Genomic DNA, 57,671 nt, shown 5'->3' with positions numbered 1-57,671 from the left:
ACCGCTACCCGCTCAATGAGCTGGCAGAAATGACACCTCGACCCGATGAGTTTGGGGAACTGGCAGCGTTGTTTGAAGATATGGCGCTGGTGGTGAGTAGCCGAGAGCAGGGCCTGTCGGAGCAGGTAGCAGCCTTGCGGTCGGAAATTGCCAAACAGGGCAAGGTGGTGGACGAGAATGTGAGTTCGGTGATCAAGGTGCTGCAACAGTCCAAGCAGGTACGCCAAACTTACGATACCCGCCAACCGAGTTCCCAGGAGTAAGCGATGCCTGCCCTGCTGCCAACCCCAACGGACTGGTACGAGGCCAACTATCGCGGCTTGATGGGGGCGATCGCCCAGTTGCGCCACAGGTTGCAGTACCATGCCGAGGCGGAGTCTGCTGATGCTGCAGCGTGGACAACCTTGGAATCTGCCTCAACCTCGTTTGATTCGGCTCAACAAGATGACCCTGTGGCTTTGAAGCGATTGTGCCAGCTGTTGGGGCTGTCTGCCTTTGAGCGGGATGTGATTTTGCTGGGGGCTGGCATGGAGTTAGATCCCGCCTGGGGCAATGTGTGTGCATCGGCTCAGCGGCACCCTCAGCGGGTATATCCTACGTGGGGGCTGGCGTTGGCGATCGCCCCATCTCCCCACTGGTCCGCGCTGCAGCCCGATGCACCTTTGCGCCGCTGGCGGTTGATGGATATTGGCCCCGGAGATGCCCTGACCACCAGCCCCCTGCGGCTTGATGAGCAGGTGATGCACTATTTGCTTGGACAATGCTCGCTGGATGAACGGCTGTTGCGCTTGGGAGCCAGCCGCATGGTGCCGCAGGAGGTAGTGGCGTCGCACCGGGTACTGGCCGAGCAGTTGGCCCACCTGTGGGTGCAGGCTTCGCAAGAGCAGCGCCCCTTTCCGCTGGTGCAACTGTGGGGGCCAGATCGAGACAGTTTAGGGGCGATCGCTGCTACGGCATGCGAGTCGCTAGATCTGGAATTGTGGGCAATCACGGCGGAAACTCTGCCCACAGACCCAACCCAGGTGCAGTTAATTCACGATTTGGCAGCGCGGGAGTGGCAGCTCAATCGACGGGTGCTCTTACTCAATTGCGAAACTTTGGATGGTGTCAACCGAGACCGCGAGTGGGCGATCGCCCATCTGTGCGATACCTTAACGGCTCCCTTCATTCTCACCACTCAAGAGCGACGAGCACCCTCACGGCGATCGCAGGTCAGCATGGAGGTTTCCATTCCCAGCGCTCACGAGCAGCGCCAAGTGTGGGAACACCAGCTCGCAGAGCGGACGATCTCGCTCAATGGCCATATCGATAGCCTGGTCGATCATTTCAACCTCAGTCGGACTGCCATCGAAACCATTTGCGGTACGGTTCAAACTGTTTCAGAACAGACATTGCTGCCCGCTCTGTGGGAAGCCTGCCGCAGCCACGCCCGCCCCCACCTCGACGCCCTAGCCCAGCGCATTGCTCCCAGTGCAACGTGGGATGATTTGATCTTGCCGGAAAAGGAACTCAGTATTTTGCAAGAGGCGGCAGCCCATGTGCGCCAGCGAGCCAAGGTTTACGAGCATTGGGGGTTTGGTAATCGAGGGCAGCGGGGGCTGGGTATTAGCGCGTTATTTGCGGGGGGAAGCGGCACTGGCAAAACCCTGGCTGCCGAAATTTTGGGTGGGGTCTTGCAGTTGGATGTGTATCGCATTGACCTGAGTGCAGTGGTGAGCAAGTACATTGGCGAAACAGAAAAGAATTTGCGGCGCGTATTTGATGCGGCAGAGGGCGGCGGCGTGATTTTGCTGTTTGATGAGGCGGATGCTTTATTTGGCAAACGCACAGAGGTGAAGGATTCTCACGATCGCCATGCCAACCTGGAGGTGAGCTATTTGCTGCAACGCATGGAGGCCTATCGTGGGCTGGCGATTCTTACCACCAATCTCAAAACCTCGTTGGATCAAGCGTTTTTGCGACGCATTCGATTTGTGGTGCAGTTTCCTTTTCCCGATGCGGTGCAGCGTGCCGAAATTTGGCGGCGCATTTTTCCAGCTCAAACACCTGTGGCTGATCTGGACTATGGCAAACTGGCCCGGTTGAATGTGCCCGGTGGCAACATTCGCAATATTGCGCTGAATGCTGCTTTTTTGGCCGCTGATGCAGGGGAAGCGATCGCCATGAAGCATATTCTCCAGGCGGCCCGCAGCGAATACATGAAGCTGGAGCGTCCTCTCACGGATGCCGAGGTAAAAGGCTGGGTTTAGGGCGGTAGATGAAGCATCGCCCATCCTCGACCAAGGTCTAAATCGGTTTTTTCGCTGGCCATGACAAAATTAAGGTATCCCATCAAGGTACCCGGAGCTTTGCCATGTCGCGTCACTCCCATCGCTTGCCGCAGACCCGTTCCGCAAAGACCAATCGAGGCGTGGAGGATTTGGCCCCTCGTCCCTTTGCTCCTCCCCTATCGGCAGATATGGAGGCGCGATCGCCAGAGACTCCGGTTTCAGCAGGGAGCCTGCCAGAATTTTCTCTACATGCCGTGGAAGGGCGATCGCTGCCCATTCAGCCCAAGCTCACCATTGGCGCACCCAACGATAAGTATGAGCAAGAAGCCGACCAGGTCGCCAAGCAGGTGGTGCAACGCCTGAGCTTAAGCGATCGGGGAGCATCAACCCCTGGTCAAGCTCAGCCATTACAGCTCAACCGAACCTTGCAACGGGACACCCTGCCCGACGAAGAAGACGAACTTCAGATGAAACCCCTGGCAGAGCAGATTCAGCGCGTGGAACTGCCTGAAGAAGACGAGCTCCAGATGAAACCCAATGAGATCCAACGGGAGACTGATCTGGAGGGAGAAGAAGAATTGCAGATGAAACCAATGCTGCAAATGAAACGTGGAGGCGCTGTCGCCGCCAGTGATGACCTCGAATCTGCCATTCAACAATCTCGCGGGGGTGGGCAACCACTAGCCGACTCGATTCGAAAACCGATGGAGCAGGCGTTTGGTGGTGTTAATTTTCGTGGAGTGAAGGTGCATACCAATGCCCAGTCTGATCGACTCAATCGATCCATTCAAGCCAAAGCCTTTACCACAGGACAGGATATCTTCTTCCGTCAGGGAGCCTACCAACCCACCAGCCAAGGGGGGCAGGAGTTGTTGGCCCATGAGTTGACCCATGTGGTGCAGCAAGTTGGCCAAACACCGCAACAGGGTAAGCGTGATAAAGCAGGAAATCAAGTCACCGGACTGGAATCTGAAAACCGGATTCAACGACTATCGAGCAGAGAGAAGATAGAAAATCGCGCTGAATATCGTGGAGGAAAGAAGAAGAAATCGACGTGGTACAAGTTGATGGAATGTGTCGAAGAATACAATAAAAAGGATACAATGAATCCCGATCAAGAAGCTAAGGAAGACCTTAAGCGGCGATTGATTGAAATCCAAGATCTTATCAAGCACTGGATAAGTGGGCATAGCAAAATGCCAGTTGCTATCAAAGAATTAAGCGATTTGTACCATGAGGTATCAACAGAGCTGTACGTCCTAAAAAACGACGGTGTTACCGGATTAGGGGGCGGGTATGCAGGAAAAGTAGACCTGGTACATCCGCAAAGGCGTGGGAAGGAAGAAGGAAAGACAAAGCTTGGATCACAAGGATACAAACTACATGTATCGTACAAAAACACTCCGGAAAATGTAGACAAAGTCATGAAGGCTTTGTCAATGTTAAGCTCTCATTCATTGAAAATTATTCAAAATCCGAGAACATTGGTTGAAACGCAGCAAAACAAATATGCAGCGTTATATCCCAAATTAACTCCGGTTGTCACGCCAAATGTGAAGTTAAATCGAGAAGCAAAGACGACAGAGGAGGTTACTTGGTACGAAGCAAATAAAGAAACAGCAATGGAACTCGCAGAATTAGTAGAGGTAGCGATGGATGTTTGTGGGGTCGAACCTGGCGGGCCAGTTCCGAATGAAGAACAGGTAAATCAGTGGACATACACGAGATATGGTTCGTTTACTGGTAAGGAAATACACACTGTAAAGAATGGAGTTTTAGTGAATGAGTTCGACAAGAAGTAGTGCGATCGCCCCTCGCTTGAGCTTGGATTGAGGAACGAAACCCAACATCCACAAACCTTCTCGTTGTACTAAAAATATAAATTCAACCGATATTAATACTAAATTGGCTTGCTTCAGCGTTCGTGATTGCAATGTCCGCAACATCGCCCTGAATGCTGACTTTTGCACCGATGATGCAGAGGAACTGATGATGCCGAGGTAAAAGGCTGGGTCTAGGGCGGTAGATGAAGCATCGCCCATCCTCGACCAAGGTCTAAATCGGTTTTTTCGCTGGCCATGACAAAATTAAGGTATCCCATCAAGGTACCCTGAGCTTTGCTATGCCGCGCCACTCCCATCGCTTGCCGCAGACCCGTTCCGCAAAGACCAATCCAGACGTGGAGAATTTGGCCCCTCGTCCCTTTGCTCCTCCCCTATCGGCAGACATGGAGGCGCGATCGCCGGAGACTCCGGTTTCAGCAGGGAGCCTGCCAGGATTTTCTCTACATGCCGTGGAAGGGCGATCGCTGCCGATTCAACCCAAGCTCACCATTGGCGCACCCAACGATAAGTATGAGCAAGAAGCCGACCACGTTGCCAAGCAAGTAGTGCAACGCCTGAGCTTAAGCGATCGGGGAGCATCAACCCCTAATCAAGCTAAGTCATCACAGCTCAACCAAACCTTGCAGCGGGACACCCTGCCCGACGAAGAAGATGAACTCCAGATGAAACCCAATGGGATCCAACGGGAGATTGATCTGGAGGAAGAAGAGGAATTGCAGATGAAACCAATGCTGCAAATGAAACGTGGAGGTGCTGTTGCCGCCAGTGATGACCTCGAATCTGCCATTCAACAATCTCGCGGGGGTGGGCAACCGCTAGCCGACTCGATTCGAAAACCGATGGAGCAGGCGTTTGGTGGTGTCAACTTTCGTGGAGTGAAGGTGCATACCAATGCCCAGTCTGATCAGTTCAATCGCTCCATTCAAGCCAAAGCCTTTACCACAGGACAGGATATCTTCTTCCGGCAGGGAGCTTATCAACCCACCAGCCAGGGGGGGCAGGAGTTGTTGGCCCATGAGTTGACCCATGTGGTGCAGCAAAACGGGAGTGGAATTCAGCGATCGCCCCAGTCTAACAGCCGCCTGACATTTCCAACAGCTGTATCGATAGCGCCGAATCATTTGCTTCAGGCTAAAAAGGTACTAACAATGGGTGGAGAATGGGATGCCGATCCAAAAGAATATAACGATGTTGTTGGTGAGACTCCGGTGAGAGGAGTTGATATTCGCATCGAATTCCATCCCAATATAAGTGTCGATGCAGAGGCGATTGGGCTAACTCAGATAATTACCTCCCTGGATAATAATTCACCGTCTCAAGCAGGAAGCAAGGAAGATGAATTTCGCCAGCGGACAGAATTACAAATTCAGGATGGGCAGTATCAGGGTTCTATGATTGATCGAGGTGGGCATAAACACAATAATCCAATCTATGGGGCTGATATCAATCCCTCGAATGATCTCGATCTGGAAAATACAAGTTTTGCGTCTCAAGAAGCTGGATTTAGTCAATTAGGTAAGAGCAAGTTTGGCGAAACTCCAACTCCGGCCGTTTTGTGTGATACACCACGTCGGAAGGCCCCCCTACAACCAAACTCTAGACAGAAATTTGAAACAACGGCACTCGCAATTAAGGGTACTCAGAAAGGAACCTACTATGGATCGGTGCAATGGGGTTGGAAAACCGACAATCAGGGAAATTTTAGCTTGATTGATTTTGGTGTAAAAGAATTTGGTAACCCCACCGATCGGTTTAAAGCGAGTGCCCAGAAATGGAATCAAGGCCATAATGAAGTCAGAAATCGAGTTGTGCTGGACCCCGTTGGGACGGGTCTAATCCGGGAAGATTTTGTCTCTGACAAGCAGAATGTGCCATTACCTTTACCCGGTGCACCCGGTACAGAGACTCTCTTGGATCTGCCGAGCCATGTGCAGTTCAATCGGATGAAAAAGGAAGCAACAAAATCTGTCAGTATCGGCAGTGGTCAGCTATCGAAGAAGGCTTATAAAAAGCTGGAGGAGAAATATAATCAAGCAATGCGTCAAGGTAAATTAACAGAGGCCAAAATAGTGATAGATCAATTGGTCGTTGACCTTGACCGGATGAACTCGCAGGGGGATAAATACTGGAAACAGAACGCGTTGAAACAAGAATATTTCATCCCGCTTTACAACGCAGTGAAATCATTGGCAAAAGGTTTAGAGATTCAAATTTCACGACAGAATTAGCCTGTTATTACCTACGTGGCAATCGTTTGTCTTGTCGCGATCGCGACCCTTCTCGTTGTACTAAAAATATAAGTTCAACTAATAGTGGTATCGAGTTAGTTTGCTTTAGGATTCATATTCGCAACGTTGCCGTGAGTGCTGACTTTTGCACCAATAATTCAGAGTAACTGATGATAGGGAAATAAGGGGCTGGATCTAGGGTGGTAGATGAAGCAAGCGCCCCATCTTAGACCAATGTCTAAGGTGGGGTTTTCGCAGGTGTGGGAATATTAAGCTATCTTGCCGAAAAAATTCGGAGTTTTGCCATGCCGCGCCGCTCTTCGCCTCAGAAACAAGGTTGCTCGAAGACGAACCAAAGCCCGGAGAACCTAACATCTCGGGCTTTTGCGGTGCAGGCCAAGCCTGAATCCACCGATCAATTGGCAGGAGGCCAGTCGGTAGAAGGCCAAAATCTGCATCGTACTCCGCCGGAGTTTTCGATCTTTGATGCAGGGATAGGGCGATCGCTGCCCATTCAGCCCAAGCTCACCATTGGCGCACCCAACGATAAGTATGAGCAAGAAGCCGATCAGGTCGCCAAGCAAGTAGTGCAGCTCATTAATACGCCTAACGCAGACGCGTCATCAGAGCCAAGTGTTCAACGGAACACCTTACCTGAGGAAGACGAACTGCAAACCCCACCGATGCTGCAACAAAGAAGCGAAGAAGGCACAATTGCTGCTAGCCCAGACTTAGAAAGTAGGATTCAACAATCTCGCGGGAGTGGTCAACCAATTGCAGAATCTGTGCGTCAACCATTAGAGCAAGCGTTTGGTCATGTCGATTTTAGCGGTGTCACAGTCCATACTGATACTCAAGCTGATCGGCTAAACCGCTCGATTCACGCAAAAGCCTTTACCACTGGACAAGATATCTTCTTTCGGCAGGGGGCGTATCAGCCCGGCAGCCTGGGAGGACAAGAACTGCTGGCCCATGAGTTGACCCATGTCGTGCAACAGAGCGCAGGATCGATACAGCGATCGCCCCTTATCCCGCAGGTATCGCAACATCCTCTTAGCGTGAATTTACGATCCATGATGGATAATCACGCACTTCAGGCAAAAAGATGTCAGTGCTCTAGCTGTGGAGCGCAGCGGCTTCAGCGCCAAACTGTAGACCATGTCCGTGGGTGCCAGTGCTCTAGCTGTGGTACCAAGCCCATTCAGCCTAAAGCAACCACGACCAACTCTCACCTCTTACAACGCAATCGCGAAAAAATGCAGCCTGACAGTCCGCAATTGGTTGTTAATGTCAGCGACAACCTACTCAGTAAGGGAGGTAAGTTACTCAAAAGCATAACCCGGCCCCCGATTGTCAATGATGCGACAGCGGATAAGTTGAGCAATTGTGCCCTCACGACGATGGCTGCAATTGAAGGTGGTAAAACCTCTGGACAGTTTGCACAAAGTGTTCGAGCCCGACAGAACGTAGATGGCCCAAAATCGACAGAACAAAGTCAAAAACTCTGGGCGATTACCTTAGCAGATGCAGCGACTCTCAAAACCTTAGCATCGGGAAATCTGTTGACCGATCAGCACCACTTGGCGAACAAAGATTTGATCAAGTCTATGGAAGAGTTTTCAGAGGGAAATGCCTACGTTGTGGGTGATGCCCAATACTACGGCATGCTGAATCATTTGTTGACTAATGCGAAGCAAGATAGTAACAGTGAAGTACAGTTTAAAGTTTATGAACATGGTGAACCGGGAAATCAAATGTATCCCGAAACGGCTTTGGTCAGCACAATGCAATCATATCCCGACGGAACACGATTTGCCGTCTTTGTTTATAGTTCTGATCCAACGCAGCATGTGCGCGCTCACTGGATCTATGCCGAAGCTTACAACGGTAATGTGATTTTCAAGGATTATCAGCCGAACGTTAAGATTATGGCAAAACCTGTACCGGTAGACAATTACCTAAACCAATTTCCATTTAGTCCAGATAAGAAAGAAGCCAAAAAAACGTTTGAGAGCGGTTCCTTTATTGCCTATGTGCCGTTTTTTAACGGGGAAGTTCAACCGGTTATTGCTGACAAAGAGGTCGATCCGCAAGCTGTTGCTGGGGCTATTAGCGACGCGCAATCTAAGCTTGGTGTGCTGGCTCATCAACTTCAAGCTCCAGGGGAAAAGTTCTCTTCGGATTGGTCGGCGCGCATGGGTTCAGACGTGACCGAAATTCCTGCACCGTCTGTGATTGAAGCGGGGGTGAAGAGCGTAGCTGGTATCTTTGGCATTAGTCCCAGGTGCTCACTCAGTGGAGGTAGCCTGACAGCACCGGGAATGATCAAAATTATCGGCAACCCAATTCACAGTTCTGGAAAAGTTGGCAAGAGTGTTCGAGGTACGCTCACTCAGGTGAATAGCGATAAGCTGTCATTCCAAAACTTGACTAACACGATGAAAGTAGTGAAACCTGGTCAGTCAGCCGTACAGGACACGAGCGAACTGCCGACTACTGTTGGTAAGCCGGATGAGGAAGCAGAGTATCGTCAAGCCTTCTCCAAGGCGTACCAAATTCAAGCGCAAGCCGGAACTGACGGAATTTCCTTAAATGCAAACTGGATGGAATTTACAGATTTAATTCACGAGGCTACGCATAGTTTTGAAGGTGCCACTATGGATATGCACCTACGGGAAGGGTTAACAGATCTCTTTGCCAGTATGGTGGCGCAACAAGTACAGAGCAGTAGCGGAGACAATCGCTGGGAGTTCAGTTACAACCCTTCGTATGCGCCTTATGTAGCTGGCATGCAAGACTTAACTAAGCTTTTGGGACTGCCTACATTGGCAAAGCTCTACTTTACTGCGACTGACCACGCTGGTTTCCTAAAGACTGCGATTGAAACCCAATCTGGCGGGTCTGATCCAAGCATTCCAGGTCTGGTTGCTCGGCTACTGAGCTTCGATGGATTTCCTGGTGACTTTAATCAAGCGCTCGGCGAACTACGCGCTCTGCTCAATGGCATTGCTCCAACGCAAACTCTAGAGGAGGCAAAATTCAAAACCGATATTTACGATCCTCGCGAGGCTAAGTTTGGGCAATATTTGACGAAAGAAGCGACGCGTCTTGGAACGCGCTATGGCAAAGAGCTGACAGGTGGAAGCCAGACTGATGTTGCACAAAACGTTGAAACTTGGTCAAACACAGAGACTGCCGAAAAACGGCTGAAGATTTTGTATAACCACAAGTGGTCGGCTACTGGTCAGCAGTTTGCTGAGCTGATGAAGCTGATTGATGGGCATGAAAATGCGATCGCCCTTGCGACCGGTGAAACAAAAGAGGAGTTGCGCTTACGCCTAGTTCCCATGCACAAAGACTTCATCGTAGATAGCTTTTGGGCTGCTTTGGACGTCGTTGGCAATAGTACCAACTTGAATCCACTGGAACCCTTCTTTGAGCCAAAAACTGGTTTGCTCAAATCGCAAGTAGTTAGCCTTTTAGCCAGCCCTAAGTGGAAACAATGGCGATTTCATGCCCTCAACTCGACAGAAGACCAACGACGCCAGAAGCAGCTTCCACGACCAGATACGATTCAGAAAATTGAGCAGAAGCTTGCTTACCTTAAAGTACGGGGGCGGGTGTGATTGGGCCAGAGCCATCAACATCGCAGAAGCCAGAAGTTTTCTGTTGCATCCAAGCGGGTATTCGACCTTTGGCGAATAGCGACGGGTTGAGCGCCTGAGTATGGTGACGACAGCGCGAGTCGGAAATGGCCATGCCAGATGCAATGGACTACCTCAAACCAGACGCTCATTTGGGCCAGGGAATCGCATTTCCCATGCGAACCAGTGTGCAAGGCGGAGTGCAGCTCAGTGCCAAGGGAGAAAACCTGGCCCAATCGATTCGACTGATTTTGCAAACGCGGCTTGGGGAGCGGGTGTATCGCCCCGACTTTGGCTGTCGGCTGTCGGAGTTGACCTTTGCCCCCATGAATATTGACACGCTGTTGCTGATTCGGCTGCATGTGCGAGAAGCGCTAGAAAAGTGGGAGCCGCGCATTGTGCTGAATGAGGTATCCACCGATCCCGATCCGATGCGGGGCCGGGTCGATATCATCATCCACTACCACGCCAAAGACAGCTCCCATCGCCGCAATATCGTTTATCCCTTTTACCTGATGTCTCCGGAGTAGCTGTGGAATTTGACTTTCTGCCCAAACTCCCAAAATCCGACCTGGACGATCGCACCTTTAAGGATCTGGTCGATGAGTGCATTTTGCGAATTCCCCGGTACTGTCCCGAGTGGACGAACTTTAATCCCAGCGATCCGGGGGTGACGCTGATTGAGCTGTTTGCCTGGTTGACCGATCAAATGTTGATGCGGTTTAACCAGGTACCGCGCCGCAACTATGTGGCGTTTTTAGAAATGTTGGGGATTCGGTTGCAGCCTCCAGCTCCGGCCCATACAGAGGTGACCTTTTACCTGGCGGCCAGCTTGCCCACCGTGTATCAAATTCCGGCTGGGGTGGAGGTGGCGACTGAGCGCACTGAAACGGATGATTCCATTATCTTTAGCACCGATCGCCCGTTGAGTATTGGCCTGCCCCAAATCAGCCATTTGCTTACGGCAGAAACGGATGATGCCATTCCGCTCATGTTGTACAACCGCTTTGCAAACCTGTGGACGCGCCAATCGGATGGGCGTTGGGAAGGGCGTGAGCAAACCATTTTTAGCGATCGCCCTGCTCCCGGCAACAGCTTTTATGTGGTGTTTGATGCAGAGCAACCTATTGCTGGAAACGTGATTGCGCTCTCGCTTTCGGGAGAGGCGGCCACCTCCACCGGAATTAACCCCGACTATCCGCCCCGTCGTTGGGAAGCCTGGACGGGCGATCAGTGGGTGCCCATTTTGCTGCAAGAAGGCGACGACCAAACTCGGGGCTTTAGCTTTCATGAACTGGGGGGCAGTGCCGATAGTTTGCAAACGGCAGATGTGGTGCTGCATTTGCCACAGCGGTTTCCGGTGGCGCAATTTACCACGTACCAGGGTCGGTGGATTCGCTGTGTGTGCACCGAGCCTCAGCGCCACGAGAGCTACTACACCAGTTCTCCTCGCTTAGTGCGGGTGGCAGCGCGCTCCATTGGTGGCACGATAGATGCCAGTCAGTGCCGGGTGATTCACGATGAGCTGATGGGTGAAAGCAACGGCCTGCCTGGACAAAGCTTTGAGCTACAGAGCCCACCCGTGTTGCCCCGGCGCAGCGAAGAGCATTTGTTAGTCATTCCGCCGGATGGCTTGCCGCAGATTTGGCAGGAGGTACAGGATTTTGCCGATTCGCGGGCAGACGATCGCCACTATACGTTGGACTCACTCACCGGACGCATTCAGTTTGGGCCGCTCATTCGCGAACCCAACCAGCTGAAAGAACAAGTGCATCTCCGAGCCCGCAGTACTGTTGGGACCGCCTTGCCCATTCCCACTCAAGATGCTGCCCTCACCATGCAAGGAGAACCTGCCGCAACGGCGCTTGATCGGCAATATGGTGCGGTGCCGCCTCGGGGTTCGGTGTTGCGCATGGTGTCTTACCGCACGGGCGGTGGACAACGGGGCAATGTGCAGCGGCATACCCTGCGCATTGTGAAAACAGCGGTGCCCTATGTTTCGCAGGTGGTGAACCACATTCCCGCTCGCAATGGGGCCGATGCAGAGTCGCTGGATGATGCGGTGCTGCGAGTGCCCAGAATGCTTCGAACGCGCGATCGCGCCGTGACTCCCGAAGATTTTGAAGCGCTCACACAGCAGGCCGGTCAGGGGGCAGTGGCACGAACGTTGTGCCCGCTGCACCATGGCAATGCACCGGGGAGTGTAGAGGTGCTGGTCGTGCCCTATGCCAATACCGACAATATTGTGCGGGGGATAGGAATGCGACCCAGCGAGTTGGCGATCACGCCCCCTCTGCGGCAGCAAATTCTTTCCTTTTTGGATGAGCGGCGACTGTTGGGGGTGCAGGTGACCCTGCGGGAGCCAGAGTACGTGGGTGTGGCGGTGCAAACGGAGGTGGGTCTCTATCCCGAATATCAAAATCCCCAGGCGCAGCAGATAGTGCTGCAACGGCTGCGCACGGCGCTGTATCGCTTCCTCAATCCGCTCACGGGTGGCATGGAGGGAGCGGGCTGGCCCTTTGGTGCGCCGCTGTATCCGTCGGATGTGATTGGCTTAATTCAGGGTACGGAGGGGGTGCGGTACCTGGGCACGGTGCTGCTGTTTGAGCTGCGCCGACAGGAGACGAATTGGGTGCGATCGCTCGCGCCTAATAACATTGTTCATCCTGGCCCGTTGGGGCTCATTTGCTCCTGGGCCGATCCAACCCTGCGATCTAACCACACCATCAGCCTCATCTAGAGCGTCTATTTCCCGGTCCGTTGTCTAAGGTTCTAGCCATGTCGCGTTATTCAGGCGTTGTTTCATGACCCAAGCCCGCTCTAGTACAGCCTTTAGCCTTGTGCTGACCCCCATGCAGGTGCCAGAGGCCGCGCCTGAGTCAGAGTTAGCACAGGCGTTGGGCAGTGGCTCGGCTGGGACTTTTTCGTCACAGGCATTCGCCACAGGCTTGAGTTTGGTGTTGCGGCCCGGAGAGCCCAGCGAACTCATGGTGCAAATTCGCAGCCAATCTTCAGTACCGCTGCAACTGCAACTGCAAGTTGAGGGAGACTTTCCAGCAGAGTGGTGCCAACTGCGCACCGAAGGCACTGAACTGCGACCTGGCCAGCAGATGGAGGGCGTTCTCTACTTTGCGATCGCCCCCGACTACCTGGAGCAGACCTACCCGGCCCAGCACTTGCCCCTCCAGCTCGACTTTCGCGGCCAGCTCACCATCATCAGCACCAACCCCAGCACGGGCACCCACGACGTTGAAACCCAGCGCTTTCAGCTTTATCTGCGGCCCCGCAGCCTGTACCTCAACTTCCTGCCCGATCTCTATCGAGATGTGGACTTTATTGGCCGCTTCCTCAACGTGTTTGAGCAAACTTTTGAGCCCACAGTCAACACGCTAGAGACGCTGTGGGCCTATCTTGATCCGCTGACGGCTCCTGCGGCATTGCTGCCATTTTTAGCCCATTGGGTGGGATGGGAATTCGACGCACCCATTCACTCCCAACGGCAGCGCTTTTTGATTCGCCATGCGCTGCAAATTTACCGCTGGCGAGGAACGCGGCGTGGCTTGCGCTTCTATCTGCACTTGGTGACAGGGCTGCCGCTCGATGAGCACCTGGAGACCGAGGCCGCCAAGCACATTGGCATTCACGAAAACTTTAGCCAGGGGTTTGTGTTGGGCACGGCGCGTTTGGCCGAGGATGCCACGCTGGGCGGCGCCAAGCCGTACCACTTTATGGTGCATCTCCGGCCCGAGCCCGACTATTCCATTGATGAGGCAACGGTTCGCCATATCATTGAGCGCGAAAAACCGGCCTTTTGCACCTACGACCTGGTGATCGATCGCTCCCGTCCTTTGCTGACTTAGGCCACATTTATCCTTTTGCTGCTGAGTGTTTATGGCTCATGTTCCGTCAACTCCACCTCTCGAACGCCTCCAGGTTACGGATGGGTTACTGCTCACCGCCGAGCGCTGGCGCGTGGCCCACTCCTACCATCGTCAACGGCAAAATCTCCAGTTTCAGGCGGCGTGTCAGGGGGGCATTGTGGCGGGGTTGGGGGTGTGTCCGACGATAGCTCCGGCTCAGGTGGCGGCGCAGTATCGCGATGAGCGCTGGCTGCAAGTGCAGCCAGGTCTGGCGATCGATCGCGAAGGAAATCCCATTGTGGTGCCGCGACCCATTCCCTATCACATTGCGGCAGAGCCTGGGGCAGAGCCGCTACAGGTGTATTTGGTGGTGAGTTTTGTGGACCCGGATGGGTTGGAACGGCAAGACTCGACGTGTGTAGTGCAAGAAACATTTCGACTGGAGGAGAAAGTTTCACCACCGGATGCGACGGAGGTGGAGCTGTGCCGCATTTGGCTATCGCCTGGAGAGGTGCGGGTGCGATCGCCCCGAAATGGATTTGTGCCAGCAGCCAACGAGTTAGATCTGCGCTATCGCCCTTGGATTCAACCCCGCGCTAAAGGGGAACTGCGGCTGGGATACCTGACCCTATCGGCAAGCCCCAACGCCAGTGTCGAAGCAACGCTGAATGGTCTGGTTGCTCCGCTGCCGACCCTGTACCCACCCCTCAGCAGCCACTCACAAGTGCAGCATGTGCCTCTCCGAGAGGCCAGCTTGCCCCTGGCAGAAACCATGGCGCTGTGTGACCTGCTGCATGTAGCCTACCGCGATGCTCAGCAGCTTCACAGTACCGAAGTTGAGGCGATCGAGACATACCTGGCGGCTGGCGGCGTGGTGATGATTGAGGTTCCGGCGATCGGCACCGAACTAGACGAGTTGGTGAAGATTTGGGCAGAGGTGCTCAAGGCTTTGGAAAGAATGTCTGCCACGGCAGAGGCGGGTACGGTCTATGACGAATTGTGTGTGGAGCAGCTAGAGCTAGAGCGCTGCATGGCTCTGGAACTGGAGACGCGGATTCCGCCCCTAGCAGCGGTGATGGCGCGCGAGGCGCAAGCGTTTGCCAACTCCCACGGTGGGCAAATTCAGTCTCACCATCCGTTACGGATGCAGCCGTTTCGGTTTGGCCTGTTTCCGCTGTTGCGGGGCAATCCGCTGGCGCTGTTTAGCTGGGGTGGAGTGGTGGTGACGGTGGGTGGCCTGTCTGCCGCTTGGGATGCAGCCAAAACCCAATTTTTGTCGCGTGATACGGTTCGCAGTGCCCAAGAGCTGGGAGTAAACCTGCTGCATTTTGCCTGGCAGCGGCGACAGTGGGCCGATTGTTTAACGCCAAGCGCTCCTGTTGATGCGCCTTCGCCCCCCAATCGAATGGCGCGGCTGGATGCGATTTATGACCAACTTGATCGCGATTAGCGATCGCCCATTTTTTGGTGGATTGTTTCTGTATGGCCAAGTTGCTTAGCACTCATCTGTCAACCCAGGTTTTGCACTTTCGGCCGGGGCAATCGCCGCGTACATTTGAAGTGACCGTTAACAACCACAGCCCAGAGTTTGCCACATTTCAGGTTGAGGTGTTGGCTTCGGGAGTGGAGTCAGGGGCTGGGCTGGGCTGGTATCGGCAGGCTCCTGACCTATCGGCCAAAATTCCACCGGGCGATCGCGCTCAGTTTGCCATCACCATTTTGGATGTGCCGCCGGTGGTGGGCGGGTTTGTCGGCTCCATGAACCTGACGGTACGGGTGTTTTCGGTGGAGCTGCGCCAGGAAGATCGACAAGTGGTGAGCCTGGTGGTTGAGGGCAGCGGCATCATGCCACCTCGGCTCCATTTCTTGGATGCGGATGTGACCGCGACACCACCTCAGTCTTTGGAAATTGGCGTCCAGGTGAGCAACCCCAACCGTAGCCTTATGACGGTAGGACTAACCCTGCGTGGTTTGCCGCTGGAGTGGTTGCCCGATGGCCACGAGCGCCGAGTTGAAGTGCCGCCCCTGAGCGATATCCTCACGGTTTTTTTGTGTCAACTGGGTGCGCCGATTGAGTCGCCTAGCCAGTCTTACCCCTTTGAGGTAGAGGCGCGAGTGACGCCTGTGGTGGGCACGCGAGGCCAAGGCCGCCTGACCGTGCTGCCGGCTGGACATCTGGCCTTTGGGCTGATGGAGTCGGTGGTTACCTATCCTCCGACCTCTGGCACAGCAGCTGAACCAGGGCATCTCCAGGGAGCGCCGGTGATGCTGCAGTTCACCAACCAGGGCAATGTGCCGCAGGAGGTGACTCCGGTGGTGGATCGGCTGACGCGGCTGCGCTATGGCCCATTGGATGATGGCACCCAGCCCCTCAAGATGGGCGATCGCCTCCTGTTGCCTACGCTGCCGGTGGCGGTGCCCCTTGGCTCAACGATCCCGATCCCGATGGAAATTGCAGTGCGGCGTCCGTGGCTGGGCTGGGTGCGGCGTCACCAGTTCCGCATTAAGGTGCTGCGTCCCGATGAACGGGTCGCGCTGCAACCTGCGAGCCAAACGGTGATGGTGCAGGCGGTGCCCCGTGTGCGGGTTTGGGTACAACTGTTGGCGTTGGCGCTGCTGGCGGGCACGTTACTGTTGCTGCGGCTGTTGCCCTCGGGCCATCGGGCTGGGGTGAATATGGTGCAGTTTGATGGGCGAGCCATGGAGGTATTGAGCGCTTCTGATGACCAAACAGTCAGGCGTTGGGGCATTTCGGGTAATCGCCTGCGGTTGTTAAAAACAGTGGTACGGGCTGACAAGGCGGTGCGGGTGGCGCGGTATCGCCCGGTGGATAATGATGCGATCGCCCTGGGATACGAAAATGGCGAAGCCGAAATTATCAGCTTGCGGGTGGATCAGCCGCCGATTCAGTTGCAGCATGGCCCAGACGATCGCGTGTTTGATCTGCAATTTACGCCCGATGCCCGCACGCTCTTTACAGGCTATGGCAGTGGCAATGTGGCGCGCTGGCTGCTGGCAGGAGCCACTCAGGGCGCTTTACAACCGGTGCAAACTCAGCAGGTTGGGTTTGCGGTGCAGGCACTGGCCCTGGTGGAAAGCGACCCGGCGTTGCTGGCGATCGCCGGACGCTTTAATCAAATCGTGTTGTGGGATTGGCAACGCAATATGCTCATTCCCCTACCGTATCCCCGAGGCAACAACCTCGACTACATCACAAGTTTGGCAACGGTTGAGCAACGCCCCAACCTGCTGGCCGTAGCCGATAACCAGGGACGCATCAGCCTGTGGAATTTGCAAGCCTGTCTGACAGGGCAAACCTGCCGCCCCATCGATGATTGGGACGAAGGCCACCAGGGCCAACCCGTACAGGCCATTGCCCTTAGCGATGATGGTTGCTACCTGGTCAGCGGTGGAGCCGATGGCCAAACCATGCTGTGGACGCTGGATGAGCAGGGTCGTCGTGTGCAAGAGCGATCGCTCGGGCGATCGCGCCGCCCCATTGATACCGTTGATGCCCGCCGACAGGGCGATCGCCTGCATGTGGTGAGCGGCAGCAACGACCATCGCGTGCGGCTGCATACCCTGACCGATGCCCCACCCTGCCAACCCTAACGGCACCACCAGAATTCACACCGGCTGAAGGACGAAAGAAGAGCAATGACGGGTTCAAGGTTTCGCATCGACTCACCGTTAGATCGGGAGGCCTCCGGCAGCATCACCATGTCGGAGGTGCTGGCGCTCCCGACCGAACAGCGCCGCGTCATGGTGTGGTTGATTCGGCAGGGAACGGTCACGCTGGCGGAGGTTGCCCAACGTTTGACCACTTCCGAGGCCAACGCCCAGGAGGTGCTGAATGCCTTGCTAGAGCAGGGCTACGTGCAGATTATTGCGCCCATGGCAGGGGTTGGCCCCGATACCCCGCTGCGCTATCGGGCTCAAACGATTCAGCGCCAACGGGCCTTCGCTACCGAGCAGTTGGTCACCCCGATTCCAACCCCGCTTGCCGTCATTCTTAGCGGCATGGGCGATGGCACCGCCACCCCTGGCGAAACGGTAGAACTGAGCGTTACCGTCACCAACAAAGGAGACGAGAGCGCCATCATTGATATTTTCTTGGATGATGTGGCGACCTCGCTGTACGCCTGGGTCTCCTCGCCCCAGGAGCGCTTGGCCCTTGGGCCTGACCAGAGTGGAGAGGTCGTCTTTCGCTTTCAAATTCCTGCAACGGCGCTGCCAGGACACCATCCGTACACGGTGGTAGTGGATGCACCCCAGCACTATCCCACTAGCCCACCGCTGCTGTTTGAAGAGAGCTTACAGGTGTTGCCCTCGGCCTATGAGCAAACTCAGACGGGAGATCCCACACTATTTTTGATGCCAGCGACGCGGGCAGGCAGCCCAGCCTCGCTACCACCGGGCGGCACGCTAGAAGTTCAGGTATGGGTGCATAATCGGAGCGATCGCGTCGATCGGTTTCGGTTGCGCTGCACCGACCTGCCGCCAGAGTGGTTAACCGTTACCTATCCTCAGGGGTTTCAGCAGGTTGGCCTAACGTTAGCTGAGCAATATTTAGACCTCAATCCTGGTGAGCAGGGCACGATCTTGGTCCTGGTTCTCGTGCCCCCTGGTACCCTGGCGGGCAGCTACGTTGGTACGCTTCAGCTGCAATCCGAAAATCAACCCCACCTGGCCCTTATGGATTTGCTGTATCTATCCGTACAGCCTGTCTATCAGGTCACGTTCCAATTTCGAACATTAGTGAGCCGGGTGCAAGATCAGCCAGGTATTTTTGTGGTGCAGGCCAGCAACCACGGCAATACCCCACGCCTGCTTCAGTTTCAGGCCATGCCGCTAGATGGGGGCGATCTGTGCACCTATACGCTAGAGCCACCCCAACTCAGCTTGCAGCCTCGCCAAACCCAAACGTTGCGCTTGTTGGTGCAGCCTAATCCACCCCGCAAGCGTCCGTGGCTGGGCGGCGGACGGCTCCTCAACTTTGCGGTAGAAGCGCAGGATGCGGAACATCACCCCCTGCCCGATGTGCCTATGCAGGGGTTCGTGATGTGGGAATCGCGCCCCTGGTGGCAGCTATTGCCGCTGGTTTTGCTGGCGGTGGGGGCTATGGCCACTCTGGTTTGGCTCATCTGGTGGGCGTTGTTTCGCCCGCCGGTTGTGCCCCGTGTGGTGCGGCTTGCCCCGTCTGATACCGAGTACTTTGTGGCAAATGATGATGCGGTGCGGCTGGATTTTCAAGTGAGTGATCCCCATACGGTTCAGTCGTTGGAGGTTGTGGGCCTGTCTACCGATGGCCAAATCATTAGCAATTCTGTGTCTTACGATGTGAGCCAGGGTTTGCCGCCTACGCTGGTGCCCTTTTGCACGCTCAATCGGGCTTTGTTGACGTGCCGCAATGTACTCACCGATGCTCGCCAACCGGGAGAGTATCGCTTTACGCTGACCGCGTTTCCTAAACCAGGACGGGGAAGTATTGCCCCTGCGACGTTGACGGCGGCTCCGGTGGCGATCGCCCCCTTTCCCACACCCGAAATTTTGGTGTTTGCCTCTAGCCAGCCTATCTATGCCGAAGCGCCGCCGCCTGAACCCGCTACGCCCCAGGCTCGTTCACCTCAATCCGCTACCGCTGCTCAAACCAGCCCAAATGCAGCCCCATCCACTTCCTACGGAATTCGCCTCAACTGGGCTATCTCCCATCCTGAGCGGGTGGCTGCATTGCAGCTCGTTGGTCGCGATCCCGAAGGAACCGTGGTGATGCCTGCGGTTGTGCTGAACTTGCGGAATGGCATTCCTCCAGAGCTGGAACCCTTTTGTACGATAGATACGCGCCTCGTTTGTCAGAATGTGCAAACCGGCTTTCGGCAGGCAGGCAGCTATATTTTTGAACTAACCGTGATTCCATTCGATGGGCCACCTCAAACCCCCATTGCCCAAACAACGCCGCCGATTCGAATTGATGCGCGGCCACCCCAAATCTTGCAGTTTTTAGTCAATGGGGAACCGATGCAGCCCAAATACCTTGTTCCGGTCGATCAGGATCAGTTGCCGCCACCTGTGGTGGTGTCGTGGCAGGTCGAGGCAAACCCCGGAACGACCGTAGCCCTGCTCCCTGTTCCTGGCAATGTTGCTCCTCAGGGTAGTCTTCCGCTTCCCCTCAGCCCGCAACCCAGCTCTACGGTGATTACGTTGCAGGTAACCAATCGTGCTGGAACTCAGGTGAACCGCTCATTTACGCTAGAAACCTTTGATCCCACGCCGGGAGATCCGGCAGCGGCCAATGGTGGCGCGGGTGCCGCTGGCGCAGCGGGCAGTGCGGCTCCACCGGCCCCCAGCGAGGTTCCCCTAACGGCTCCTCGGCCCTCGCAGCCAGGTAGCCTTGGCCCCAGTGAACTGCCGCCGCAGTTCTAGTTGGACGACTCAGGTCACGCCAGCTTTGACGCAAGGCTTGTTTGAACCTGAGTTTTGGATAAGCTGAAGTGCCCATTTTTGCGTGCGCAACGCGCACGCAAAAATGGGCTTTTCTGAAGTTTGCGCGCCGCGCAAACTTCAGAAAAGCCCTTAACCGAAACTGACGTTGTTTGAGGGTTATGCAGGTAAAAATGGGTGGGTACGGTGGAGTCGTCTTCTACAACAAACTCCACACATAATGAAATACACCAAATGGGCTTTGGCTGATTCAAAACTGACGTTAACTGGCCGTGCTCGTTGACAGAAGTTAAGTTCCGCAGAGCGATCGCTCTTGGGCAAATCCAAACCTGATATTATCGACCCACACGATAGCCCTTGATGAATGAATCGATAAGGTTTAGACGTTGCTAAATTCTGGATGGATTCGACGGCTGTTGCAGGTTTCTGCAGCGATTGATGCCTTCATTGAACCGATTGGTAAACTGCTGAATTGGCTGGTATTGATAACGCTGGCGGTCGGCTTCTACAACGTTGTTGCCCGCTACATTGGCCGCTTTTTGCAAATGCAGCTATCATCCAATGTTTTTATTGAGCTGCAATGGTACTTGTTTTCGATCACGTTTCTCCTGAGCTTTCCCTATGTGCTCAAGCATGGAGCCAATGTTCGGGTTGATTTTTTAGAAATCAATTGGAGCGATCGCCGAAAAGCCTTGGTTGGCTTTTGGGGAACGGTGCTATTTCTCATTCCATTTTGCCTGTTGGGACTGTGGGTCACGTTTAACCCCGTGTTGCAATCGTGGGGCTTATTGCCCGATGGTAGCTGGGGCCGCTGGGAAATTTCGCCCGATGCCAACGGCTTGCCCAGAGCGCCCATCAAGTCAATGCTGTTGGTGTCGTTTACGCTGCTGTTGTTGCAGGCTGTTTCTCACGCGATTCAGTACTGGGCGGTGTGGGCAGGCTACCGATCCAGGTTGCCCGGTGTTGCTGAAAATTCGGAACTGACGCCCCTAGAGTAGGTAACACCCGTTGAAAACCTATCCCGCGATACCTGAGATTTGATGACTCCGTTGACACAAATCATTCACCAACAAATCATTCACCAACAAACGTCTGTTTATTCAGGATAAGTAATCAGCCATCGTCAAAGATAAAACCCTAAAACCCTGTGCGGACGGCACAGCGGGCTACACAGGGTTTTAGGGTCTGGGTTTTAATGGTGTCGAGGTACTGAGATATGGGTTACGAATGGTTGGCGATCGCAATGTTCGTTGGCTTCTTCATCATTTTGTTGAGCGGCTACCCGGTCGCCTTTTCATTTGCAGGAACCGGATTAGTATTTGGCCTGATTGGCTGGTTTGTTGGAGCCTTTGAACCCGCACGGTTGCTGCTGTTATCCAATCTGTGGTTCGGCACCATGTCGAACTTTACGCTGTTGGCGATTCCCTATTTCGTATTTTTGGGGGCTGTGCTGGAAAAGTCGGGGCTGGCCGAGGAACTGCTGGAAACCGTGGGTGTGTTGCTCGGGCCAGTGCGGGGCGGCATGGCCCTGGCCGTTGTGCTGGTGGGCACGCTGCTGGCCGCTACGACGGGAGTTGTCGCGGCCACGGTCATTTTGATGGGGCTACTGTCGCTGCCCATTATGCTGCGCTATGGATACGACAAAGAACTGGCCTCTGGCATTATTGTTGCATCGGGAACCCTGGCCCAGTTGATTCCGCCCAGCTTGGTGCTGGTGGTGCTGAGTGACCAGATTGGGGTTTCGGTGGGCGATCTGTTTTTGGGGGCGTTGATTCCGGGGCTGTTGCTCGCTGGAGCCTATGCGCTGTATGTATTGGCGATCGCCTTTTTCAAGCCGAGTGTGGCTCCAGCCCTGCCGGTTGAAATGCGCCGTTTGAGCGGAAGAGAGTTGGCCCTTCGTGCTGTTCGGGCGATCGTACCTCCGATTCTGCTCATTTTTTTGGTGCTGGGCAGCATTTTCTTTGGGTTGGCAACCCCCACCGAAGCCGGAGCCGTGGGAGCGGTTGGAGCCTGTGCCTTAGCCGCGCTAAATCGTCGCCTCACCTACAAGCTGCTGCAAGATGCCGCCCACGCCACGGCCCGCGTGACGGGTGTTGTGCTAATTATTTTGATTTGCTCGTCCTTTTTTGGCCTGGTGTTCGATGCGCTGGGAGGCAAAACGCTGATCACCAATCTGTTGGTGAACCTGCCGGGTGGGTACCTGACGTTTATTCTGGTGGCCAACATCACGATTTTTTTGCTGGGGGTCTTTCTCGAATTCATCGAGATCTGCTTTATCGCTTTGCCGCTGCTGGTGCCTGCGGCTCAGGCGTTGGGGCTGGATATGGTGTGGTTTGGCGTGGTGATGGCCCTCAACTTGCAAACGGCGTTTATTTCGCCTCCAGTTGGCTTTTCGCTGTTCTACCTGCAAAGCGTGGCGCCTAAATCGGTCTCCACCAAAGAAATACACCGTAGCGCATTGCCGTTTATGGCGATTCAGGTGGCGGTGCTTATCCTTGTGATTCTCTTTCCACAAACGGTCAGTTGGTTGGTTGAGCGATCGCTTCAGTAATCGCCCAACCCAACAGCGGCTACATTTGAGGATGGGTTACGAAATCTTGGAGTACACAAACTGCTCGAAACTGCCCTGGTTCAGCTTATTCCAGGCATAAACGCGATCGCGGAATTGTCGCCAGTCTTCGTAAATGGCCTTAAAGTCAGCATCTTGTGCGGCAAACTCATCGTAAAGCGCAAACGTTGCCTCATACGCGGCAGACATAATCTCATCGCTATATCGCCGTAGCTCTACCCCGCTGATTACCAGTCGTTGCAGGGCCTCGTTGTTTACATTCTCGTAGCGAGACAGCATTTCCAAATTCGCCTCAAATGCTGCCGTTTGCACAATGTCTTGATAGGCTTGGGGCAACTTGTTCCACTCGTTCAGGTTAATTTGCACTTCTAAGGTGCTACCAGGCTCCCACCAGCCGGGGTAATAGTAATACTGCGCCACCTTATTTAGGCCCAGCTTTTCATCGTCGTAAGGCCCCACCCACTCTGCCGCATCGATCGCCCCAGTTTGCAGGGCTTGAAAGATTTCGCCACCGGGCAGCGTTTGCACCGTCACCCCCAGTTTGCTCATTACCTGTCCACCCAAGCCGGGAATGCGCATTTTGAGACCGCTCAAGTCAGCAATTGTCGCAATCTCTTTGCGAAACCAGCCACCCATTTGGGCTCCAGTATTTCCCGCCGGAAACTGAATCACGTTGAACTTTTTGGCGTAAAACTCCTGAAGCTTTGCTAAGCCACCGCCATCATATAGCCACGCATTTTGCTGCTGCGGGGCAAAGCCAAACGGCAAGCTAGCTCCAAAACCCATCACAGGACTTTTGCCCACGTAGTAGTACGAGGCCGTATGCCCACAGGGGACAGCACCTTGTGAAACGACGTTTAGCACTTCCAGCGGGGGGGCAATTTCTCCGGCAGCGCGGGGCGTAATGGTAAAGCGCCCCCCGCTCATTGCCTTCACCCGTTCTGCAAATGTTATGGCACCGCCCAAAATGGTATCCAGCGAAGCGGGCCAACTGGTCGCCATTTGCCAATCGATTCTAGGAAGGTCCGAATCGCTGGCGGCTCCGGTTGTGGCAACGGTTCCTGCATTGGTGGTGGGGTTTTGGCTGCAGGCCACCAGGCTGGCTGCACTGGCGGCGGCGGCTCCGTAGGTTGTGGTTTTCAGTAATTGCCGACGTTTCATGTCATGTTCCCTTTAAAAGTTTGTGCAAACGAAATAAGGGGCAGAACTGACGCACGTTATTCAGGGTTTTGAGGTTTGAGATGTTGGGTGGGCAATCTCCCGGAATATCACTCAACTGCGCTAGTCCTAAAGGAAATTAGACTTCCTGCATAACCTGTGGCGTGGCAAGGCCACACTATGAGTCATGATTCAACCAGCCATTCGTGCAGGAGGCCTATGAAAGCTGCGGATGATTGTCGGACAAATTGAGGGTCAGTGGGGCAGTTATTAGGAAATCGTAAGCTTCGGGTGGTGGGCGAGGTGGGCGATCGCAGTGGAATTGAAGGGCGAGATTTATTGCGTTGTGGGGTTCGCAATTGGCGGCCAGGAATGTTGCTGTTGGCTGCGTTGTCGGCGTATGGTTTTGGTGCGTCATGGAATTGGGTACGGGGAAAAGTGCCGCAGTCACCCACGGAAAACCTCAAGGCGATCGCTCGTGAGATATAGCTCGATTTCCCAGTCTGGCTGCTCTGCCCGGTGAAACCCAACGGGTGCATGAATCTGGAATGGTGTCGGTAGCGGGTTGTTTAGCGACCCTCAAGAGTTCCTCAACAGCGATTGCTAAGATCGGTTGAAACTAGACGAAAAGGCTATTTTGAAGAGAGGGTGATAAATCATGGTGCTTTATATGTCTTGATGAAAAAGTGAAAAAGATTCCGATTCAATTTGCGGTTCTAGCGCGGGAGTTGGGCAACTTTACACTATGAGGTGTGGGCTGTTGGGATGAATGCTGCGAAGAGACGCTTTTTGTGGAAACCTATTTTTGAGCTTTCAAGGCATTCGTTAGAACGCCAAGGTCTGTCAGTTGGTGTTCGCGAGCGCTCACAATTCATGCAGGCGACCTAATCCCACGAAACCAGCCTTGACTTGCTCTTGTTGATACATGTTCACTCATTTTTACGTTGATATTTCACGCTTCTTCCGTTCCTCATCACCTGAGTCGGCTGTGATCGCCCATAAGCCAGCACAAGCCTTGTTGCACCCAGCTTCACAAACTGCTTAGGAGATGAGTAAGGGTGGAATTTGAACGCCATTCGCGATGGGCTTACTGGCTCAACAAGATTTCTCGCTATCGGTGGCTGCCACTGGTATTGGGACTTGTCGCCACAATAGCGGTGCTGGGCCTGTGGCAACAACTGCTGGTCTACGAGGGGCTCCATCTCCAAATGCTAGTGCGGCAAGAAGCCCAAGCTGTAAAGTCGGAGCTGAGCCAGGAACTGTCATCGCGGATATTGGCACTGGAGCAAATGGCCAGCCGATGGCAAACCAGTGGGGGTACCCCCAAGGTATTGTGGGAGGCGGATGCGGCCAACTATGTGCAGGATTTTTATGGATATCAAGCGATTGAATGGGCCGATCCTGCCTTTCGGGTACAGTGGCTGGTGCCGCTCAAGAGCAATGAAGAAGCCCTTGGGCTTGACCTGGCTCAAGAACCGCGCCGCCAAATTACCCTGGTGCTAGCCCGAGATTTGCGACAAACCATCTTAACTCGCACTGTTTCGCTGGCTCAGGGAGGACAGGGCTTTTTGGCGGTGGTGCCTTTGTTTATCAATGATGGAGCGAGTCCTGACCCGAGCGATGGAACAAAGGCGAACTTGGGCGATCGCTTTGACGGTGCCATCATTGGCGTTTTTCGGTTTCAAGCGCTGTTTGACAGCATCTTAAAAATTTCACCTCGTTACCAGGTGCAAGTGTCTGACCAACATGGCGTCATCTACAGCCAGTTCAGTAGCCAGTTCAACGACGGTTCTCATGCTCGCTTTGCAGAAACTGTTGTGATTCAAACCTATGGAATTGACTGGACAGTGCGAGTGTTTCCCACGGCGGCTCTCATGTCGGAGGGGCGATCGCTGTTGCCAACGGTGGTGTTGTGGGGTGGCACCGCAGGTGCATGGATCTTGGCCCTAATTGTTTACCTGGCGCAGCGTTCGCAACAGTACTTGCGCGCAGCCACCAAAAATAACCAGCGCCTTCAGCAAGAACTGGGCGAACGGCAGCGTATTGAACGAGAGCTGCGAGACAGCGAGGCTTCAATTCGGCATCTCTCGGCTCGGTTAGAGCTGGCTGTGCAGGCAGCGGGCATTGGCATTTGGGATTTGGACACAGTCAGCGATCGCCTGATTTGGGATGACCAGATGTATCGGCTGTACGGCCTCAAACCAGCGGAGTTTGCAGGAGCCTACGATGCCTGGGCCAACGCCATCCATCCCGATGATGCTGACACCATCAATGCCGCATCACAGCACGCCCTGCACAGCAAACCTGACTTTGAAGCTGAGTTTCGCATCCTGCATCCTAATGGCGCGATTCGCTACATCCAGACCTACGCCATCATCCAACGCGATGCCCAAGGCCGCGCCCAGCGCATGATTGGGGTCAACTTCGACATTACCCAGCGCAAACAATCTGAACTTGCATTACACATTTCCCAAGCGCGGTTTGCAGGCATTGTCGAAATTGCCAGTGATGCCATCATTACGGTTGATGCCGATCAGCGCATTACCCTGTTCAATAACGGTGCCGAACGCATCTTTGGCTACGAGGCTGAAGAGGTGTTGGGGCAACCTTTGGCACTGTTATTGCCTCAACAGTTTATTCAAGCTCATCACCAGCATGTTCAGCGGTATGCGGCCAGTGACAGTCGGGCGCGACCCATGGCCCACCGAGGTGCAATTTACGGACGCCGCAAAGATGGCACCGAGTTTCCGGCAGAGGCTTCTATCTCTAAGCTGGAGCTGAATGGTGAAGTCACATTCACCACGTTTCTACGAGATATTACAGCGAGACAACAGGCAGAAGCGGCGATCGCCCGGCTTGCAGCCATCGTTGAATCGTCTGAAGATGCGATCGTCAGCCAATCATTAGACGGGCTGATCGAAAGTTGGAACAATGGAGCAGAAAAAGTCTTTGGCTACACCGCAAAAGAAATGATCGGGCAGCCAATTACACGCCTAATTCCCGAAAGTAAGTTAAACGATGAAGTTCAAATTCTAAAACAGATTTTAGAAGGCAAGTATATTCAGCATTACGAAACGCAGCATCAACGAAAAGATCACTCGTTGGTTGATCTTTCCATCAGCATTTCTCCAATCAAAGACGTCAACGGTACCGTCATCGGCGTTTCCAAAATTGCACGAGACATTAGCGAACGGGTCAAGATCGAAGCAAAACGCCATCAAATTGAAGAAGCATTACGCCGGAGCGAAGCCACCAAACAAGCCATTATTCAGGCCATTCCCGATCTCCTCATTCGCATGCAACCCAATGGAGACTGCGTTGAGTTTTATGCCAACGGTAGCTTTAACCTCATCAACCCGGCTCAAATTTGTGGGCCAGCCAACATTTATGAGGTCATGCCCTATGCCCTTGCCCAGTTACGCGCACACCACATCCAACAGGCTCTCGCCACTCGCCAGGTTCAGGTGTATGAACAAGTCATTGATGCTGAAGGAAAGACACGCTACGAGGAAGTCCGTATCGCGCCGCTATCGCAGACCGATGTGTTGGTTATGGTGCGAGACATTACCGAGCATACGCGCTCCGAAATGGCCCTAAAGCTGAGTGAAGAACGTCTACATTTAGCATTAGAAGCATCCAGGGATGGTTTATGGGATTGGGATCTTGCCACGGGCATTGTTTACCTTAGTGCTTACTATCAAGAGATGTTGGGCTATGCCCCCAACGAACAGATCATGGATGTTGACGTGTGGGAAAGCATGATTCATCCGGAGGATAAGCCATGGGTGTTGGAAGGATTGCAAAACCATCTTCAAGATCATTCCGTGCAATATGCCTTTGACTATCGGGTGCGGTGTAAGTCGGGCGAGTGGAAATGGATTGCTGACTATGGCAAGGTTGTGGCACGAGACGGGCAGGGAAATCCGCTGCGGATGATTGGAACTCGTAAAGACATTAGCGATCGCAAGCAAAAAGAACTAGATTTGCAGCAAGCAACGACAGCCGCCGAGGCCGCAAATCTAGCAAAAAGCATGTTTTTGGCCAACATGAGCCACGAACTGCGCACGCCGCTCAATGTCATTTTGGGCTTTACCCAATTGATGAGCCATGATCTATCCCTGTCGGCCAGCCACAAAGCCGATTTGCAAACCATTCAGCGTAGCGGCGACCATCTGCTGAGCTTGATTAACGATGTGCTGGATTTATCCAAAATTGAAGCAGGGCACGGCATTTTGGAAGAAGCTACATTTGATCTTATTTCGCTGTTGCACACCTTGCGCATCATGATGGCAGAACGCGCAAAAGCCAGAAGCATCCAACTACAATTTCACATTGCGCCAGAGGTGCCCCAATTTATCATTGCTGACGAACAAAAGCTGCGGCAAATTTTGCTGAATCTCTTGAGTAACGCCATTAAATTTACCCATCAAGGTCGGGTGACGTTGCGAATTGGCGTGCGTTCTGATGGTTTGAACCGAAGCGATTCACTTTCTCATTCATCGTCGTCCCTCATTCTATGTTTTGAGCTATGCGATACGGGAATTGGCATTGCTACAGAGGAACTGAACACCATTTTTGATGCGTTTGTTCAAGCAGAGGCAGGCAAAAAAACGGTTAGTGGTACGGGGTTAGGGCTCACGATTAGCCGTAATTTATTGGAGCTGATGCATGGAGAAATTTCAGTGGAAAGTGTGCCTCAGGTGGGGAGTACCTTTCGCTTTTCGATCCCTGTGGGTTCTGCCAGTGGCATTGAGGCTGACCTTGCCCAACTGGAACGGCCTGTGGTTAGCTTGGTTCCGGGGCAACCCCATCGCCGCATTTTAGTGGTGGATGACCAGCGAGAAAATCGGCTCATGCTGGTGCGGTTGCTCACTCAGTTGGGGTTGGATGTTCAGGAAGCGGCAACTGGGTACGAAGCGATTAGCATTTGGCAAGACTGGCACCCCGATTTGACGTGGATGGATATTCGAATGCCCGGTTTGGATGGATACGAAACAACGCGGCAAATTCGGGCTCTGGAGCAGGGTCACGCAAGTATCATCATTGCATTGACGGCTCAAGCGTCGCAGAGCGATCGCACCTTGGCGTTGGCTGCGGGCTGCAACGATTACATGAGTAAACCTTTTCGAGAAGAGACTCTATTCCTCAAATTGAAGGAATACCTGGGGTTGGAGTTTCGCTATGCCGAACCGGACGATGCCGTTGCATGGGGAGATGTTGATGTAACCCGTTCCACTCCATTTGATGCCAATTTGCTGGCTCAGCTGCCTGCAGAGTGGTTGGCAACGGTAGAGCATGCAGCGATTTGTGGCAATGATCGAGCCATTATGGAGCAAGTGTTGCAGTTGCCGCCAGAGTTGACTCCGTTTGGAACCTTGCTCGCAGAGCTAGCCCAGCAATTCCAATTCGAACAAATTATTAACATGCTGCATGCTACACCACCTGCATCCTCATTCACCGATTTCTGTTGATTGAAGCCTTCAATAGGTTTTATGTTTGAGTCTTACACCGTCTTTGTTTTAGGGATTTAACTTCAATATTTTATCTTTCATCGATCTCTCAACCCGAATTCACCCTTCCCATAATTCAACTCGACTGATTCAAGCAATGACCTCTTTTGGCTGCCCTGTTCAATTTCAAGCGATCGCACCCCTATTGCAGACTAAAGAGGGGTTGAAATGACGACTGTCATGTCAGCCACGTCTGAAATTAAGATTCTGGTTGTGGATGATACACCCGATAACCTTCGGCTGTTAGCCAAGATACTGGAAGCGCAAAACTACACAGTCTTTAAGTCCCTCAACGGTAAGATGGCGCTTCAGGCGGCCCATCGCAACCCACCCGATCTCATTTTGCTAGACATTAACATGCCCAACCTGAACGGTTATCAGGTGTGTCAGCAGTTAAAGGCATCAGAAGTGACGGCGAATATTCCAGTCATCTTCATTAGTGCGATGAATCAGGCGAGTGATAAGGTGCGTGCGTTTGAACTGGGCGGGCAAGATTACATCACCAAACCATTTCAAGAGGCCGAAGTTCTGGCTCGGGTCAAAAACCAAATCCTAATTCATCAACAAAAAAGACAGCTTCAGCAAGAAATCGAAACTCGTCAACAAGCGGAAGCAAAAATTTGGCGGTTGAATGCTGATTTGGAACGGCAGGTTCATAAGCGAACCCTCGAACTTCAGCAGTCGTTGAGTTTTGAGGTGGCGCTGAAGTCGATTTCCGATCAAGTTCGCGATTCTCTAGACCAACACAAGATTTTGCAAGCATCCGTCGAGACTTTGGCAAAAGCCTTAGAAGTGGACTGTTGCCATGCGGCTCTGTATCGAGCAACCCACTCAACTCCCATGATGCGCTACCAGTGGGTGCGACCTGGTGCTCAGTTCATGTCAGGGCAAGTCTTGCATCCGTCCGATTTTCCTGGGCTCTACGACCAGCTTCAGCAGCGGATGGCTTTTACGTTTTGCCAGCCTCAACTCGATGCGGCTGTGCATCCGTCTGCAATTTTGGCGTGCCCTATTTTTGATGATCAGGTCGATGAAATTGGTATTTTAGGAGAGCTTTGGCTCTTTCGCGATATTCATTCCAGTTTTGGTGCGATGGAGATGAATTTGGTTCAGCAGGTCGCCAACCAGTGTGCGATCGCGCTACGACAGGCTCGGCTCTACGAAGCTGCCCAAGCCCAAGTGCAAGAGCTACAGCGACTCAACCAACTCAAAGATGACTTTTTGAACACCATCTCTCATGAATTGCGAACCCCGATCGCTAGCATGAAAATGGTGCTGAATTTGCTAACGACACTCATCCAAGAACCACAAGACCTGGCCGAACCTGCCTCAGTTGCTTCAATCCGAGATATCAAAATCGTTCAGTACCTTCAAGTATTAGAAGAAGAGTGCGATCGCGAGCTTGCCCTGGTGGAAGATATCTTGAGCTTGCAGCACATTGAAGCAGGAATCTATACCGTTCAACCCACACCACTTTATCTACAGGATTTTATTCCCCACTTGATTGAGCCCTTTGAGGCACGAGCCCAGAACCAGCAGCAGAAACTGGAAATTTCAATTGCTCCTAATCTGCCAAGCCTGAACTTAGATCCCAAAAGCATCACTCGCATTATGACAGAGCTGCTAACCAATGCATGCAAATATACACCTGCAAATGAAACAATTTCGGTTTCAGTGATGATGTCTCACATGAAGATATCAACTCATCTTGTGGACTGTGTGCAGTTTGTTGTGACAAATACAGGAACAGAAATTAAGGCCAAGGAGCTGACCTGCATTTTTGATAAGTTTTATCGTATCCCGAGTAATGATCCTTGGAAACATGGCGGAACAGGATTGGGATTAGCCCTCGTCAAAAAACTGGTGGAACAAATGAATGGACAAATCTCCGTAGAAAGCACAGCAGCATTGACAATGTTCACCATTCAAATACCTGTTGAATGGTAAATCTAGATCAATGTGAGGACTATAGAAATCTTTGTTCCGAGTCCATGCTGCTTGACCTGTACATCTGGCTTTTAGAAGAGCGATCGCCTCAGAAAACAGATCATGGGGCAAATATGGCATGAGTGCAAACAGCAAAGCCAGATTCAGGCCGCCTTCCCAAGGTTTGTCATCCCCCTTCCCAAGGTTTGTCATCCCAATGTTGAACCATGATTAATGCTTTCGAAAGAAGCCCTTGTGGCAAGTGTGTGGCGAGTTCAATCACCACTTCTCCTTGCCTGAGATCATCCACTTTTGGTATAGGCGTGAGAATTTGGTCAAGGAGTGATTCGGGGCCGCAGGCTGCAAATGCTTTTAGCAACTCAAGGTGCGCTGAGGCATTGTGTGAGGAAATATAAAATTCAACAATTTCGAAACAGGTGGCTTCTGGCAAACGAGGAAGCAGAGGTGCGATCGCTTCTGTTTGTAATTGCTCATCGGGTAGTGCGTGGGCGATCGCCAGTTCTTCAAAAATCAGGTTTTCTGGCAATCGGCCCAGCAAGCTTCTCATCACGTGAACCCTAACCTCGTAGGAAAATTGATGAGTCGGTTGAACAAAATCTGGAAGTCGCCCTACTGGAGCGTGGGAGGCGATCGTTTCTACAAACTCCATCTATAATTTTGCATGCAGGTTGAGTGTTCTACGCCACATGCCAGGAATTGAGGCAAAACCCTTCTGAAAATCCTCTTCAGACCAAGAGGGGATCTCCTTGATCTTCTGCTTAAACATTTCTTGCGTGATCAAGATAAGGGTTGCCTTGCATCGCTCAATGCCATCACACATCTTATCTGCGATATTACATAATGTAGTATGGCCGACTCGAGAATTGTATTACGCTGTGTTTCGTGCGGATACCAAAAACCCCGAACCAGATAAATGGCTCGGGGTTTTCAGATTATTCAGGTTTAATGCCAGGAACCGGACTTGAACCGGTGACACGAGGATTTTCAGAATTCCTGGGTGATAGTGATTTAATTCCCTGGTTTTCCGGAGCTTCTTACATCGAACGGGGTGGTTTTGCTAAGGAACTGCTCAACCGCACCCAGGCGAGTCCAAATGTTGAGTTCTTCCGCCTTAGTTCGAGACTGCACATGGTCGATGCGCTCTTGCAGTCCGTTATAGGTCAGCAACACCCATTCTTTATGGTGCTCTTGTTCTCGCTTCAAATCTTTCAATGGCTGCAACACCCATTCTTTATGGTGGTCTTGTTCTTTTTTCAACTCTTTCAGTTGATAGCTCAGCTCACGATCTCGAGTATCTAACGAGCTTTTCAAGTTGTGCAGCGAAATAAAAGCCCGAGCAAATGCACCCAAAATTGCAAGCAGCGTGGCAACCAAGCCAACAAACTCATAGGTAACAAGCATTTAGGAAACCTTGAAAGTATACATACGCCATGTGCAGCTAAGAGCAACGCTGGCAGATTGGAACGTTAGCAACTCTAGATAATCACCAGCGTTGCAAACTAGCGAAGTTTGAGCGTAGAGATAGCGCGATGCTGACGCAGCAATTTCAATATTTGGGTTGATGATTGAACCGTTGCGCCTTATCCAGCCAGCGCGGTTGCCCACTGTATTGGCTACGTAGTTTATTTGCAGTCCTACCAGATATAAACCCGATGCTCCAAGCACGATTCGGCTGGGGTTCTGTGCATCCCCTGTAATGCCGCCGTAGCCTTGCACTCCATTGGTTGCAGCTAAAACCGTATTAGTATTTGGCTGTACTGTCTCGTTTGTGTTTGAAACGAGTTGAGCACTTGGGCGATCGCCCTCTGGTAATGCCTCAACACTCACATTAAAGGTGTTGTTTGTTGTGCCTTCTGATGTGGGCGGTTCTTCATCCCAATAGCTGATCTCTATTTCCTGTAGACCGTTTAGATAGTCCGTTGGTGTGCGGCGTATGGCGATCTGACGCTCAGGAAAAGGGTAGGCCGGAATCAACTCTATCAAGTCATATTCCGGCTTACAGTAGATGCGCTGAAAGTCGTAAAGGTAGGGTTCTGAACCCGTTGCAGTGTATTGAGCCAAGAGCAACCGCCCAGCGGCATCAAAACCGATTTTAGGCTTGTAGTCGAGCCGGAAAAGTCGAGCGGTTGTGGGTGGTGTTAAGCTCCATTGCTCGTTAAACAAGGGGATGGAACCTAAGCTAATCCAACTCATACTCATCACCATCTACAACGAGGGAACAAGGCAGATAGAGCGGGGTCGGGTTTAGCGATCGCTCCATCTCCTCATTCTGCATGAGCTTTTCGTCATACTCACCGCCCAATAGGTATTCCTCCAACTCATCATCGCTGACTGGCTCAGCCACAAGCGAGCCAGAGCGCACAACAAAGTTGTGCTCACACAATGGGTCGGGTGGAGTAATTGCCAAGGTTTCATAGAAACCAGCATCACCGGGCAGGAAGATAGACATTAGCTGCCCATGCTCGCTTGATCGACTTTGAAGTCATACCCGCTAGTCTTGGCGGTTGCATCGTTGAGTGAGCCGTTTAGCACTCGCCCGATTTTATCGGGGTCACAGTAGCGGATACATGAACGGCGGCGATCGTTGCCAGTGCCACCACCAAAATTCACTTCAATCCCACTAAGGCGAACGCGAGGCGGTTTGGGGAAGTTGGCCCCAAACAGAATGCCGCGAGCGCTGTTGTTATCGCTGATTTTGTTCACTCCAAGCTCATCAGCGATATTGTCATAGGCTTTATCAGGTGCGAGAAATCCAAATTTAGATTCCCCAATATCGCCCACTGCGCCGCCGATACGGACGTAGTGTTTGGCACGTTCTCCGGCCATGGTGTTTCCTCCAAAGGGTTAAGGGTTTACAGGGTTAAGCACTCTGGAGGTAGTTAGGCGTAGGGAGCTGCGACGATTTCGAGCTTCCCACTAGTCCCAACTGCTACAGCGATAGGAATTGCAGCCGTAATGGTTGCCACGTTGGTATCTGTGTTCACAACGAACTGAATCCGGTTTTGGGCAGGGGATAGAAGCTGTTCGGCATCTTGCAGCATTTGAGCGAGTTGCAGCAGTCCACCTTCAACGGAATCAGCAGTGATATCGGTTCCAGGGGTTAAAGCAGCCATGGGAAAAACCTCAAGTAGTGTTTGTGTAAAGGCTGCTTACAAGCTTGGCCTACTTTTTGGTGATGGGCGAAAAGTTCCCGGTTTGGCCTATAACCCAACAAGATCGGCAACAAAAACGGGTTTCAGTGAATTTTCGGAGAGAGTTTTACCAGTAGAGCGGTTCTCGATAGAGGCTTTCTGGATCAACGTACCAATGGCCAGCGCACTTGTAAGCCACTAGTTTTTTGCTGGCAATCCAGTTCCTTACTGTCGTTTCAGAGATGTGCTGCTGTTTTGCATACTGCGCAAGCGGTATGCAGTTTTCTAGGTTGCGTTTCTCTCTCCTGGCGATGCGGAAATAAAGCTTAGGACTCATCTTCAAACTTGAATGTGTAGTCGGGTTTTTGGTTGAGCTGTCCACTTGCATAAAACGATGCAAAGACCGCTTTAACCGTTGCTTGCTTGAGCTGAGAGCCTTTGCGCTCACCGTAATCAACCAATGGTGGTTCAAAGCGTCGAGCCGGGTCTATCAACTCGCCAATGGCCTCATGCATCCGCTCGGCCTCAGCTCGATCGCGGCAATTTAGAATCACCTTGGAGTTATCCCTTAAGGTTTCCCGGAAATAGTAGGAACCCTTTTGCCATCGGCCTAGATTGGGCCTGTAGTTAGGGTTTTGGATTCCATAGCGGTAGTGAGGGATGGTGAAGCTCCATTTGGATGAACCCAGCTTGCCATCATCGCTAATCTCTCGAATGGTGATGACGAGCTGTGGACGATCGGCGCCAACACGACCCGCCCACCATTCGGGGAATGCAGCCCCATTACCGCTCTCGCAGATTTCTTTGTGCTGGCTATCTGCGGCATCTTGCAGCCCTGCAAATGCCTTATCTATCAGCTCGATACGTTTGCCTTTGAACTTAAACTTTGAGTCGGCTTTGTCTTCGATCGCGCCCGATATCGCGCCGGAGATGGCGTCGGTCACACCATCGAGCGGGTTTGAGCCTTCCTCTTGCTCGGCTGGCTGTTCCTCTTCTTTTTCGCATGGCTCTGGGGTGAGGTCGATTGAAACTTCTGCAAATAGAGCGTTATGAACCTTTCGCAATAGTTCTAGGAGTTCTTTACAGCAATCGTCTGTGTCTTCGGTTGTGTCGCAGCATTGGTTAGTGGTTTTGCTGGCTGCGCTCGTAGCGGTGAGACTTGCAGGGATGGGATAAGGATAAGCCGAGCTGCGGTTTGAGGGTTGTATGCCTTGGTTTGGCCTGTAAGCTGTGTTGCTGTTTGGGCGAATGCGTGGGCGAGTAGATGGAAGCGGCTGCCCTGGTGTGGATGGTGCAAGCGATGGCGGGGCGATAACGGGTGAGATTTGCGGCGCAAACGATGGAGCTGGTGTGGATGGTGCAAGCGGTGACGGGGCGATAACGGGCGCAGCGCGTAGCGGTGAGTAGGGCTGTGGGTTCAGCGATGGCGATGGCGATGTAGATGGCGCGTAGACAGGCTGATCTGATTCAGCAAAGTTTTTGAATAGCTGAAAGCTGGTGTTTTGCGGGGTCAAGTTTGGGATGACGTTGTTTCCTGTCAGCCTAATGTCTTGCACCTCGCCCAATGCGCTAGTCCTAGCAGTTGCCCAAACGTGATACCCGTCACTTTGGGGAACGATGCGATAGTTAGAGACTGGGCCATAGAGTTGATAGTCAAGGCTCACGCCTTCTGAGAAGTAGGAAGGATCGAAAAACTTGAGAGTGTAGTTGCCACCGGGAACACCGCCAGTCTGATGAAGGATGACGGGCGGAGAGGGTAAGCCAGCGGTGCCACCGCTCGGCTTTGGCTTTGGTGGCTGTGGCCCTCCGACCGGGTTTGCGATCGGGTTTGGGGTAAGGTCTCGATTGGCGCCGGATAGTGGGCGCGTCGCTGGCATTGGACGCGCCGAAGGCTTAGGCGGTGGCTTTGGGTCAACCTTGGGTAAAGGCGTTGTGGGCTGGGCCTTTGGGGTTTGCCTGCGGAACGGCGTTACGTTGTCCGATTTTACAAGCTGCAACGGTCGGGACGGCTGAACGACTTGCAGGTTTGGCTGTCCAGTGCGAGGGGTAAGCGGGGTCGGCTGGCGAGGCCCAGTGCTTACCCTAGGCGCTGACGCTGGTGTTGCAGCCCTGGTAGAACTTGGGCGCGTTGCAGTAGCGCCGCGAGGTCGCGAGCCGCCTATGGGTGATGACCGCCCACCGCCACGGCCACCGCCCACAGCACCCGTAAACGGCATCACGTCAACAGGAGATGGCGTTGCGAAGTCGTATAGCTCTACTGAAACGGGCATAGGGTTTTAACTCCGGTAAGCAGAGGGTAGAGCGGTCGTAGATAGCTCTTGGGCATATGTCCAGATTTTGCCGGGGCCACGCCGCCAGTCTCCGCTGCCCATGGGGATAGAGATGCGCCCTTCAAAGCGCCATCCAATGTTTGGGCCACGGTAGATTTGCAGCGGTAGAGCTTGGGCTACAAAATCGGTCGTTCCCGCTTCCGGTTCATAGGTGAGGGTTCCATTAAGGTCGTTTTCAATGCTTAAAGCCCAAACGCATAACTTTTCAAAAGTGTTGATTGTTGCCGGAACGTCGCCAGTAGAAAAAGCTGTCATGGTATTGGCACCAAATTGAGATGAATCAATCTTAAGATTTCCTCGAAATAATTGGGAAATATCTATTTAGAGTTGGTGCGAATGGTGTTCATATTTTTAGTTGTGCTGCTCATACTTCTTTACTTAGTCTATAAATCCAATAAAAAAGACTACCCGAAACCAGTTTCGAGTAGTTCTAAAGTTGCTGTTTTAGGCAGGCCGTCGCGAGGAAAACTATTGCGCAAGCTGGCAGCAAAGGCGAGGCGAGAATACCCCGGACAGTCGGAAGCTTGGTACTGGAAAAAAGCGGAGAGAGACTTAAAAAGGCATAGAGGATAAAACTTAATATCTATCTCTTTCTAGGTCGAATAGTGCTTTTTCTGCACACCATTGATAAGTCTCGCGTGGGTTCCTTTTCTGCACACCTTTTATGAGACGGTAGGCTGCGCTGTGGTCTCCGTTGAGTAGTTGGATGAGCTGGTAATGTTCTGCTGAAATGCTGGCCCTACGTGGTTTCTTTTTAGGTTTTGTTTCTGAATAGAATCTTTTTTTAATTTCACCTCGATACAGGTGTGGACGCTTTTGTTTATCAATTTCTTGAGCTAGCAAAAATACTAAAACGATGCCAACGACAAAGAAGACAGAGAGCGCAATCAGCATGGGTAGACTAGGGCTAGAAGAGTTTTAGCCCGGAAATACCGGGCTTTTCTAATATTTCCCATACAGGCCCTGTGGGGAACATGCGGACATTTGTTGGAAATTTCCAACACATGTCCGGCACAATCAGACCCAATGGGGCACAACTGGGGACGAATGGGGCACAACTGGGGACAGACAGTATTAATGGACACGTCACCATGCCATTCACACGTAAGGTAACGAAAGATGTTAGAGCCGAGATGAAGCGACTTGCAGCAGAGGGAAAAACTCGGTTTGAAATCGCTAAGTTGCTAAAGGTTTCTATCAGTACGGTTCGAACTTACATTGGCACAGATAACCCAAGAGAGCACTAAAAAACCCAGGCTTGTGACCTGGGGTGGTGTCGGATTTAGGAGCGTTGAAACTTAGGCGGCTACCAGTTCGCGCCCTTTTTTAAGGGCATACACGAACTCAACGGCATCCCCAAAGTGATGACTGAGTTCCATATGTTCGTCAACCAAGAAATCTTCGGGGAGCTGGTAGCTTTCGTAGTTGTGCTGTGCGTAGTGACAAAGTAGGAAGATTTCAACATTGAAGTTGGTATCTCGATAGCAGAGCTTTCGGTCTAGTCCCAATTTTTCGGCCATCTCGACAGCAGCTAGAAAATCGCCTGGGCTGTCGAATTTGGAAAGGTTGACCGCTAACCAAACCTCACCTTTTTGGGGTGGGATAGAGGGCATCTTAATTGAGTGGGTCATGGTAGGGGATTCCTATTTCTTCAGATCTGAACCGACAACGAAACAAATAATCACCATACTTTGTCGGGCGTTTGGTGATTTGTTGCATACTAATGTACTCCGTTAGCTGGGTGTTGTCTCCAACTTGACGACATTTGCTTTGGGCATCTTCTGGGGTGGCTGCCCACACCTCATAATCCCATTCATAGGTTTCGGCTTCGGGGTCTTGCAGCATGGGGCTAATGGGAACACCAGCGCTTTGAGGCTGTGGCGCATGGCCCAGGTTTGGCAACACTACGACGACACCCACAGCCAACAAAATGAGCAACACCGGGAAAGATTTGCGCTCAGAGTTCTGCATTTTTGTCACCCTCCAGAGCTGTGATCAATGCATCTGCATGCTTAACGGCCATCTCAGCAGTTATTTCAGTTAGGCTGCGGCCATGGGCGAGTAAACCAGTCATCGCCATGGCTGCAAAAAGCTCACGCACGGTTAGCCCTGGGACTGATCGAGAGCCAGTGATGCGATCGTCTAGAAAAGTGAGGTCGGTTAAGGGAAAGGCTGATTCTTCTGAACGTTCCATCACCATGCCCCCGTTTCAAAATCGATCGCCACAAATGCACCATCTTGAACCGTAATTAGCGCTGCCTCATCGGGTGCCCAGGCGAAGGGCATGCGAACAATGGGGGCGGTAGGTGTGTATCCCCAGGTGAGGGGAATGGGCTGGTTAAAGTTGCCTTCACCATCCAGGCCACCGCCAGCAGCTAACAATTGCTCCAATTCCGCTCGGCTTATCGGTACGTGATTCTCAATGTCCGAAGTTACGTACGGCTCGGCACCACCACCACCGATCGCCGCTGGTAGAGCTGCTGCCAGGTCGGGCAACGGTGCCGATCGGGGAAAAGCCGAGCGATTCATGGCATCTTCTACCGCTGTAGATATGCCAGCAACAGCGCCTAGTAGAATAAGCGCGCCAAACATATTCATAATGAAAAAGACCTCCGTTTTGAGTAGTGGGGGTTAGTTGCAGGGCTTCGGTCGCCAAACTTGCAGCCCTGCAACTTAAATATTTATTTTTCTTGATCATCGGAACTTGCCCTGGGCTTTTGCTCAGGGCTTTTTATTGGCCCAAAGTAGCTAGGCAATTCATGAACATTGCAATCCAACAACGTACACAAGGCTTGCACCTGTTCGATTGTTAGGCGCGGTTCACGCGTTCCAGCCATCCAGTAGTAAACAGCTCGGTCAGAAACACCAAGCGCGTCGGCTACTTCTTCGGGAGTTACTTTTTTCACCTGCAATAGGCTCATGAACAACGACTGGTTACGTTTCTTGATCATCTTATACTGAACCCTTGTTCATGAACAGGCGTTCAGTTACTATTCGTTATGAACACCCGTTCAGCTACGGTTGCACCGTGATGGGATTGGGCTCTTCTCACGGTGCATACCTCATGATCTGACTTCACTTGGCACATTGCATAGGCAATCTGTTAAGTCACGATGCCCTGACTCAGCCTTTCTCTCTAAAGGAGGTGAATTCCGGTGATTTGAAAACTTTGGTGATGTTCTGGTTTGCTCCATTTACCACAACAGAGCCACATCCACACAGCAAAACGGGGAACCCCTCACCAAAGGGATTCCCCGCCACAAGTAATTCACTCAATCTTATCAGTCATGAAAATCACGAAAGTCTATTACTCTCGGCTTGCCAACCTTGGCAACTACAGCAACGAACGCATCTCTATGCGAGCCGACCTGGATGAAGGCGATTCGCCAGAGGAGGTGATTGAGCATCTTCGTGGGCGGGTTGTGCCTCTCTGTGGGGAAAACGCCCAGGAACTAGACACCAAGCGCTATAGGCTTCAGGACATGGTTTCTGAACTTAAAAGAAAGCTTGAGGATTATCAACAGAAATGGGATCAGGCCGCTGAGTTTTTGCGCGCGCAGGGCATCAAGCCAGATGCACCCAACTTTCCCCAGTTCACTAACCTATTGCCCTCTGCCACCGAAGACTCAAGGGTAATAGATGGCGAGATAGACGAAGAGGACTACGAAGACGAAGACGAGTATTAAACCGCTAGCAAAACGGGGAACCCCTCACCCAAGGAATTCCCCGCCCAAGACTATTCATAAAACACTTGAACTATGCAAAGTCTATCAACAGATATTGATCCGAGGCAAATTATCTCAGCCGTACTCTGGCCACCCAACCCCAAAAAACTCGGCATAGAGCCAACCGTCGTCATTGAGTACGCCGATCGCTCTCAAGAAGTGCTCAGGGGCAAACAGGCAACTGATTTTTGGGAAAGGTCACGACCAACAAGCTAACGAACAAAACGGGGGCGAGATCTAACCAATCTCGCCCCCGTTGTTTTTTGCAAACCTACTTAGACCTACACATGGATACGTTCGATATCAGGAAACACGTTGAATTCAACCAGCAGCGTAAAGCCCAGTGCCCCCACTGTGACCCCGAAGGCAGACGCAGAAAGAGTCTATCAGTTCTAGAGAATGGTGCTTACAAGTGCTTTCGCGGCTGCACTCCACAACAAATTCGCGATGCCCTGGGCGACACCAGCCGTCGCACATTGCCAGCTCCAACAGCAGAGGCCAGGGCGGAGCTGGCAGCTCCGGTTGCCAACGTGCTCGTCAGTCCACAAAAGGTGAAGGCTGCAACCGAAAAACTGTTGACCCAAAGCACCCACGCTCTACGGTGGCTCACCGATCGCGGCATTAGTGCAGCCATGATTGAGCATTATCGGCTTGGCGTTGTGAGAGCCCGTGTGGGTGACACCACCAAAGCCAGCAAGTACACTCATCTCCATGCAATTGCGATTAGCATCCCCAACGTTGACGGCACTGCTTTTTACCAGAAAAAACGCATTGCTCCATGGATGCCCGACGGCGATCGCCCGGATGGGTATCAGGCATGGTCACAGTACGGCATTCCAGCCACCGTCTACACCACCCACAAACCCGACACACCAACCCAAACATGGCTATGTGAAGGCGAATGGGATGCCATTATGTTGGGTTGGGCTGTACGTAATTCTGAGCTGAAAAATGACATACAGGTGAGCTGCTTTACCTGTGGAGCTGGCAACATTCCCCCATCGGAGCAGTTGGAACAACTGCGGGGTGAAGTGGTTGTCTTCTATGACCTGGATGAACCGGGGCGGAAGGGTGCAACCAAAGTGCAAGCCGAATTGAAAAAACGGTGCAAGGTGGCCACCGTTCCCAGCAACGACCAGGCCGCGAATGGGTGGGATGTGTCGAACGCGATCGCGGCTGGCCTGTTCCCACAGTTCACCACTGCCGCAGCTGCGGCAGAGACCTGGGCAGAGCGCAAAAGTGATAATCCGTTGCGATCGCGCTTGGTAAGCAACGATGACATGCTGGCCAAAGCACCGGACTATACAGATTGGCTGGTAGACGACATTTTGACCGCTGACGAGCTGTTTCTATTGGCAGCCAGCCCACGGGCGGGTAAATCGCTATTAGCCCTCACGCTGGCCAAGGCCGTGGCCAGTGGTGGAAGGTTCCTGGGTAGGCCAGCCAGCCAGGGCGCAGTCATCTACATTCGCTGCGAAGACAGCGACACCAAAACCAAAGAACGCGAGATGAAACAGGGCTGGGAACAGGGGATGCCCGTCTATTGGCTCGATAAATTCAAGCTCACAGAGCTGGAGTATTTGGAGGAACTGGTAGAGGAGTTGGGCGCGCGGCTCGTCGTATTCGACACGTTGAGCCGCATTCGCGATAGCTCCATCAGCGAGTCATCAGCCGAAATGAGCCAACTGCTAGAGCCATTGCAAGAAATGTGCAAGCGGCAACGATGCACCGGGCTACTCGTTCACCACACGGGCAAAGTGCAAATCAACACCATCGGTGATGTGGATGTGTTCGACACCATCAGAGGCTCTAGCGCGATTCGCGCAACATGCCGAGGCACGTTGGTTTTGGCCGCAGATGAGCGCAACTATCGCCTATGTGTTGAAAACGGTTGGGGCAAGCTCGATTTGCAAGTTTTGTTGGATGCAAACACGCTTGAATGGCGTTTGCTCGGTAATTGGCTTGGCCCTGATGTTGATTTGAGCCAAAAAGATCGCGTGTTGAATTACCTAAACCAAGTCGGTAGTGCTCAGTTGAATCAGATTGCAGAGGCGACAAATTTGCCGAAACGCTCACTATATGAGGTTTTGAAGCGTTTACAGTGCGATGACCTTGTTGAAAAGCGAGGCGATAGGCAAGCCGCTGTTTACGTGAGAAAGTCAATTCAACAGATTCAACAGTTGAATTCCGTGTTGAATTGCTCAAATCCAGACACCGACAGCGATAGAGGGCCAATTCAACAAAATAATTTTTCCCCGTCTTCTTCTGAAAAAGTGATCATTTCGCCAAAAGGTGATCAAAAAAATGATCACCTTTTACCCCCCACACCTGGGGATTTGTTGAATAAATCGCTAGAACCCAGTGATACCAATGGTTTTCCAATTCAACAGCAATTCAACAGCAATTCAACAAGCAATTCAACACCACCGCTAAGCAATTCAACACCACCGTTTGCAGTCGGTGAAAAGGTGACTCCAAAGGCAGGGCGATTCTCTGGTAAACCCTGCTTTGTTGAATCGGTGGAGTTGGATGGCGAGGAACCCGGATGGGAGGAAACCAGTTGGGTTGTCACAATACGCGCTGAATCGTGGGTGCTCAGCCGTCCTTACCCACCAGAGGATTTGCAGCGTGTTGAGTAGTGGCTAGGCATTCAAGAGCTATTACTCCCAAAAAGTTGTTGATGCTGTGGACCTCATACAGCGAGTTTCGACGCGGTCAAATTTCACCAAGCACTTACAAACGGGACTATTTGAAGATGCAGCGTCGTCTGCAAAAACTCAGCATTCAAGCTCCCTACCTTGAGACCGCTATCGAGATTCGTGATTGGTTCATCCAACACTATGCCGCCGAAACTGCAAGGCGGTCCCTCATGCAAATTAACGCTTGCTGTAACTGGGCCTATGAGAGTGACATGATTCAAACCAATGTTTTCAAAGGGGTGCATCGCCACATTCGCAAAGCTCGCCAAAGTGAGAAAGCGTGGGCAGCGTTCACGGTTGAGGAGCGCGATCGCATCATCCAGGCGTTTGATGTTGAATGCCCCTTCTATGCCCCATGGGTGAAGTTTCTCTTCTGGACAGGTTGCAGACCGGAGGAAGCTGCGGCCCTGCGATGGGAACACGTTGCTAACGATTGCACGGAGCTGCTGATCATTGAGGCTGAGCCCGTCGATACGCGGGAAGTACAGGGAACTAAGAACGGCAGAACAACGCGCTTCCCTTGCAACGCTCGGTTGCAACGGTTGCTCAGGGAGGTAAGGCCAGCGAATTACAACCGGGGCGATCGGGTGTTTACTGGGGTGAAGGGTGGCCCATTTGATTACCACAACTTTCAAACCCGGTTTTGGCGTCCGTTGATTAAGCGCCTGGTGAGCGATGGGAAGGTGGCCTTTTACCTGAGCCAATATCACACGCGCCACACATGGATCACGCTGGCATTGGAGCATCTAGCGGTTGCTGATGTGAGCTACTTGGCAAGGGTGTCTACTAATGTGCTGTATGCCCACTATGCAGGGCGATCGAGACGGATTGTTGTACCGGAGTTCTAACGATGAGCAGTAAAGGTTTAAGTGAATTTAGATCCGTGATTTGGCTCGTCGAGCTTCATTTAAACAATCCCATCATTGATTGGGTGGCGATTGAAAGGTTGCTTAATGACGCGCTTGCTATTACGGAGACGGGAATACACCCCGATAGAGATGTCGATGAAATTCCTGGTTACTGGCCGATGATTGCGGATGTCCTTAACGAAGCTTTCGCAGAAATTGAAGGCTTGGACTGATTCTGGACTAAACCCCCAACTGTCACACTAAAAAACGCTGATCTTTTTGCCATTTTTTAGAACAAATTTAACGGCAAAATCAGTGTTTTAGGGTTGATTAGTTGCTCATACAAAGCAGCTATATCCTTTACTAAACACACAAACACGTATGCCCAACCTAGGGGGGCTCTTGAGAAAGGATGAAGGTTTTGTAAGTCGTCTCAAACTTTTGATCGCTCAATTTGGTAGTGCACGTGCGTTCGCTCGTGAATGCAGCGTGTCAGAGAGTGCAATCCGAAAATGGAAAGACGGAATCTCCGAGCCAACCCGAGACAAGCTGATAGCAATGGCAGATGCTGCCGGGGTATCTGTAGAGTGGCTGGCAACAGGCCAGAGCCATCGGGAAGGCAATTCCATTCAGCAAAAGCCAACAGAAAAATTGCTGTATCAGCTCAATCAGTTATTGGAGATTCCTAATCCCACTCTTGAACAAACTGAGATGATTCATCATCTTAGCAAAGCCCTTCGCGCTCTTCGCTCTGCTGACATTGATTGATTGAGAAATTAGGCACCCTGAATATTCTCCATAGAGAACGTGTGCCCTAAAACGATGCCAGGAACCGGACTTGAACCGGTGACACGAGGATTTTCAGTCCTCTGCTCTACCAACTGAGCTATCCCGGCGTAGAAACTTGCGCTCGCTGCTGCAAATTTCGCGCTTTATTAAGCTAACAGAATGAGCCAGAAATTTGCAAGCCCTTCGGCGCATTTTTTTGGAACGAACTTAAATTGTGGGGCAGGAGCGCTTTTGGCAGAACTTGGCGATCGCAATAGCCGATAGCCTATAAACACAGTAGTCTAGTATTGATAACGGCTTGCGAAAGGGGCATTTGCACACCGCAGTTGGCCGTTGTCCATGTTCCTCTATCTGCTAATCAGCGAGTATGACCGCTCCTACTGATTTCGAGCCTGCAGTTCAAAACACTGGGCTACCCGATCCAGCATCAGCCATTGCGGACGACGACTTGGTTGACGATGTAGAGATGTCGCTCTTCGACCATTTAGAAGAGCTGCGGACGCGTATCTTTTATGCGCTGATTGCAGTTGTGGGTGGTGTCATCCTCTGTTTTGCCTTCGTGAACAAAATTGTGGCTCTTCTAGAGGTGCCAGCGCAGGGGGTTAAGTTTTTGCAGCTTTCCCCAGGAGAATATTTTTTCGTATCGCTCAAGGTTGCTGGTTACAGTGGGCTGCTGGTGGCGAGCCCTTTTGTGCTTTATCAAATTATTCAGTTTGTGCTGCCAGGGTTAACTCGCAAAGAACGGCGGTTGTTGGGGCCAATTGTCTTTGGGTCTAGCATTCTGTTTGTTGGGGGCTTGGTGTTTGCTTACATTGCTTTGATTCCGGCTGCACTCAACTTTTTTATTAGCTATGGGGCAGATGTCGTTGAGCAACTGTGGTCGATCGATAAATATTTTGAGTTTGTACTGCTGCTACTTTTCAGCACGGGGCTAGCGTTTCAGATCCCCGTGATTCAGGTCTTGCTGGGCTTGCTAAGAATCGTTGATTCAAAGCAGATGGCGAAGGGTTGGCGCTATGTGGTTTTGGGTGGCGCTGTGTTGGGCGCTGTGCTCACGCCATCGACCGATCCGGTAACCCAGAGCTTGCTAGCTGGGGCCGTGCTGACTCTGTATTTTGGTGGAATTGGCCTAACGAAGATGATCGGCCGCTAAAAAACGAACCCCATGCCGAGTTTGGCCGGAGGGTGATTATTCCAAAATCCATTCAGATGCGCGATCGCCCAAGTCAATGGGGATGCTAACGGCTTTCCCCAATCGAGGCTTATCGGCTGTTGTGTCGATGTAATGCTGCACTTGCTCAGAGCCACCCAGCGCAGTCAAATATGTCGCGATTTCGTCCAAATGCTGTATATACTCTGCTTCGCTCATGGGGAAAGAGGCTTGTTCCAGGTACTTCCACATGACTTGGAAGAAAATTTTGCCTTGCACCTTGCGGAGCTGTACGTCAAATGAGTAGCCCCACTTACCAAGAATGAGTTGATGTAGGTCTTCCCCGGTCATGTGTAGGCTCCCAATCTTTACGGTTCTTTACGAAAGCAGATTAGTTTCAGTTTCGGAATCTTGAGCAGTGTAATATTGCTTATAGAAAAACTGTAAACGATCACCGCTAGGGACTGGCGATGCCTCATTCGAGGTGGTCTCATTCGAGAAGTCGCTGCGGTCTTTATACAGAACCTAAGTTCACAGCCTGAATCGGTAAATCATGACTCAAGTTTCTGGAAACCCTGACGTGCCTGATTTGGGGCGTCGCCAGTTTATGAACGCCCTGCTGCTGGGTGCCGCTTCGGGCACTGTGCTGGGCGCACTGTACCCCATTGTGAAGTACTTCATTCCACCCTCGAGTGGTGGAGCTGGCGGTGGTGTTACCGCCAAAGACGCTCTTGGCAATGATATTGTTCTGTCAAATTTCTTGTCAGAGCATAATGTGGGCGATCGCACCTTGGCACAAGGTCTCAAGGGCGACCCAACCTATATCGTGGTTGAAAGCTCTGATGCGATCGCTAGCTATGGTATTAATGCTGTCTGTACCCATCTGGGTTGCGTTGTGCCGTGGAATGCAAGCGAAAACAAATTCATTTGTCCCTGTCATGGTTCTCAATACGACAGCACGGGCAAGGTGGTGCGTGGGCCTGCGCCTCTCTCGTTGGCTCTAGTACACACAGGCGTCTCCGACGATGGCAAGATTGCGCTAACTCCGTGGACTGAAACTGACTTCCGGACGGGCGATGAGCCCTGGTGGGCATAGTGGTGGTTGCCACTTGCCACCTACATGCCAAACCCGTTTTGGGTCGGTAATGGTCAAATTTTGCTCATCTCATCAACATTCTTTGTTGTTATCATCCTCGGTTGAGAACACGCATCCCATGAAATTCAAGCTTTTAACAACGCTGCTGCCTCGCAGCATTCAGGTGTTCCTGAAGGGAACGCTGATTACTTTGGTGGCGATCGCCAGCTTCTTTGCGGCTGACTTTGCTTTGCCTCAGTCGGCGGCCGCTTATCCGTTTTGGGCACAGCAGAACTACGAAACGCCTCGGGAGCCAACCGGACGCATCGTTTGCGCCAACTGCCACCTTGCAGCCAAGCCTGTCGAAATTGAAGTTCCCCAGGCTGTTCTGCCCGACACCGTGTTCAAGGCCGTTGTCAAAATCCCCTACGACACCAACGTTCAGCAAGTTGTTGCAACGGGTGAACGGGGACCTTTGAACGTTGGTGCAGTTCTGATGCTGCCCGAAGGATTCAAAATTGCTCCTGAAGACCGCATTCCCGAAGATCTGAAGGAAGAAGTTGGTCCTTCTTACCTCTTCCAGACCTATGCCGAGGATAAGGAAAACGTGATCTTGGTCGGTCCCCTGCCGGGTGATCAGTATCAAGAAATCATCTTCCCTGTACTCTCTCCAGATCCCAGCACGAACAAAGCCGTTAACTTTGGTAAGTATCAATTGCACTTGGGTGGAAACCGGGGTCGTGGCCAAGTTTATCCAACGGGTGAGAAGAGCAACAATGCCATGTACAACGCATCGGTTGCTGGCACCATTACCAATATCTCTAAGTCTGGCGATGGTAGCTATGAAGTGACCATTCAACCGGCGGATGGTGGTTCGGTTGTCGACAAAATTCCAGCTGGGCCAGCGCTAATTGTCTCCGAAGGTGAGGATGTTGCTGCTGGTGCTGCTTTGACTGAGAACCCCAACGTGGGCGGCTTTGGTCAAAAGGATGCTGAGATTGTGCTGCAAAGCCCCAATCGCGTGAAGGGCTTGATTGCCTTTATCGCATCGGTCATGCTGACTCAAGTCCTGTTGGTATTGAAGAAGAAGCAGGTCGAGCGTGTTCAAGCCGCAGAAATGACCTTCTAGGGTTGGTATTGTTAAATTCCATCGAAAGTCAGCAAGGGACAATGTCCCTTGCTTTTTTATGCGGGAATAACCAATTTGCCAGCGAGTCAGAGCGATCGCGCGTCAGGTTTGCCGTTGTAAGGGGCCTCTTGGTGAATCGCGTATTTGCAAAGCGTTGCCATGTCTTGTCTGAATCTGGTACTTTGTGACGATGGAGTCGATGGGCTCTCATGTGATGAGCTCTGCAGAGCTTGCCCTCTCAAGATGGTAGGGAAAAATCAAATCCTCAAATAATCCTGAACAGGCTTCATCCGCAGGTGTTGTGATCTGAGTCGCCTGTGGTTGTAGTCGAGTTTACAGCGATGGGGATCGGACAATGATAGCGTGTGATTGTCCTTATTTATTCCATAAGGCTCCTCACGGTTATGGCTCAAATCATTGATCCGCTTCCTTCCAACAGTGGCGATCGCATCCTGTGCTGCTATGTAAATGCAACTAGTAAGATGCAGGTTGCGCGCATTACTAATATTCCGAACTGGTATTTCGAGCGAGTCGTGTTTCCAGGACAGCGATTAATGTTTGAGGCTTTGCCTCAGGCAATGCTGGAAATCCACTGTGGTGTGATGGCCAGCGCTATTCTTTCCGATACCATTCCCTGCGCTCAAATTCGAATTGAGGCAGAGTTGGACGCAACGTACCAGGCTTTGGAGGATGGCTTGTCTGCCAATGAACCGTTTCGAGAGTCGTTAGCGGCTATCACCGTCGCAGAATAGGTTCTCTCTGATTTAATTCATGTTTCAAAATACGATTTCTTCGATTTTTACAAGGCTTTTCCATAGACACCTTAACAACGAGTCCTCCAATTGTGGCTTCACTGATGTGGAGCCTTTTTTGTTGAAGAGTCGGAAACAGCTCAGATTTACATTCTTGAAAGCTAAATCTTGGCTAGCCCACGACCCCTCTTTCAAAACCATTTTCACAACCATCAGGATTCTGGACGGTGCATGAGCCCTATTGAAGGTAGAAGATCGCAAATTGGCCGAAGGAGAGCAGCCTGGGTATTTACCGTTGTGATGGCAGCCTCTCTGGCTAAAATTTACAAACTTCAGCTTAGGTGTGAAAATTTTCTTCATATAAAGTCCAGCGCTTCAGCGTTCTGAATGCTTCAGCTACATTGATGATGAACTTTACGACACTAGCTCGCACACTGCATTAATACCATGCTCGACTTTTTGCGCATGCTCATCGGACGCCGTTGGACGCGCTTTACGTGGGGGCTGTACGAGTGGTTTCTAGATCCACGTTTGGTGACGCTGGCTATCTTGGTGACCTTTGGAGTTTTGTTGTTGCTGAGTTCTCGGCGCTACCGCAAGCGTTTGCTAACGCTGCTGATGGTTGTGTTGGGCAGCTACTGGTTTATGCTGTCGCCGTTGTTTGCTACACCCGCAACGGCCGCTCTCGTTCGCTTTATACCCAAAGACTCGGGCACACCTGCTGATGCAGTTGTGGTATTGGCTCGTGGAGATGAAATTGAGGGCGATCGCTATCAGTCTGCTCTAGAGTTGGTAGAGCAAGGGCGGGCTCCTCGCATGTTTGTAACGGGATCTGGCAATTTGGTGTCAACGTTTTTGATGCTGCAAGAGCAGGCTGTCGATCCCACGCTCCTCAGTGGAACAGTGTGTGCTCGTACCACCAAAGATGAGGCTTATTCCACCGCCGCTATCTTGGGTTCGGAAGGGGCTAAGACAATTATTTTGATTACCGATCCACCTCACATGCTGCGATCAATGTTGACGTTTCAAGGAGTGGGCTTTCAGGTAATTCCCCATGTTGAGCCTGCTCCCCCAACGCTTACTACAGCGGAGCGATCGCTGTTGGCAGTGCGTGAGTACTTGGGCTTAGTAAGTTATGGCCTTTTAGGCCGATTTAGGGCACCAGAGAACCCAAACCAGCCAGAAATTCATGTGTTGTCTGATGAGAAAAGACGTAGCTGCCAAGTGACAGCCCAGCGAATTGAGCAATGGTTAGCCTCTAATTAGTTCCATTTCCAGGCTATCTACCTTAGCGTTTAGCTGAACTGAGCATGCGCCTATTTCTGTACTAGCGGTAGGGTCGTTGTCTCGTAAAATGAAGATAGGACTTACGCACTTCATCCGAAAAACTAGGGATTGAATGATGTTTGGGGCGCGAAGCGCCCCAAACATCATTCAACTGTGTAAGTCCTGGAAGAACAACGGTTGAGTTAGATGCGCCTGTATGACCCACGCTACAGATATTGCGACGCTGGCCCGCTGGATGGCTGCAGACTTTAGCAACCAAGAGCAGGCTTTTGCCAATCCGCCTTTGTTTGCCCACATTCGGGTGTGTATGCGGCCTTTGCCAAAAGGGGTGTTGTCGGGGGCGGGGTTTTTAGTTGAGCAGGCTTACGACTATTCCTTGAATGATCCATATCGGATTCGAGTCCTGAATTTGGTGACAGAGAGCGATCGCATTGTGATTGAAAATTACATCATTCACAACGAAACCGAATTTTATGGTGCCTCGCGTGAAGTGGAGCGTTTGACGAAGTTGACTCCCGATCGCCTGGAAAAACTGCCTGGTTGCAGCATGATCGTGGAGTGGACGGGTAAAAGCTTTAAAGGGTCTGTTGAACCTGGGAAGGGATGTATTGTTGAGCGAAAAGGTCAACGAACTTACCTTGACAGTGAATTTGAAATTGATGGTGAGGTTTTTACAAGCTTGGATCGGGGGCGTGACCCTGAAACGGATGAGCGAGTCTGGGGCGCGATCGCAGGGCCGTTTCATTTTGTCCGATGGACCAGTTTCGCCGACGAAGTTCAGATCTAAATGAAAAACGGTTGTGCTTCACCTGTGTGGATATTTGCGGTAAGAGGGTAGCTCCACCGCCTTTCTGCCATGAATATCCACATATCTAGAACATCACCATTCAATACTCAATAAATTTGAGACACAACGGTCACACCATTGCCACAGTAGCACTAGACTCAATTTCTACAATGAGAAGAGATTTACTAGTCTGACCTATGCCTGCTTTGCCACTGTTGACGCTACTGGTTTTTATATTCCTCAGCTTGGGAATGGCGACAGTTCGTTATCTTTTTCCTTTAAGCAAGCCTGAGGAATATAAATCTGAAGAATAACTCATAGGTCAAATGGATTTGTCGCATGACGGTGACGCACTCGACAACATGATCCCTACCTGCCTGAGAACTGGCTGTGTGCGCTGACATGGAATGGATTCTGACGCAATAAGCGGTAAGGAGTGTGGCAAAATGATCCGTACTGTTTGCCAAAGTTGAGGAACCCCATGACAATTCACCCCGAGCTTCAAAATGCTTTTGCACAAGGCACAGCATTAAAGATTATTAGCGGGTTGACCAATTTTCAGCGCGATCGCGTGGCTTCGATTGTAAAAGCGGCAGAATTGGGTGGAGCCACCTTTGTGGATATTGCGGCGAGCCCTGATCTGGTTACGTTGGCAAAGCAGGTGAGCCAGTGTCCCGTGTGTGTGTCTGCGGTAGAGCCCGAGCTGTTTGTGGATTGCGTTGCAGCGGGTGCAGACCTGCTAGAAATTGGTAATTTTGATGCATTCTACGCAGTGGGTCGTCGGTTTGAAGCTGAAGAAGTGCTGGTATTGACTCGTCGCACTCGTGAACTGCTTCCTCACACAACCCTATCAGTCACCGTGCCCCATATTCTGCCCCTTGATCAACAGGTGCGTTTAGCCGAGCAACTTGTACAGGCCGGAGCCGATCTGATTCAAACTGAAGGCGGGACCAGCAGCCAACCTTCCCATGCAGGAACCCTAGGCCTGATTGAAAAAGCTGCCCCAACCCTGGCAGCGGCGTATGAAATTTCGCACGCTGTAACGGTTCCTGTGCTGTGTGCTTCTGGAATTTCAAATGTTACTGCTCCGTTGGCGATCGCTGCGGGTGCTGCGGGCGTTGGGGTTGGTTCTGCGGTGAACCAGCTTAACAGCGAAATTGCAATGGTGGCTGCTGTGCGTGCTATTGCAGAGTCCTTGCAGAAGGCCGCCAAGGTTCGCGCCCACTAATCAACCCCTGATTGATCTACTCCCACTCACTTCGTTCTGTCGTTCTGTACCTTTCTAATGATTCTCTATTTATATAGAGAGTCTTAGAGAGGGGCTGATAGTAGCAGTTCCTTTCCAAGAACAACGCTTATTTTGCCGCCTTCAGCGGTTATCTAAGAAAAGCCTAGTACGGCCCAATTCGTGATTTGGTTTCCTCAAACTTAGGAAAATCTCGCGTGACGTTCCCAGAACATGCTCTATGGGGCCGTGGGGATTCAGGAACAACCATGTTGCTGCCCTGTTCAGATGTCTCCTGAAGATGAAGCAACACCGTGAGATGGCACATGGGAGTGAGCTTGGCTTGTGCCCATGTGCCTTTTAATCTCTAAATTGGCTGTAGTTGGAAGTCAATGGTTTGTTAGCGGTTCGTTCCGGCAAACCAGATAAACCTTCTTGTTGGAGTTCATCTGCAATTTTTATGCGAAGCCTGCTTCAGCTGAACTTTATACTAGCTTCAGACAAAATTCATATTGGTTTGAGTTTTTTCTATAAGCAGCACTTTTTTGTTGAAATATAAAGAAAAACTATCATTTGTGATGAGGCGGTTCGATCAAACCACCGCTGAAGACGCTGAATCTTTATAAATTTGCTCTAGTTTTTTTGTAGAAATCAGTCTTCCCTATGCCTAAGGTTGTGCTCGTCAATCCGCAAATTCCGCCGAATACTGGGAATATTGCCCGAACTTGTGCGGCTACCTGCACAGAACTTCACTTGGTTGGCCCTTTAGGCTTCGAGATTAGCGATCGCTATCTCAAGCGTGCGGGGTTAGATTATTGGTGCTACGTCGATTTGAAATACCATCCAACGATGGAAGACTTTTGCCAATTTCACCAGCAATATGGGGGAAGATGGCTAGGCTTTAGCGCTTCAGGCGTTCATAACTATATTCAGTTTCAGTACGAATCGGATGACTGGCTTTTGTTTGGATGTGAAACAGCCGGTCTACCAGCATCCGTGCTGCACGCCTGTCAGGCAACGCTACAAATCCCCATGGCTCAGCCTGGAGTAAGAAGCCTCAATCTTTCCGTGAGTGTGGCGATCGGCCTATTCGAAGCACGCCGACAACTTGGGCTACTTAGCAACTGAATGGCAGAGGTTCTAGTTCCAAGCCTTTGCCGATCTTGATCACAGGCCGCCCTGCCAAAGTCATGCGGGTATGCCAGCACCAGTTGGGCACCCTACAAACTTTGCTGGATGCAAGGGGACGGAGTGAATCCTGTCGGTCAACGTGCGATCGCTCAGAAACGCGCCTGCAAGGAATATGCCAGTCCTGGGAATTGCAAATGGAGGCGGTGTTTGACAATTCTTTGACAATTTAGTGTTGAACCAAGCCGCCCTCTCCAAGTCAGCAAAAGTAAGCGAAACGGAACATCACTCATTGTTGATGAACGAGCCAAAGACTCTCAAAAGCAGACGTGAGGGCGTTTGAATGCACAGGGCTATTCAGTAGTCTGTACTACGAAACTGACTGCCAGACTATAAGAAATCCATATAGAAAACTGAGCATAAAGCCAGGACAAATGGGCAAGTTGAGAGAGTCCAATCAAACTGGAAAAAATATCAAGGTAGAAAAAGTTAAAACAGACACAGATTTTTTAGGATTCCTGAAAACAGCTGCGATTTGGAGTATTGATTATGCTCTAGTTGCAAACATTTAACTCTGAGATATTCAATACTGATGAATCCTTTTTGAAAAGCTGAAATCCTTTCAGGATAAAGATTTTGGTCTAATGGTTGAGTATCCCCGAACGCAAAGTGTATTGACACTTGATAGGGGTTGGGGATAAAGATTTAACCTAGCTCCTTACAACGAGCCAAACAAAAGCTAGTCGGAAACTGAAAGGTAAATTTTGCTCTTGATGTTTTCTTGGCAGTTGTTCAATCTCAGTTGTGATGTGCTATGTTTGCTAGTCGATTCGTCTTCGTTCAGCGGCCAAGTATTGATTTTCTAGAGGACTGATGTAAGCTTGTTTAAGTCAAATGAACAAGGTAATCTTACCTAGTCACCAAATAGCGGTTGCTGTTTCGGTTCCACTAACGTCAGTGGCTCTGTGACTTAGTTAGTCAAAGTCCTTAACTCAAGGATTTCAATACGCCGCTCACAAGGAGGTTTTCTTTGAGACGCGCATTTCCGCAGAAGGTCAAGTCTGTTATCTGTCATTCGTCGGCATTCGACGACGTATTGGAGGCAGAGCAGCAGAAGCAAGCTTCGTCAGATGTTAACCGTAAAGCTCGCACTTCTGCAGCCATGGTTGGTCTGGCCCTGTCGATGGGTGCCAGCAGTCTGCTTCTTCCACGTCAAGATGACACAGCGCTCGCATCCGAGCCAAGGGCAGTAGACCTAGAGATACTACCAAATGCTCAACCCTCTCCTGCTGAGGCTCAGGCTTTAAGATCCGGGGAGGTGGCTACACCCGTTGTTGAGTACGGTGATTGGCAGTCATCGCCTGTTCGAGGGTTTAACGAAGGTTTAGGCGTATCTGCTGTCGGGCAGCCGAGCTCTTTGGACGCTCCTGTGGCACCAAGTGCTGACACTGTTGCCGAATCAGCAAATGAACGAAGTGCTGCATTGCTCCGATTGCGCCAGCAGCGCGAAAGATTGAGAAATACTTTGGCGGAGTATGGTGGAGAGGAGTCGGTTCAGTCGACAGATGGAAAGGCAGTTGTTCAGCCTTCTCTCAGTGATAAGGCTTCCAATCTAAGCGATGGCCTTGAACTTGCCCCCGAGGTCGACCATGGGTTTGATGATTCTGAGTTGCAGCCCTACCGTGTGCAGCCGGGAGACACGCTGAGTTCTATTTCGCGCGCTCATAGCGTATCTCAGCGTACTTTGATTGCTATCAACCGTTTGGGAGATGCAAACCAACTTTGGGTGAATCAAACTCTGTTGGTTCCTTCGTCTCCTCAGAAGAAGCAATTGTCCTCTGTGCAGCAAGTTGAAGCTCAGCCTCAGTCTCAGTCCTCAGCTTCATTGTCTCTGGCTCATGTGCCATCTGTCGCTGAAAGCTCTGGTAGCTTTGCTCCTGCAGGTGTGCCTAACTATATCGAAAATCGCACAGTTGCTCCTGCTTCTACCTCTACCCATCGGGTGGTTTCTGGAGAAACGGTTGATCAACTTGCTCGCCGCTACAATGTGCCGAGATCATCACTCATTGCAGCAAACCGCTTAAGCAATCCCAATTTAATTCGCGTTGGCCAGGTTCTGAATATTCCAACGTTTGCAGAGTCATTTACTCCTGCCCAGCCTGCCGCTTTGGATGCTTCGCAAGCGAAACCTGAGTGGTTGGCGGCCAATAATTCTCCTGTATCTTTGGATGATGCCTCTGCTGAGCCCGCATCTCCTGAGTCTCTAGTCGTGAGCCTTGCCTCGCCTGTAGTTCCGTCGATTGCAGAGCCGGAGTCGGTTGGTGGCGATCGCGATATGGCCATGTCCGTTACTCCAGAGGCTTCCTCGGATACAGGAGCTTCGAACACGACTCTAGTCGGCAAGGTTGCATCCTCATCGGTGGAGATTGGTAGTTCTGCTTCCTATGCAAACCAGTTTGTTTCTGATCTTTCCACCTTGCAACCGTCTCGCCAGATTGAACGTGCGGAAATCGATTCGGGCTCTCAGCAGCCTGTTTTAGTGGCCGCTGCTTCTACAACGCAGTTTGCGTCCACAATTCCGGACTTTGCTCCCTCGGCGCCAGAATTTAATCCAAATTCTGAGTTCAGAGGAACTGAATCGTTGCGAGTCCCGCAAGTGAATCAAGTTGCTGCATCTCCTCAAACAGTTGACGAACCTGTTGCTGAGGTTGTACAACCCTCTGCTGATGCTGATTCTCAGGTCATCGCAGCAGCACCGATTGGTTCTGAGAACTATGAGCCTTTATTGGAGCCGTTAATCGGGCGCTTTGTTTCGCCTGAGTTGCCTCCTCTGCCGGGTGCCGATGCATTTTTACCGGAAGGCGCTCCTGTTTTCAACGGTTACGCATGGCCTGCTCGGGGTGTTTTGACTTCTGGCTATGGCTGGAGATGGGGCCGCATGCACCGGGGTATTGATATCGGCGCACCCACTGGAACGCCTATCTATGCAGCGGCAGCTGGTGTTGTTGAGTTCGCAGGTTGGAACTCTGGCGGCTATGGCTACATGGTTGATATTCGCCATCCCGACGGTAGCCGTACTCGTTATGCTCATAGCAGCCGTTTGTTTGTACGGGCTGGGCAAGAGGTTGCGCAGGGTGATCACATTGCTGCGGTTGGCAGTACTGGTTATAGCACTGGTCCTCACTTGCACTTCGAAATCCATCTACCGAGTCAGGGTACTGTCAATCCGATTTCGATGTTGCCAAGCCGATAAATGTCTGTTGGCTCTTAGGTAACTGAATGTCTACAAATATGGGGTAGGAGGTCTTAGCTTCTACCCTATTTTTGTGTTCGAATCATACCTTGTTGGCCGTTGTTTTCCGCTTCAACAAAAAGCTGTTAACGCCAGTTTCGGTTCAAGACTTTCTGGTGGTTGTTTAAAACTGGCGCTCGCTACGGCTCGGGAGACTTGAGTTTGAAGATCTCCCGCAAAGTGCCTCAGTCTTGGACAATAGAAAAACCTGTCTATTTTGATGTGGAACCTATGCCGTTTATCTTTCAACGGACGATTCGATTTAGCGACACTGATGCCGCAGGCGTCGTATATTTTGCCAATATATTGTCCATTTGCCACGAAGCTTATGAGGCTTCTTTGGCAGCGGCAGGAGTAAACGTTGGGCAGTTTTTTTGTTATCCCAAGATCGCTGTGCCAATTACTCATGCAACCGTGGACTTTTTGCGGCCTATGTTTTGTGGAGATGAAATCAAAATATATGTGACTCCGAAGGAGCTGAAAGACAGCGAATACGAAGTCGCCTATGAAGTATTCGGTTTAGAAATTGGCGGGCAAGACATTAAAGAGGTTCAGGAGTTTTGCACGGCGCGGGCGTTTACCAAGCATGTGTGTATTGATTCTGCTGCTCGCAGCCGAACGTTTATTCCCAATGAGGTGATGCGGTGGCTGCAGCAATGGGGCAACTCGGCTGCATCTAAGGATGAAGAGTTGCTGATGTAATCGCTGCTGGTTTCAGCCTTTATCTAGGGTTTGCTGAAAAAAGCAGCAAAGGTTTACAGTGCCTAGTTTTCAAGCGAGATCAAGTCTGCTAAAGTGCAAAGAAAAAGTGTAAAACCTCTCAAAAACCTTGCACGAGCTTGCCGATGTACCG

The 57,671-nt window shown here is 51.7% G+C and carries 50 protein-coding genes and 1 tRNA gene (1 of these 51 running past the window's edge); 33 read left to right on the top strand and 18 right to left on the bottom strand.

The window, feature by feature from the left end:
- The 13 genes from ACQ4M4_RS18215 to ACQ4M4_RS18155 form a co-directional block, all read left to right on the top strand.
- A protein-coding gene (locus ACQ4M4_RS18215; RefSeq protein ID WP_430685873.1) for a cache domain-containing protein crosses the window boundary here: on the top strand, positions 1 to 263 show its final stretch. 1,252 nt of this gene lie to the left of the window's left edge; only the last 263 of its 1,515 coding nucleotides appear in the window; its start codon lies off the left edge, out of view; the stop codon is at positions 261 to 263.
- A 3-nt stretch (positions 264 to 266) separates the two neighbouring features.
- Positions 267 to 2,249: an ATP-binding protein gene (locus tag ACQ4M4_RS18210; RefSeq protein WP_430685872.1), complete on the top strand. Its 1,983-nt coding sequence runs from the start codon at positions 267 to 269 to the stop codon at positions 2,247 to 2,249.
- A 209-nt stretch (positions 2,250 to 2,458) separates the two neighbouring features.
- Entirely contained in the window at positions 2,459 to 4,072 is a 1,614-nt protein-coding gene (locus ACQ4M4_RS18205; RefSeq protein ID WP_430685871.1) for a DUF4157 domain-containing protein, read from the top strand.
- 587 nt (positions 4,073 to 4,659) lie between these two features.
- Positions 4,660 to 6,342: a DUF4157 domain-containing protein gene (locus ACQ4M4_RS18200; protein ID WP_430685870.1), complete on the top strand. Its 1,683-nt coding sequence runs from the start codon at positions 4,660 to 4,662 to the stop codon at positions 6,340 to 6,342.
- A gap of 305 nt (positions 6,343 to 6,647) precedes the next feature.
- Positions 6,648 to 9,968 carry a DUF4157 domain-containing protein gene (locus ACQ4M4_RS18195; RefSeq protein ID WP_430685869.1) on the top strand — a complete coding sequence of 1,107 codons (3,321 nt, stop codon included), beginning with the start codon at positions 6,648 to 6,650 and terminating at the stop codon, positions 9,966 to 9,968.
- Between the two features lie 131 nt (positions 9,969 to 10,099).
- On the top strand, positions 10,100 to 10,516 hold the full coding sequence (locus ACQ4M4_RS18190; protein ID WP_430685868.1) for a GPW/gp25 family protein: 417 nt from the start codon (positions 10,100 to 10,102) through the stop codon (positions 10,514 to 10,516).
- Between the two features lie 2 nt (positions 10,517 to 10,518).
- The gene (locus ACQ4M4_RS18185; protein WP_430685867.1) at positions 10,519 to 12,726 is read left to right on the top strand and encodes a putative baseplate assembly protein; all 2,208 of its coding nucleotides are present in this window, start codon (positions 10,519 to 10,521) and stop codon (positions 12,724 to 12,726) included.
- 64 nt (positions 12,727 to 12,790) lie between these two features.
- On the top strand, positions 12,791 to 13,846 hold the full coding sequence (locus ACQ4M4_RS18180) for a phage tail protein (RefSeq protein ID WP_430685866.1): 1,056 nt from the start codon (positions 12,791 to 12,793) through the stop codon (positions 13,844 to 13,846).
- A gap of 31 nt (positions 13,847 to 13,877) precedes the next feature.
- The gene (locus ACQ4M4_RS18175; RefSeq protein ID WP_430685865.1) at positions 13,878 to 15,296 is read left to right on the top strand and encodes a hypothetical protein; all 1,419 of its coding nucleotides are present in this window, start codon (positions 13,878 to 13,880) and stop codon (positions 15,294 to 15,296) included.
- Between the two features lie 32 nt (positions 15,297 to 15,328).
- Entirely contained in the window at positions 15,329 to 17,458 is a 2,130-nt protein-coding gene (locus ACQ4M4_RS18170; RefSeq protein ID WP_430685864.1) for a WD40 repeat domain-containing protein, read from the top strand.
- A gap of 45 nt (positions 17,459 to 17,503) precedes the next feature.
- Complete coding sequence (locus tag ACQ4M4_RS18165) at positions 17,504 to 20,269, top strand: hypothetical protein (RefSeq protein ID WP_430685863.1); 2,766 nt, start codon at positions 17,504 to 17,506, stop codon at positions 20,267 to 20,269.
- Between the two features lie 404 nt (positions 20,270 to 20,673).
- Positions 20,674 to 21,285: a TRAP transporter small permease subunit gene (locus ACQ4M4_RS18160; protein ID WP_430685862.1), complete on the top strand. Its 612-nt coding sequence runs from the start codon at positions 20,674 to 20,676 to the stop codon at positions 21,283 to 21,285.
- A 218-nt stretch (positions 21,286 to 21,503) separates the two neighbouring features.
- A complete protein-coding gene (locus tag ACQ4M4_RS18155) occupies positions 21,504 to 22,838 on the top strand; it encodes a TRAP transporter large permease (RefSeq protein WP_430685861.1) in 1,335 nt (444 codons plus the stop codon).
- Positions 22,839 to 22,874: 36 nt separating this feature from the next.
- Here the strand turns inward: ACQ4M4_RS18155 and ACQ4M4_RS18150 are convergent, their stop codons facing one another.
- Entirely contained in the window at positions 22,875 to 24,017 is a 1,143-nt protein-coding gene (locus ACQ4M4_RS18150) for a TRAP transporter substrate-binding protein (protein ID WP_430685860.1), read from the bottom strand.
- 255 nt (positions 24,018 to 24,272) lie between these two features.
- Between ACQ4M4_RS18150 and ACQ4M4_RS18145 the strand changes: the two genes are divergently transcribed.
- The 3 genes from ACQ4M4_RS18145 to ACQ4M4_RS18135 all read left to right on the top strand — a co-directional run bounded on the left by ACQ4M4_RS18145 (position 24,273) and on the right by ACQ4M4_RS18135 (position 31,471).
- Positions 24,273 to 24,503, top strand: a complete 231-nt coding sequence (locus ACQ4M4_RS18145) for a hypothetical protein (protein ID WP_430685859.1) — start codon at positions 24,273 to 24,275, stop codon at positions 24,501 to 24,503.
- Between the two features lie 569 nt (positions 24,504 to 25,072).
- The gene (locus ACQ4M4_RS18140; protein WP_430685858.1) at positions 25,073 to 29,485 is read left to right on the top strand and encodes a PAS domain S-box protein; all 4,413 of its coding nucleotides are present in this window, start codon (positions 25,073 to 25,075) and stop codon (positions 29,483 to 29,485) included.
- A 207-nt stretch (positions 29,486 to 29,692) separates the two neighbouring features.
- Positions 29,693 to 31,471 carry a response regulator gene (locus ACQ4M4_RS18135; protein WP_430685857.1) on the top strand — a complete coding sequence of 593 codons (1,779 nt, stop codon included), beginning with the start codon at positions 29,693 to 29,695 and terminating at the stop codon, positions 31,469 to 31,471.
- 166 nt (positions 31,472 to 31,637) lie between these two features.
- Here the strand turns inward: ACQ4M4_RS18135 and ACQ4M4_RS18130 are convergent, their stop codons facing one another.
- The 15 genes from ACQ4M4_RS18130 to ACQ4M4_RS18060 all read right to left on the bottom strand — a co-directional run bounded on the left by ACQ4M4_RS18130 (position 31,638) and on the right by ACQ4M4_RS18060 (position 39,883).
- Entirely contained in the window at positions 31,638 to 32,120 is a 483-nt protein-coding gene (locus tag ACQ4M4_RS18130; RefSeq protein ID WP_430685856.1) for a hypothetical protein, read from the bottom strand.
- A gap of 359 nt (positions 32,121 to 32,479) precedes the next feature.
- Positions 32,480 to 32,872 (bottom strand): hypothetical protein, encoded by a 393-nt coding sequence (locus tag ACQ4M4_RS18125; RefSeq protein WP_430685855.1) that lies wholly within the window; start codon positions 32,870 to 32,872, stop codon positions 32,480 to 32,482.
- Entirely contained in the window at positions 32,873 to 33,664 is a 792-nt protein-coding gene (locus ACQ4M4_RS18120; protein WP_430685854.1) for a hypothetical protein, read from the bottom strand.
- Positions 33,651 to 33,920 carry a hypothetical protein gene (locus ACQ4M4_RS18115; protein ID WP_430685853.1) on the bottom strand — a complete coding sequence of 90 codons (270 nt, stop codon included), beginning with the start codon at positions 33,918 to 33,920 and terminating at the stop codon, positions 33,651 to 33,653. Before ACQ4M4_RS18115 ends, ACQ4M4_RS18120 begins: the two co-directional genes overlap by 14 nt.
- Entirely contained in the window at positions 33,920 to 34,297 is a 378-nt protein-coding gene (locus ACQ4M4_RS18110; protein WP_430685852.1) for a hypothetical protein, read from the bottom strand. Before ACQ4M4_RS18110 ends, ACQ4M4_RS18115 begins: the two co-directional genes overlap by 1 nt.
- A 53-nt stretch (positions 34,298 to 34,350) precedes the next feature.
- Positions 34,351 to 34,584 carry a hypothetical protein gene (locus ACQ4M4_RS18105; protein WP_430685851.1) on the bottom strand — a complete coding sequence of 78 codons (234 nt, stop codon included), beginning with the start codon at positions 34,582 to 34,584 and terminating at the stop codon, positions 34,351 to 34,353.
- Positions 34,585 to 34,729: 145 nt separating this feature from the next.
- Positions 34,730 to 34,939 carry a helix-turn-helix domain-containing protein gene (locus ACQ4M4_RS18100; RefSeq protein WP_430685850.1) on the bottom strand — a complete coding sequence of 70 codons (210 nt, stop codon included), beginning with the start codon at positions 34,937 to 34,939 and terminating at the stop codon, positions 34,730 to 34,732.
- Positions 34,929 to 36,872, bottom strand: a complete 1,944-nt coding sequence (locus tag ACQ4M4_RS18095) for a hypothetical protein (protein ID WP_430685849.1) — start codon at positions 36,870 to 36,872, stop codon at positions 34,929 to 34,931. Before ACQ4M4_RS18095 ends, ACQ4M4_RS18100 begins: the two co-directional genes overlap by 11 nt.
- Before the next feature lie 6 nt (positions 36,873 to 36,878).
- Complete coding sequence (locus ACQ4M4_RS18090; RefSeq protein WP_430685848.1) at positions 36,879 to 37,187, bottom strand: hypothetical protein; 309 nt, start codon at positions 37,185 to 37,187, stop codon at positions 36,879 to 36,881.
- 321 nt (positions 37,188 to 37,508) lie between these two features.
- On the bottom strand, positions 37,509 to 37,826 hold the full coding sequence (locus ACQ4M4_RS18085; protein WP_430685847.1) for a hypothetical protein: 318 nt from the start codon (positions 37,824 to 37,826) through the stop codon (positions 37,509 to 37,511).
- 404 nt (positions 37,827 to 38,230) lie between these two features.
- Complete coding sequence (locus ACQ4M4_RS18080; RefSeq protein WP_430685846.1) at positions 38,231 to 38,563, bottom strand: hypothetical protein; 333 nt, start codon at positions 38,561 to 38,563, stop codon at positions 38,231 to 38,233.
- On the bottom strand, positions 38,547 to 38,903 hold the full coding sequence (locus tag ACQ4M4_RS18075) for a hypothetical protein (protein ID WP_430685845.1): 357 nt from the start codon (positions 38,901 to 38,903) through the stop codon (positions 38,547 to 38,549). Before ACQ4M4_RS18075 ends, ACQ4M4_RS18080 begins: the two co-directional genes overlap by 17 nt.
- A complete protein-coding gene (locus tag ACQ4M4_RS18070) occupies positions 38,890 to 39,126 on the bottom strand; it encodes a hypothetical protein (RefSeq protein WP_430685844.1) in 237 nt (78 codons plus the stop codon). The genes ACQ4M4_RS18075 and ACQ4M4_RS18070 overlap by 14 nt, the downstream gene beginning before the upstream one ends.
- A complete protein-coding gene (locus tag ACQ4M4_RS18065; RefSeq protein ID WP_430685843.1) occupies positions 39,126 to 39,530 on the bottom strand; it encodes a hypothetical protein in 405 nt (134 codons plus the stop codon). Before ACQ4M4_RS18065 ends, ACQ4M4_RS18070 begins: the two co-directional genes overlap by 1 nt.
- 83 nt (positions 39,531 to 39,613) lie before the next feature.
- Positions 39,614 to 39,883, bottom strand: coding sequence for a helix-turn-helix domain-containing protein (locus tag ACQ4M4_RS18060; RefSeq protein ID WP_430685842.1), 270 nt, complete (start codon positions 39,881 to 39,883; stop codon positions 39,614 to 39,616).
- Positions 39,884 to 40,219: 336 nt separating this feature from the next.
- Here ACQ4M4_RS18060 and ACQ4M4_RS18055 point away from each other — a divergent pair, with 336 nt between their 5' ends.
- The 6 genes from ACQ4M4_RS18055 to ACQ4M4_RS18030 all read left to right on the top strand — a co-directional run bounded on the left by ACQ4M4_RS18055 (position 40,220) and on the right by ACQ4M4_RS18030 (position 44,972).
- The gene (locus ACQ4M4_RS18055) at positions 40,220 to 40,618 is read left to right on the top strand and encodes a hypothetical protein (protein WP_430685841.1); all 399 of its coding nucleotides are present in this window, start codon (positions 40,220 to 40,222) and stop codon (positions 40,616 to 40,618) included.
- Positions 40,619 to 40,690: 72 nt separating this feature from the next.
- Positions 40,691 to 40,873, top strand: a complete 183-nt coding sequence (locus ACQ4M4_RS18050) for a hypothetical protein (RefSeq protein ID WP_430685840.1) — start codon at positions 40,691 to 40,693, stop codon at positions 40,871 to 40,873.
- 47 nt (positions 40,874 to 40,920) lie between these two features.
- On the top strand, positions 40,921 to 43,296 hold the full coding sequence (locus ACQ4M4_RS18045) for an AAA family ATPase (protein ID WP_430685839.1): 2,376 nt from the start codon (positions 40,921 to 40,923) through the stop codon (positions 43,294 to 43,296).
- A gap of 41 nt (positions 43,297 to 43,337) precedes the next feature.
- Positions 43,338 to 44,204, top strand: coding sequence for a site-specific integrase (locus tag ACQ4M4_RS18040; RefSeq protein ID WP_430685838.1), 867 nt, complete (start codon positions 43,338 to 43,340; stop codon positions 44,202 to 44,204).
- A 2-nt stretch (positions 44,205 to 44,206) separates the two neighbouring features.
- Entirely contained in the window at positions 44,207 to 44,437 is a 231-nt protein-coding gene (locus ACQ4M4_RS18035; protein ID WP_430685837.1) for a hypothetical protein, read from the top strand.
- A 169-nt stretch (positions 44,438 to 44,606) separates the two neighbouring features.
- Positions 44,607 to 44,972 (top strand): helix-turn-helix domain-containing protein, encoded by a 366-nt coding sequence (locus ACQ4M4_RS18030; RefSeq protein ID WP_430685836.1) that lies wholly within the window; start codon positions 44,607 to 44,609, stop codon positions 44,970 to 44,972.
- Positions 44,973 to 45,027: 55 nt separating this feature from the next.
- On the opposite strand, the gene ACQ4M4_RS18025 is transcribed toward ACQ4M4_RS18030, so the two are convergent.
- Positions 45,028 to 45,100 (bottom strand) — tRNA-Phe (locus ACQ4M4_RS18025).
- Positions 45,101 to 45,360: 260 nt separating this feature from the next.
- Here ACQ4M4_RS18025 and tatC point away from each other — a divergent pair.
- Complete coding sequence (gene tatC, locus ACQ4M4_RS18020) at positions 45,361 to 46,146, top strand: twin-arginine translocase subunit TatC (protein ID WP_430685835.1); 786 nt, start codon at positions 45,361 to 45,363, stop codon at positions 46,144 to 46,146.
- 36 nt (positions 46,147 to 46,182) lie between these two features.
- On the opposite strand, the gene ACQ4M4_RS18015 is transcribed toward tatC, so the two are convergent.
- Positions 46,183 to 46,494 carry a DUF3067 family protein gene (locus tag ACQ4M4_RS18015; protein WP_430685834.1) on the bottom strand — a complete coding sequence of 104 codons (312 nt, stop codon included), beginning with the start codon at positions 46,492 to 46,494 and terminating at the stop codon, positions 46,183 to 46,185.
- A gap of 202 nt (positions 46,495 to 46,696) precedes the next feature.
- Between ACQ4M4_RS18015 and petC the strand changes: the two genes are divergently transcribed.
- The 10 genes from petC (at position 46,697) to ACQ4M4_RS17965 (ending at position 57,520) form a co-directional block, all read left to right on the top strand.
- Positions 46,697 to 47,239, top strand: coding sequence for a cytochrome b6-f complex iron-sulfur subunit (petC, locus tag ACQ4M4_RS18010; protein ID WP_430685833.1), 543 nt, complete (start codon positions 46,697 to 46,699; stop codon positions 47,237 to 47,239).
- 118 nt (positions 47,240 to 47,357) lie between these two features.
- Positions 47,358 to 48,347, top strand: coding sequence for a cytochrome f (petA, locus tag ACQ4M4_RS18005; protein ID WP_430685832.1), 990 nt, complete (start codon positions 47,358 to 47,360; stop codon positions 48,345 to 48,347).
- Positions 48,348 to 48,751: 404 nt separating this feature from the next.
- A complete protein-coding gene (locus ACQ4M4_RS18000; protein WP_430685831.1) occupies positions 48,752 to 49,099 on the top strand; it encodes a DUF1830 domain-containing protein in 348 nt (115 codons plus the stop codon).
- Positions 49,100 to 49,546: 447 nt separating this feature from the next.
- Positions 49,547 to 50,365, top strand: a complete 819-nt coding sequence (locus ACQ4M4_RS17995; protein WP_430685830.1) for a YdcF family protein — start codon at positions 49,547 to 49,549, stop codon at positions 50,363 to 50,365.
- A 217-nt stretch (positions 50,366 to 50,582) separates the two neighbouring features.
- Positions 50,583 to 51,173: a chromophore lyase CpcT/CpeT gene (locus ACQ4M4_RS17990; protein ID WP_430685829.1), complete on the top strand. Its 591-nt coding sequence runs from the start codon at positions 50,583 to 50,585 to the stop codon at positions 51,171 to 51,173.
- A gap of 481 nt (positions 51,174 to 51,654) precedes the next feature.
- The gene (locus tag ACQ4M4_RS17985; protein WP_430685828.1) at positions 51,655 to 52,401 is read left to right on the top strand and encodes a DUF561 domain-containing protein; all 747 of its coding nucleotides are present in this window, start codon (positions 51,655 to 51,657) and stop codon (positions 52,399 to 52,401) included.
- A gap of 660 nt (positions 52,402 to 53,061) precedes the next feature.
- Positions 53,062 to 53,526: a tRNA (cytidine(34)-2'-O)-methyltransferase gene (locus ACQ4M4_RS17980; protein ID WP_430685827.1), complete on the top strand. Its 465-nt coding sequence runs from the start codon at positions 53,062 to 53,064 to the stop codon at positions 53,524 to 53,526.
- A gap of 26 nt (positions 53,527 to 53,552) precedes the next feature.
- A complete protein-coding gene (locus ACQ4M4_RS17975) occupies positions 53,553 to 53,759 on the top strand; it encodes a hypothetical protein (protein ID WP_430685826.1) in 207 nt (68 codons plus the stop codon).
- 797 nt (positions 53,760 to 54,556) lie between these two features.
- On the top strand, positions 54,557 to 56,779 hold the full coding sequence (locus ACQ4M4_RS17970; protein WP_430685825.1) for a peptidoglycan DD-metalloendopeptidase family protein: 2,223 nt from the start codon (positions 54,557 to 54,559) through the stop codon (positions 56,777 to 56,779).
- A 270-nt stretch (positions 56,780 to 57,049) separates the two neighbouring features.
- Complete coding sequence (locus ACQ4M4_RS17965) at positions 57,050 to 57,520, top strand: acyl-CoA thioesterase (RefSeq protein WP_430685824.1); 471 nt, start codon at positions 57,050 to 57,052, stop codon at positions 57,518 to 57,520.
- The last annotated feature ends 151 nt before the right edge of the window (positions 57,521 to 57,671 follow it).

The organism is Leptolyngbya sp. AN02str, assembly GCF_050565595.1.
In the GTDB taxonomy this organism is placed as follows: Bacteria; Cyanobacteriota; Cyanobacteriia; order Elainellales; family Elainellaceae; genus Kaiparowitsia.
This window is presented reverse-complemented; position numbering and strand designations above follow the sequence as displayed.

Excerpts from the sequence above, each read along its gene's own strand:
- ACQ4M4_RS18135 (WP_430685857.1), top strand. The coding sequence starts at position 29,693 with ATGACGACTGTCATGTCAGCCACGTCTGAAATTAAGATTCTGGTTGTG.
- ACQ4M4_RS18110 (WP_430685852.1), bottom strand. The coding sequence starts at position 34,297 with ATGGCCGGAGAACGTGCCAAACACTACGTCCGTATCGGCGGCGCAGTG.
- ACQ4M4_RS18130 (WP_430685856.1), bottom strand. The coding sequence starts at position 32,120 with ATGGAGTTTGTAGAAACGATCGCCTCCCACGCTCCAGTAGGGCGACTT.
- ACQ4M4_RS18170 (WP_430685864.1), top strand. The coding sequence starts at position 15,329 with ATGGCCAAGTTGCTTAGCACTCATCTGTCAACCCAGGTTTTGCACTTT.
- ACQ4M4_RS18100 (WP_430685850.1), bottom strand. The coding sequence starts at position 34,939 with ATGAGTCCTAAGCTTTATTTCCGCATCGCCAGGAGAGAGAAACGCAAC.
- ACQ4M4_RS18085 (WP_430685847.1), bottom strand. The coding sequence starts at position 37,826 with ATGCTGATTGCGCTCTCTGTCTTCTTTGTCGTTGGCATCGTTTTAGTA.
- ACQ4M4_RS18060 (WP_430685842.1), bottom strand. The coding sequence starts at position 39,883 with ATGATCAAGAAACGTAACCAGTCGTTGTTCATGAGCCTATTGCAGGTG.
- ACQ4M4_RS17985 (WP_430685828.1), top strand. The coding sequence starts at position 51,655 with ATGACAATTCACCCCGAGCTTCAAAATGCTTTTGCACAAGGCACAGCA.
- ACQ4M4_RS17980 (WP_430685827.1), top strand. The coding sequence starts at position 53,062 with ATGCCTAAGGTTGTGCTCGTCAATCCGCAAATTCCGCCGAATACTGGG.
- ACQ4M4_RS18000 (WP_430685831.1), top strand. The coding sequence starts at position 48,752 with ATGGCTCAAATCATTGATCCGCTTCCTTCCAACAGTGGCGATCGCATC.
- ACQ4M4_RS18080 (WP_430685846.1), bottom strand. The coding sequence starts at position 38,563 with ATGACCCACTCAATTAAGATGCCCTCTATCCCACCCCAAAAAGGTGAG.
- ACQ4M4_RS18195 (WP_430685869.1), top strand. The coding sequence starts at position 6,648 with ATGCCGCGCCGCTCTTCGCCTCAGAAACAAGGTTGCTCGAAGACGAAC.
- ACQ4M4_RS18095 (WP_430685849.1), bottom strand. The coding sequence starts at position 36,872 with ATGCCCGTTTCAGTAGAGCTATACGACTTCGCAACGCCATCTCCTGTT.
- ACQ4M4_RS18125 (WP_430685855.1), bottom strand. The coding sequence starts at position 32,872 with ATGCTTGTTACCTATGAGTTTGTTGGCTTGGTTGCCACGCTGCTTGCA.
- ACQ4M4_RS18190 (WP_430685868.1), top strand. The coding sequence starts at position 10,100 with ATGCCAGATGCAATGGACTACCTCAAACCAGACGCTCATTTGGGCCAG.
- ACQ4M4_RS18065 (WP_430685843.1), bottom strand. The coding sequence starts at position 39,530 with ATGAATATGTTTGGCGCGCTTATTCTACTAGGCGCTGTTGCTGGCATA.
- ACQ4M4_RS18105 (WP_430685851.1), bottom strand. The coding sequence starts at position 34,584 with ATGGCTGCTTTAACCCCTGGAACCGATATCACTGCTGATTCCGTTGAA.
- tatC (WP_430685835.1), top strand. The coding sequence starts at position 45,361 with ATGACCGCTCCTACTGATTTCGAGCCTGCAGTTCAAAACACTGGGCTA.
- ACQ4M4_RS18180 (WP_430685866.1), top strand. The coding sequence starts at position 12,791 with ATGACCCAAGCCCGCTCTAGTACAGCCTTTAGCCTTGTGCTGACCCCC.
- ACQ4M4_RS18115 (WP_430685853.1), bottom strand. The coding sequence starts at position 33,920 with ATGTCTATCTTCCTGCCCGGTGATGCTGGTTTCTATGAAACCTTGGCA.
- ACQ4M4_RS17965 (WP_430685824.1), top strand. The coding sequence starts at position 57,050 with ATGCCGTTTATCTTTCAACGGACGATTCGATTTAGCGACACTGATGCC.
- petC (WP_430685833.1), top strand. The coding sequence starts at position 46,697 with ATGACTCAAGTTTCTGGAAACCCTGACGTGCCTGATTTGGGGCGTCGC.
- ACQ4M4_RS18165 (WP_430685863.1), top strand. The coding sequence starts at position 17,504 with ATGACGGGTTCAAGGTTTCGCATCGACTCACCGTTAGATCGGGAGGCC.
- ACQ4M4_RS18075 (WP_430685845.1), bottom strand. The coding sequence starts at position 38,903 with ATGCAGAACTCTGAGCGCAAATCTTTCCCGGTGTTGCTCATTTTGTTG.
- ACQ4M4_RS18035 (WP_430685837.1), top strand. The coding sequence starts at position 44,207 with ATGAGCAGTAAAGGTTTAAGTGAATTTAGATCCGTGATTTGGCTCGTC.
- ACQ4M4_RS18055 (WP_430685841.1), top strand. The coding sequence starts at position 40,220 with ATGAAAATCACGAAAGTCTATTACTCTCGGCTTGCCAACCTTGGCAAC.
- ACQ4M4_RS18070 (WP_430685844.1), bottom strand. The coding sequence starts at position 39,126 with ATGGAACGTTCAGAAGAATCAGCCTTTCCCTTAACCGACCTCACTTTT.
- ACQ4M4_RS18150 (WP_430685860.1), bottom strand. The coding sequence starts at position 24,017 with ATGAAACGTCGGCAATTACTGAAAACCACAACCTACGGAGCCGCCGCC.
- ACQ4M4_RS18175 (WP_430685865.1), top strand. The coding sequence starts at position 13,878 with ATGGCTCATGTTCCGTCAACTCCACCTCTCGAACGCCTCCAGGTTACG.
- ACQ4M4_RS18050 (WP_430685840.1), top strand. The coding sequence starts at position 40,691 with ATGCAAAGTCTATCAACAGATATTGATCCGAGGCAAATTATCTCAGCC.
- ACQ4M4_RS18015 (WP_430685834.1), bottom strand. The coding sequence starts at position 46,494 with ATGACCGGGGAAGACCTACATCAACTCATTCTTGGTAAGTGGGGCTAC.
- ACQ4M4_RS18120 (WP_430685854.1), bottom strand. The coding sequence starts at position 33,664 with ATGAGTTGGATTAGCTTAGGTTCCATCCCCTTGTTTAACGAGCAATGG.
- ACQ4M4_RS17995 (WP_430685830.1), top strand. The coding sequence starts at position 49,547 with ATGCTCGACTTTTTGCGCATGCTCATCGGACGCCGTTGGACGCGCTTT.
- ACQ4M4_RS18155 (WP_430685861.1), top strand. The coding sequence starts at position 21,504 with ATGGGTTACGAATGGTTGGCGATCGCAATGTTCGTTGGCTTCTTCATC.
- ACQ4M4_RS17990 (WP_430685829.1), top strand. The coding sequence starts at position 50,583 with ATGACCCACGCTACAGATATTGCGACGCTGGCCCGCTGGATGGCTGCA.
- ACQ4M4_RS18210 (WP_430685872.1), top strand. The coding sequence starts at position 267 with ATGCCTGCCCTGCTGCCAACCCCAACGGACTGGTACGAGGCCAACTAT.
- ACQ4M4_RS18090 (WP_430685848.1), bottom strand. The coding sequence starts at position 37,187 with ATGACAGCTTTTTCTACTGGCGACGTTCCGGCAACAATCAACACTTTT.
- petA (WP_430685832.1), top strand. The coding sequence starts at position 47,358 with ATGAAATTCAAGCTTTTAACAACGCTGCTGCCTCGCAGCATTCAGGTG.
- ACQ4M4_RS18040 (WP_430685838.1), top strand. The coding sequence starts at position 43,338 with ATGCTGTGGACCTCATACAGCGAGTTTCGACGCGGTCAAATTTCACCA.
- ACQ4M4_RS18205 (WP_430685871.1), top strand. The coding sequence starts at position 2,459 with ATGGAGGCGCGATCGCCAGAGACTCCGGTTTCAGCAGGGAGCCTGCCA.